General features: G+C 69.7%; 56 protein-coding genes (2 of these 56 cut by a window edge). 25 read left to right on the plus strand and 31 right to left on the minus strand.

What is annotated here, in order from left to right; all coding sequences use genetic code 11:
• Together IFU30_RS02935 and IFU30_RS02940 are read right to left on the minus strand one after the other, a co-directional pair.
• Positions 1-1,206: the 5' end (the start) of a hypothetical protein gene (locus IFU30_RS02935; RefSeq protein WP_192004249.1), read on the minus strand. It extends 1,647 nt beyond the left edge of the window; only the first 1,206 of its 2,853 coding nucleotides appear in the window; it begins with the start codon at positions 1,204-1,206; its stop codon lies beyond the left edge, outside the window.
• Between the two features lie 67 nt (positions 1,207-1,273).
• On the minus strand, positions 1,274-2,767 hold the full coding sequence (locus IFU30_RS02940) for a purine-cytosine permease family protein (RefSeq protein ID WP_192004250.1): 1,494 nt from the start codon (positions 2,765-2,767) through the stop codon (positions 1,274-1,276).
• 187 nt (positions 2,768-2,954) lie between these two features.
• On the opposite strand from IFU30_RS02940, the gene IFU30_RS02945 reads away from it, so the two are divergent.
• The 3 genes from IFU30_RS02945 to hisD all read left to right on the plus strand — a co-directional run bounded on the left by IFU30_RS02945 (position 2,955) and on the right by hisD (position 6,182).
• Positions 2,955-3,833 (plus strand): nitrilase-related carbon-nitrogen hydrolase, encoded by an 879-nt coding sequence (locus IFU30_RS02945; protein ID WP_192004251.1) that lies wholly within the window; start codon positions 2,955-2,957, stop codon positions 3,831-3,833.
• A gap of 4 nt (positions 3,834-3,837) precedes the next feature.
• Positions 3,838-4,770: a LysR family transcriptional regulator gene (locus IFU30_RS02950; protein WP_192004252.1), complete on the plus strand. Its 933-nt coding sequence runs from the start codon at positions 3,838-3,840 to the stop codon at positions 4,768-4,770.
• 95 nt (positions 4,771-4,865) lie between these two features.
• Positions 4,866-6,182: a histidinol dehydrogenase gene (hisD, locus tag IFU30_RS02955; RefSeq protein ID WP_192004253.1), complete on the plus strand. Its 1,317-nt coding sequence runs from the start codon at positions 4,866-4,868 to the stop codon at positions 6,180-6,182.
• A gap of 74 nt (positions 6,183-6,256) precedes the next feature.
• Here the strand turns inward: hisD and IFU30_RS02960 are convergent, their stop codons facing one another.
• Positions 6,257-6,916, minus strand: coding sequence for a HEAT repeat domain-containing protein (locus tag IFU30_RS02960; protein WP_192004254.1), 660 nt, complete (start codon positions 6,914-6,916; stop codon positions 6,257-6,259).
• A gap of 106 nt (positions 6,917-7,022) precedes the next feature.
• Between IFU30_RS02960 and IFU30_RS02965 the strand changes: the two genes are divergently transcribed.
• Positions 7,023-7,349, plus strand: a complete 327-nt coding sequence (locus IFU30_RS02965) for an NIPSNAP family protein (protein ID WP_192004255.1) — start codon at positions 7,023-7,025, stop codon at positions 7,347-7,349.
• Between the two features lie 29 nt (positions 7,350-7,378).
• Here the strand turns inward: IFU30_RS02965 and IFU30_RS20585 are convergent, their stop codons facing one another.
• Positions 7,379-8,461 carry a histidine kinase gene (locus IFU30_RS20585; protein WP_192004256.1) on the minus strand — a complete coding sequence of 361 codons (1,083 nt, stop codon included), beginning with the start codon at positions 8,459-8,461 and terminating at the stop codon, positions 7,379-7,381.
• Positions 8,458-9,114 (minus strand): response regulator, encoded by a 657-nt coding sequence (locus IFU30_RS02975; protein WP_192004257.1) that lies wholly within the window; start codon positions 9,112-9,114, stop codon positions 8,458-8,460. The genes IFU30_RS20585 and IFU30_RS02975 overlap by 4 nt, the downstream gene beginning before the upstream one ends.
• Positions 9,115-9,341: 227 nt before the next feature.
• Here IFU30_RS02975 and IFU30_RS02980 point away from each other — a divergent pair, with 227 nt between their 5' ends.
• From IFU30_RS02980 to IFU30_RS02990, 3 genes are read left to right on the plus strand one after another with little or no spacing between them, the layout of a single operon-like run.
• Positions 9,342-9,494 carry a hypothetical protein gene (locus IFU30_RS02980; RefSeq protein ID WP_192004258.1) on the plus strand — a complete coding sequence of 51 codons (153 nt, stop codon included), beginning with the start codon at positions 9,342-9,344 and terminating at the stop codon, positions 9,492-9,494.
• Positions 9,494-10,717: a dTDP-4-amino-4,6-dideoxygalactose transaminase gene (gene rffA, locus IFU30_RS02985; protein WP_192004259.1), complete on the plus strand. Its 1,224-nt coding sequence runs from the start codon at positions 9,494-9,496 to the stop codon at positions 10,715-10,717. Before IFU30_RS02980 ends, rffA begins: the two co-directional genes overlap by 1 nt.
• Positions 10,708-11,940: a rhamnosyltransferase WsaF family glycosyltransferase gene (locus IFU30_RS02990; RefSeq protein WP_192004260.1), complete on the plus strand. Its 1,233-nt coding sequence runs from the start codon at positions 10,708-10,710 to the stop codon at positions 11,938-11,940. Before rffA ends, IFU30_RS02990 begins: the two co-directional genes overlap by 10 nt.
• 33 nt (positions 11,941-11,973) lie before the next feature.
• Here the strand turns inward: IFU30_RS02990 and IFU30_RS02995 are convergent, their stop codons facing one another.
• The 4 genes from IFU30_RS02995 to IFU30_RS03010 all read right to left on the minus strand — a co-directional run bounded on the left by IFU30_RS02995 (position 11,974) and on the right by IFU30_RS03010 (position 15,995).
• On the minus strand, positions 11,974-12,480 hold the full coding sequence (locus IFU30_RS02995) for a hypothetical protein (RefSeq protein ID WP_192004261.1): 507 nt from the start codon (positions 12,478-12,480) through the stop codon (positions 11,974-11,976).
• Positions 12,481-12,607: 127 nt separating this feature from the next.
• Positions 12,608-13,936: an MFS transporter gene (locus IFU30_RS03000; RefSeq protein WP_192004262.1), complete on the minus strand. Its 1,329-nt coding sequence runs from the start codon at positions 13,934-13,936 to the stop codon at positions 12,608-12,610.
• A complete protein-coding gene (locus tag IFU30_RS03005; protein WP_192004263.1) occupies positions 13,936-14,952 on the minus strand; it encodes an alpha/beta hydrolase fold domain-containing protein in 1,017 nt (338 codons plus the stop codon). The genes IFU30_RS03000 and IFU30_RS03005 overlap by 1 nt, the downstream gene beginning before the upstream one ends.
• Positions 14,949-15,995 carry an alpha/beta hydrolase gene (locus tag IFU30_RS03010; protein ID WP_192004264.1) on the minus strand — a complete coding sequence of 349 codons (1,047 nt, stop codon included), beginning with the start codon at positions 15,993-15,995 and terminating at the stop codon, positions 14,949-14,951. The genes IFU30_RS03005 and IFU30_RS03010 overlap by 4 nt, the downstream gene beginning before the upstream one ends.
• A 110-nt stretch (positions 15,996-16,105) precedes the next feature.
• Here IFU30_RS03010 and IFU30_RS03015 point away from each other — a divergent pair, with 110 nt between their 5' ends.
• From IFU30_RS03015 to IFU30_RS03025, 3 genes are all read left to right on the plus strand, one after another.
• The gene (locus tag IFU30_RS03015) at positions 16,106-17,113 is read left to right on the plus strand and encodes a LacI family DNA-binding transcriptional regulator (RefSeq protein ID WP_192004265.1); all 1,008 of its coding nucleotides are present in this window, start codon (positions 16,106-16,108) and stop codon (positions 17,111-17,113) included.
• Between the two features lie 77 nt (positions 17,114-17,190).
• Positions 17,191-19,512: a carbon starvation CstA family protein gene (locus IFU30_RS03020; RefSeq protein WP_192004266.1), complete on the plus strand. Its 2,322-nt coding sequence runs from the start codon at positions 17,191-17,193 to the stop codon at positions 19,510-19,512.
• Positions 19,512-19,703 carry a YbdD/YjiX family protein gene (locus tag IFU30_RS03025; protein WP_192004267.1) on the plus strand — a complete coding sequence of 64 codons (192 nt, stop codon included), beginning with the start codon at positions 19,512-19,514 and terminating at the stop codon, positions 19,701-19,703. The genes IFU30_RS03020 and IFU30_RS03025 overlap by 1 nt, the downstream gene beginning before the upstream one ends.
• Positions 19,704-19,729: 26 nt before the next feature.
• Here the strand turns inward: IFU30_RS03025 and IFU30_RS03030 are convergent, their stop codons facing one another.
• Together IFU30_RS03030 and IFU30_RS03035 are read right to left on the minus strand one after the other, a co-directional pair.
• A complete protein-coding gene (locus IFU30_RS03030; protein ID WP_192004268.1) occupies positions 19,730-20,245 on the minus strand; it encodes a hypothetical protein in 516 nt (171 codons plus the stop codon).
• A 10-nt stretch (positions 20,246-20,255) separates the two neighbouring features.
• Entirely contained in the window at positions 20,256-20,552 is a 297-nt protein-coding gene (locus IFU30_RS03035; protein WP_079704698.1) for a hypothetical protein, read from the minus strand.
• A 178-nt stretch (positions 20,553-20,730) separates the two neighbouring features.
• Between IFU30_RS03035 and IFU30_RS03040 the strand changes: the two genes are divergently transcribed.
• On the plus strand, positions 20,731-21,999 hold the full coding sequence (locus IFU30_RS03040; RefSeq protein ID WP_192004269.1) for an HNH endonuclease signature motif containing protein: 1,269 nt from the start codon (positions 20,731-20,733) through the stop codon (positions 21,997-21,999).
• A gap of 292 nt (positions 22,000-22,291) precedes the next feature.
• Here the strand turns inward: IFU30_RS03040 and IFU30_RS03045 are convergent, their stop codons facing one another.
• Together IFU30_RS03045 and IFU30_RS03050 are read right to left on the minus strand one after the other, a co-directional pair.
• A complete protein-coding gene (locus tag IFU30_RS03045) occupies positions 22,292-23,605 on the minus strand; it encodes a tetratricopeptide repeat protein (protein ID WP_192004270.1) in 1,314 nt (437 codons plus the stop codon).
• The gene (locus IFU30_RS03050) at positions 23,602-24,789 is read right to left on the minus strand and encodes an ATP-binding protein (protein ID WP_192004271.1); all 1,188 of its coding nucleotides are present in this window, start codon (positions 24,787-24,789) and stop codon (positions 23,602-23,604) included. Before IFU30_RS03050 ends, IFU30_RS03045 begins: the two co-directional genes overlap by 4 nt.
• 194 nt (positions 24,790-24,983) lie before the next feature.
• On the opposite strand from IFU30_RS03050, the gene soxR reads away from it, so the two are divergent.
• The gene (gene soxR / locus IFU30_RS03055; protein ID WP_255377972.1) at positions 24,984-25,427 is read left to right on the plus strand and encodes a redox-sensitive transcriptional activator SoxR; all 444 of its coding nucleotides are present in this window, start codon (positions 24,984-24,986) and stop codon (positions 25,425-25,427) included.
• A gap of 20 nt (positions 25,428-25,447) precedes the next feature.
• On the opposite strand, the gene IFU30_RS03060 is transcribed toward soxR, so the two are convergent.
• From IFU30_RS03060 to IFU30_RS03075, 4 genes are all read right to left on the minus strand, one after another.
• On the minus strand, positions 25,448-25,837 hold the full coding sequence (locus IFU30_RS03060; protein WP_079704704.1) for an MmcQ/YjbR family DNA-binding protein: 390 nt from the start codon (positions 25,835-25,837) through the stop codon (positions 25,448-25,450).
• 23 nt (positions 25,838-25,860) lie between these two features.
• The gene (locus IFU30_RS03065; protein WP_197977367.1) at positions 25,861-26,397 is read right to left on the minus strand and encodes a hypothetical protein; all 537 of its coding nucleotides are present in this window, start codon (positions 26,395-26,397) and stop codon (positions 25,861-25,863) included.
• 80 nt (positions 26,398-26,477) lie between these two features.
• Positions 26,478-27,263 (minus strand): MBL fold metallo-hydrolase, encoded by a 786-nt coding sequence (locus IFU30_RS03070; RefSeq protein WP_192004272.1) that lies wholly within the window; start codon positions 27,261-27,263, stop codon positions 26,478-26,480.
• A gap of 59 nt (positions 27,264-27,322) precedes the next feature.
• Positions 27,323-27,973, minus strand: a complete 651-nt coding sequence (locus IFU30_RS03075; protein ID WP_064295974.1) for a TetR/AcrR family transcriptional regulator — start codon at positions 27,971-27,973, stop codon at positions 27,323-27,325.
• Between the two features lie 206 nt (positions 27,974-28,179).
• Here IFU30_RS03075 and IFU30_RS03080 point away from each other — a divergent pair, with 206 nt between their 5' ends.
• A complete protein-coding gene (locus IFU30_RS03080) occupies positions 28,180-28,959 on the plus strand; it encodes a CPBP family intramembrane glutamic endopeptidase (protein ID WP_197977368.1) in 780 nt (259 codons plus the stop codon).
• Positions 28,960-28,962: 3 nt separating this feature from the next.
• Here the strand turns inward: IFU30_RS03080 and IFU30_RS03085 are convergent, their stop codons facing one another.
• The 4 genes from IFU30_RS03085 to IFU30_RS03100 all read right to left on the minus strand — a co-directional run bounded on the left by IFU30_RS03085 (position 28,963) and on the right by IFU30_RS03100 (position 33,651).
• Positions 28,963-29,652 (minus strand): SOS response-associated peptidase, encoded by a 690-nt coding sequence (locus IFU30_RS03085; protein ID WP_192004273.1) that lies wholly within the window; start codon positions 29,650-29,652, stop codon positions 28,963-28,965.
• A 38-nt stretch (positions 29,653-29,690) separates the two neighbouring features.
• Positions 29,691-30,674 carry a TerC family protein gene (locus IFU30_RS03090; RefSeq protein WP_124768366.1) on the minus strand — a complete coding sequence of 328 codons (984 nt, stop codon included), beginning with the start codon at positions 30,672-30,674 and terminating at the stop codon, positions 29,691-29,693.
• A 363-nt stretch (positions 30,675-31,037) separates the two neighbouring features.
• Positions 31,038-32,075 carry a LacI family DNA-binding transcriptional regulator gene (locus tag IFU30_RS03095; protein ID WP_137242590.1) on the minus strand — a complete coding sequence of 346 codons (1,038 nt, stop codon included), beginning with the start codon at positions 32,073-32,075 and terminating at the stop codon, positions 31,038-31,040.
• A complete protein-coding gene (locus IFU30_RS03100) occupies positions 32,068-33,651 on the minus strand; it encodes a sugar ABC transporter ATP-binding protein (protein WP_192004274.1) in 1,584 nt (527 codons plus the stop codon). The genes IFU30_RS03095 and IFU30_RS03100 overlap by 8 nt, the downstream gene beginning before the upstream one ends.
• Positions 33,652-33,919: 268 nt before the next feature.
• On the opposite strand from IFU30_RS03100, the gene IFU30_RS03105 reads away from it, so the two are divergent.
• From IFU30_RS03105 to IFU30_RS03125, 5 genes are all read left to right on the plus strand, one after another.
• A complete protein-coding gene (locus IFU30_RS03105) occupies positions 33,920-34,918 on the plus strand; it encodes an ABC transporter substrate-binding protein (protein WP_079000993.1) in 999 nt (332 codons plus the stop codon).
• Between the two features lie 117 nt (positions 34,919-35,035).
• Positions 35,036-36,562, plus strand: coding sequence for a sugar ABC transporter ATP-binding protein (locus IFU30_RS03110; RefSeq protein ID WP_086472836.1), 1,527 nt, complete (start codon positions 35,036-35,038; stop codon positions 36,560-36,562).
• Positions 36,559-37,683 (plus strand): ABC transporter permease, encoded by a 1,125-nt coding sequence (locus tag IFU30_RS03115; protein WP_441005542.1) that lies wholly within the window; start codon positions 36,559-36,561, stop codon positions 37,681-37,683. Before IFU30_RS03110 ends, IFU30_RS03115 begins: the two co-directional genes overlap by 4 nt.
• On the plus strand, positions 37,680-38,723 hold the full coding sequence (locus IFU30_RS03120; protein WP_079704715.1) for an ABC transporter permease: 1,044 nt from the start codon (positions 37,680-37,682) through the stop codon (positions 38,721-38,723). The genes IFU30_RS03115 and IFU30_RS03120 overlap by 4 nt, the downstream gene beginning before the upstream one ends.
• Positions 38,724-38,796: 73 nt before the next feature.
• Complete coding sequence (locus IFU30_RS03125; protein ID WP_192004275.1) at positions 38,797-42,390, plus strand: family 43 glycosylhydrolase; 3,594 nt, start codon at positions 38,797-38,799, stop codon at positions 42,388-42,390.
• 90 nt (positions 42,391-42,480) lie between these two features.
• Here the strand turns inward: IFU30_RS03125 and IFU30_RS03130 are convergent, their stop codons facing one another.
• Positions 42,481-43,413: an NADP-dependent oxidoreductase gene (locus IFU30_RS03130; protein WP_192004276.1), complete on the minus strand. Its 933-nt coding sequence runs from the start codon at positions 43,411-43,413 to the stop codon at positions 42,481-42,483.
• Positions 43,414-43,504: 91 nt separating this feature from the next.
• Here IFU30_RS03130 and IFU30_RS03135 point away from each other — a divergent pair, with 91 nt between their 5' ends.
• Positions 43,505-43,999, plus strand: a complete 495-nt coding sequence (locus tag IFU30_RS03135; RefSeq protein ID WP_192004277.1) for a MarR family winged helix-turn-helix transcriptional regulator — start codon at positions 43,505-43,507, stop codon at positions 43,997-43,999.
• Positions 44,000-44,068: 69 nt separating this feature from the next.
• On the opposite strand, the gene IFU30_RS03140 is transcribed toward IFU30_RS03135, so the two are convergent.
• The 3 genes from IFU30_RS03140 to IFU30_RS20260 form a co-directional block, all read right to left on the minus strand.
• A complete protein-coding gene (locus IFU30_RS03140) occupies positions 44,069-44,647 on the minus strand; it encodes a TerD family protein (RefSeq protein ID WP_079704718.1) in 579 nt (192 codons plus the stop codon).
• A 121-nt stretch (positions 44,648-44,768) separates the two neighbouring features.
• On the minus strand, positions 44,769-45,152 hold the full coding sequence (locus tag IFU30_RS20255) for an ANTAR domain-containing protein (protein ID WP_249404625.1): 384 nt from the start codon (positions 45,150-45,152) through the stop codon (positions 44,769-44,771).
• The gene (locus IFU30_RS20260; protein ID WP_249404626.1) at positions 45,119-45,520 is read right to left on the minus strand and encodes a GAF domain-containing protein; all 402 of its coding nucleotides are present in this window, start codon (positions 45,518-45,520) and stop codon (positions 45,119-45,121) included. Before IFU30_RS20260 ends, IFU30_RS20255 begins: the two co-directional genes overlap by 34 nt.
• A gap of 85 nt (positions 45,521-45,605) precedes the next feature.
• Here IFU30_RS20260 and IFU30_RS03150 point away from each other — a divergent pair, with 85 nt between their 5' ends.
• A complete protein-coding gene (locus IFU30_RS03150; RefSeq protein ID WP_124768373.1) occupies positions 45,606-46,325 on the plus strand; it encodes a tyrosine-protein phosphatase in 720 nt (239 codons plus the stop codon).
• A 97-nt stretch (positions 46,326-46,422) separates the two neighbouring features.
• Positions 46,423-46,593 carry a hypothetical protein gene (locus IFU30_RS03155; protein WP_192004800.1) on the plus strand — a complete coding sequence of 57 codons (171 nt, stop codon included), beginning with the start codon at positions 46,423-46,425 and terminating at the stop codon, positions 46,591-46,593.
• Between the two features lie 43 nt (positions 46,594-46,636).
• Here IFU30_RS03155 and IFU30_RS03160 read toward each other — a convergent pair whose 3' ends face one another.
• The 4 genes from IFU30_RS03160 to IFU30_RS03175 form a co-directional block, all read right to left on the minus strand.
• A complete protein-coding gene (locus IFU30_RS03160; RefSeq protein WP_249404627.1) occupies positions 46,637-47,323 on the minus strand; it encodes a potassium channel family protein in 687 nt (228 codons plus the stop codon).
• On the minus strand, positions 47,316-48,695 hold the full coding sequence (locus IFU30_RS03165) for a TrkH family potassium uptake protein (protein ID WP_137242580.1): 1,380 nt from the start codon (positions 48,693-48,695) through the stop codon (positions 47,316-47,318). Before IFU30_RS03165 ends, IFU30_RS03160 begins: the two co-directional genes overlap by 8 nt.
• Before the next feature lie 251 nt (positions 48,696-48,946).
• A complete protein-coding gene (locus IFU30_RS20595; RefSeq protein ID WP_192004279.1) occupies positions 48,947-51,922 on the minus strand; it encodes an AAA family ATPase in 2,976 nt (991 codons plus the stop codon).
• Positions 51,919-52,101, minus strand: a complete 183-nt coding sequence (locus tag IFU30_RS03175) for a hypothetical protein (protein WP_192004280.1) — start codon at positions 52,099-52,101, stop codon at positions 51,919-51,921. The genes IFU30_RS20595 and IFU30_RS03175 overlap by 4 nt, the downstream gene beginning before the upstream one ends.
• Before the next feature lie 193 nt (positions 52,102-52,294).
• On the opposite strand from IFU30_RS03175, the gene IFU30_RS03180 reads away from it, so the two are divergent.
• Positions 52,295-52,483 (plus strand): hypothetical protein, encoded by a 189-nt coding sequence (locus IFU30_RS03180; protein ID WP_192004281.1) that lies wholly within the window; start codon positions 52,295-52,297, stop codon positions 52,481-52,483.
• A 50-nt stretch (positions 52,484-52,533) separates the two neighbouring features.
• Here the strand turns inward: IFU30_RS03180 and IFU30_RS03185 are convergent, their stop codons facing one another.
• Both IFU30_RS03185 and IFU30_RS03190 read right to left on the minus strand, forming a co-directional pair.
• Positions 52,534-53,391: an NmrA family NAD(P)-binding protein gene (locus IFU30_RS03185; protein ID WP_192004282.1), complete on the minus strand. Its 858-nt coding sequence runs from the start codon at positions 53,389-53,391 to the stop codon at positions 52,534-52,536.
• An 11-nt stretch (positions 53,392-53,402) separates the two neighbouring features.
• Positions 53,403-53,630, minus strand: a complete 228-nt coding sequence (locus tag IFU30_RS03190; protein ID WP_124768382.1) for an RNA-binding S4 domain-containing protein — start codon at positions 53,628-53,630, stop codon at positions 53,403-53,405.
• Positions 53,631-53,730: 100 nt separating this feature from the next.
• On the opposite strand from IFU30_RS03190, the gene IFU30_RS03195 reads away from it, so the two are divergent.
• The 3 genes from IFU30_RS03195 to IFU30_RS03205 all read left to right on the plus strand — a co-directional run.
• Entirely contained in the window at positions 53,731-53,877 is a 147-nt protein-coding gene (locus tag IFU30_RS03195) for a hypothetical protein (protein ID WP_157579891.1), read from the plus strand.
• A gap of 120 nt (positions 53,878-53,997) precedes the next feature.
• Positions 53,998-55,194, plus strand: coding sequence for a M20/M25/M40 family metallo-hydrolase (locus IFU30_RS03200; protein WP_192004283.1), 1,197 nt, complete (start codon positions 53,998-54,000; stop codon positions 55,192-55,194).
• Positions 55,191-55,529: the 5' end (the start) of an oxidoreductase gene (locus IFU30_RS03205; protein ID WP_192004284.1), read on the plus strand. 558 nt of this gene lie beyond the right edge of the window; only the first 339 of its 897 coding nucleotides appear in the window; its start codon is at positions 55,191-55,193; the stop codon falls past the right edge of the window. The genes IFU30_RS03200 and IFU30_RS03205 overlap by 4 nt, the downstream gene beginning before the upstream one ends.

A 55,529-nucleotide genomic window follows, 5' to 3' on the forward strand; every position in this document is an offset into this window, starting at 1 on the left:
CCGCTTGGCGGCACCGGCCGCCGCGATGAGGCGCGCCTGTCGTTTGGCCTGCTGCTTCGTGCCGCTCACCGCGGCGTCCTTGAGTTTTTCGGCGAGCTCCATCGTCGCGGGCGACCGGAGGAGGTGCGCGGCGATGCGCGGCGAGATGCCCTCCGGCGGTTCCGACTGGGCGAGGTACCACGGACGTCCACGCGCGTCACCCCACGCGACCGCACGGGCCGCGAACGACAGCAGGAGCGTCGCAGCGAGGACGAGCATCGGCAGGACGGGTCCGAAGGTCTGCACCCAGAAGATCCAGGACTGCGGCGGCATCGTGATCGAGCCGGCCTCGAACGGCATGGTGAACCGCACTTGAGCGTGCGGCGGGAGGGCCTGGTCGATGACAAACGCGTAGGTTACCTCGCCGGGTGGCGCGTCAGCCTCGGGAGTGAGCCAGACCCCGCCGTTCACGAGCGTCCAGGCCATCGTGCCGCGCGGTTGCCGGACGAGACGGTCGTCGAGCTCCTGTGGGATGGTCACCCGCACATCGAGTTTCGCCACGGCCTGCTGCAGGTCGGGGCCGAACACGTCCCATCGGAGGAGGTCGACGGGCTGCCCGGTAGCTGGGTCGGTGTCGACGTAGGCGAGATCGGAGAGCTGGTAGCGGATGACGAGTTCGTGGTCGCCCGTGAGCTGCTCGCCGGGGTCGACGACGAGCCGGAGGAAGACCGCTGCCCGCTCCCGGGTCACGTCCTGTTTCACGCCGTCCAACGTCACCGTGATCGCTGACGGGTCGAGAGCGTGCCCCTGATACTCGGTCGCGAGCACCCGCTCGATGGTGCGGTCGTCGAGGTCCTTCGGGAAGAACGCGTCGATGCGCTCCTCGACGTCGGTGACGAGGCGACCGTCGTCATCCGTCGTCACGCGGTAATCGGCGGCGAAGGAGCGAACGATCCAGGTGTCGGTGACGTCGGATGCCTCGTCGGTGAGGTCATCGAGTGTGAGGGGCGGATTGATGACCGGGCCGACGAGGAGGAGGATCCCGCCGATGGCGACGAGCCCCCAGAGCTGCCACAGCCCGCCGCGGAGGCGGGAGCCGCCACGCGACTGCAACCATCGCTCGACCCGCAGGAGCCAGGCGGAGAGGACGGTCCACAGTGGCGTGTGCCGTGGCGCGGGATCCGGGATGCGGGTGTCGGGTTCGCCCACGCCGTCCGGTTCCGTCACGTCGTCGAGTGTAATCCCGTGGCGCCGCGTGCCCGGACGCCAGCCGTCGCTCGGCGACGCCGGGAGCTCAGCGACGCCGGGTCGTGAAGGCGACCGCCTGGTGACCCGTCTCGGTGACGTCGCGCTCGGCCGCCGCACGCTCGCGCCCGAGGTCGAGCGACCGGGAGAGAAGCACATAGGCGATCGCGGAGGCGGCGAGACCGATGAACAGGGCCAGGTCCGCCCCGCCGAGCAGCTGCGCGATCGGACCGGTGAACCACACCGTCACGACGAACGGGATCATCGCGACGATGCCGATCGCGTAGGCGAGGAGGCCACGCCAGCCCCAGGCGCCGTAGACGCCGTTCGGGGTGAAGATGTCTCGGACCACGTAGTGGCCCTTCCGGACGAGGTAGTAGTCGACGAGGTTGATCGAGGTCCACGGCACGAGGACGTAGAGCAGGACGACGAGGAAGCTGCTGAAGTTCGCGAGGAACTCGCCGGTGCTGAGCAACGAGCCGATGACGGCGGCCGTGGCGATCGCGAGACAGGTGACGACCCGCAGGGTGCGCGTCGGCCGGACCGGTCGGATGGAGTCGATGATCGTGATCGTCTCGATCGACGCCGCGTAGATGTTGACGGTGATGACGCTGATCAGCCCGGGCAGCGCGGCCACGAGCAGCCAGGTGCCGGAGCCCGGCAGGATGGCGTCGGCGGCGTCTCGGACGCCTTCGAGCGGATCGGCGCCCTGGAACGCGCTGGCGACGAACGCACCGAGCCCCATCAGCCAGACCGCGCCGACGAACACTCCGCCGTAGGTGTAGAAGAGCGCCCGCCCGGGGTTCGTCTGCGGCGGGAGGTAGCGCGAGTAGTCGGAGACGTAGGGTGCCCAACCGAGCGCGTACGCTGCGGCACCACCGAACTGAACGAGGAACGCGACCCAGCTGAAGTTCGCGAGCGACAGCGCGTCGGCCGGCAGCGGCACGACAAAGGGGACGACGACCGTGAACAGCCCGAAGGTGATGAGGAACAGCGCGGTGAGCCACGACTGCGTCCGGTGGATCCAGGAGTACCCGAAGATCGCGAGGAGGACGGCGACGCCGCTGATGAGCACATACCAGCCCGCACCGGCGTCGACTCCGGTCGTCATGGTGAGGACGTCCGCGCCGAGCATCTGGTTGAACATGTTGAAGCCGACGAGGCTGAAGACGACGATCGCGCAGATGAGGACGACGCCGCGGTAGCCGAACTGCGCACGCGACTGGATCATCTGCGGGAGTCCCAGCTGCGGCCCCTGTGCGGAGTGGAAGGCCGTGAACACGGTGCCGACGGCGACGCCGAGGACGATCGCGAGGAGGGACGTCGCGAGGTTCGCGCCGAGCGCCGCACCGAGCATGCCGGTCGCCAGGGTCGTGACCTGCGCGTTCGACATGAACCAGAGCGAGAACAGCGAGCGCGGGCGACCGTGACGCTCATTGAGCGGGACCCAGTCGATGGAGCGGGATTCGACGAGGGACGGCTGGGCGTCACCCGCTCCGGCGGCGGAACCGGACGGGGGAGTGGGGGCGGCGGGTGTCGCCATGGCTGGCCTCCAGGGCTCGGGCGGTCGAGGAGTGCGACGGGCAGCCGGGGGTCTGCCTCGGGTCGGGGACTCGCTCGTGCCGACGACGGTATCCGCAGCCCACGGACCGGCACAATCGGCCATGCCCCGATCCCTGCCATCGGGGAACACGATGGTCCCGTCCGCGAGGGCTTCGTATGATCGCTGGATGACCAGCACCGACCCCTCGGGGTTCACCGACCACGCCGACCACGACGCGCACAGCATCCGGGTCCGCGCCCAGGAACTCGCCCCCGTCTTGGGCGATCTCGACGGTAACCTGCGCACGATCGAGGCGGCCGTCCGGGACGCTGTCAGAGACGGGGTGCAGCTCCTCGTGCTGCCCGAACTCGCGACGAGCGGCTACTACCTGGGCAGCCCGGAGGCGGCTCGCGCCGTCGCGCTCCCGAGCGACGCGTCGGTGTTCACCGAGTGGGCGTTGCTGCTCCCCGAGGACGCCGTGGTGGTCGTCGGGTTCTGCGAGCTCGACGGCGAGGAGATCCGCAACAGCGCCCTGGTGCTCGGCGCCTCGGGTGTGCTCGGGGTCTACCGGAAGGTGCACCTGTGGGACGAGGAGCAGTCCGTCTTCGTGGCGGGTCGCGAGACCCAGCCGGTGGTCGAGACGCCGCTCGGCCGGCTCGGCGTCCTCGTCTGCTACGACCTCGAGTTCCCCGAGGTGCCGCGGGGCCTGGCGCTCAGGGGCGCGGACCTCCTCGTCGTCCCGACGAACTGGCCCCTGGTCGAGCGCCCGGAGGGCGAGCGGGCACCCGAGGTCGTCCAGGCGATGGCGGCGGCACGAGCGTCCGCGATCCCGATCGTGTGCTGCGACCGCTCCGGCACCGAGGCCGGCAACCCCTGGACCGAGGGCACCACGATCATCCCGGCCGACGGGTGGCCCGTCGGTGGGAAGGACGCGCAGGGACGGGTGGACGCGACCGTCCGGATCGACCGGGGCGCGACCAGAATCGGACCACGCAACGACGTGCTCGCCGACCGGCGGCCTGAGCTGTACGGCGCCGTGACGGGAGAGCGCTCCTCGCTAGGCTGACCGCATGACCCTCGCGCAACTCCGCGCTTTCCTCGCCGCCTACGAGAGCGGTTCCTTCACCGCCGCGGCCGCCGAGCTCGACAGCAGCCAGGCGTCCGTGTCCGAGCTCGTCAGTCGCCTCGAGCGCGAGATCGGCCTGCAGCTGTTCGCGCGCGGTGCGCGTCGGCTCGTCCCGACGGCGGCCGCCGAGGAGCTGCGCGAGCACGCCAGACGCGCGGTCGCCGCGATCGACGGCGGACTCGACGCGCTCTCGGCGATCACCTCCCTCGACGGCGGCGTGTGCACCTTCGGCGTCCTGCGCAACGCCGCCTACTACGAGCTGTCCGACCTCGTGCAGCGCTTCGACCAGCGGTACCCCAACGTGCGCGTGCGACTCGTGGGGTTGAACTCGGCCCTCGTCGCGGACTCCGTGGCGAGCGGCGAGATCGAGGCTGGGCTCGTCGTCCTCCCGGTACCCGTGGCCGGCCTCGCCATCCGGCACCTCTTCCGCGACGAGGTCTTCTACGCCTCCACCACCAGGGATCCGGCCGCGGGCCCGGTCGGGATCGACGAGTTCGCCGACGCGAAGCTCGTGCTCTACGACGCCTACGCCGGATGGCGGGACCCCACGCGGCTCCAACTGCTGGAGCGCGCTCGCCTGCAGGGACGGTCGATCGAACCGGCCGTCGAGGTCGAGCACGTGGAGACCGCCCTGAGCCTCGCGGCGACCGGGGCCGCGGACACGATCGTCTCCGGCACGGTCGCCCGCACCGGCGGGTTCCCGGAGCAGCTCACGCTCACCCCCTTCGCCGAGCCGCTCTACGACACGATCGCGCTCGTCCAGCGCGAGGGCGCTTACCTGTCGCCGGCCACCGCGCGGATCGCCGAACTCGCCGAGCACACGCTGCTCGCGGCGGCGGAGCCCGACCAGGTGATCGCGACCACCCCGAGGCGCTGAGCGTCGCCCCGTGAACCGGCGTATCGGATGACCCGATGGCTCGCGCCGGTACGTCCCCCGTTGTCGCCCCCGCGCCGCGTTCGTACGCTCGCACCATGCGTTTCAGTCCTCCTGTGCTCCAGTCCCTCGACGGCTCCTTCCGTCACCTCAAGACCCCGCTCGTCGACGCCCCACCGGCCCAGCGCGACCCGGCCGTCATCGAGACCGTCTCCGCGATGCTCCTCGACATCGAGCGGCGCGGCATGGACGCCGTGCTCGACGCCGCGCGATGGCTCGACCGGTACGAAGGCGGCGACGTCGAGCTGACGCCCGAGCAGATCGCGACCAGCGGTGACCGCCTCCCCGCGGACCTCCGCGCCGCCATCGACCTCGGTGGCGAGCGCACCCGGGCCTTCGCCAAGGAACAGCGCTCCCACCTGCAGGACTTCGAGACCGAGCTCGTCCCCGGACTCGTCACCGGCGTGAAGTACGTCCCCGTCTCCCGCGTGGGCGCCTACCTCCCGGCCGGCCGGTTCCCGCTCACTGCGAGCGCGTTCATGACGGTCGGCGTCGCCAAGCAGGCTGGCGTGCCGACGGTCATCGCCTGCACCCCGCCGCAGCCCGACGGCGGCGCGAACGACGCCGTCGTCTACGCCGCGCACGTGTCCGGCGTCGACCGCGTCTTCGTCCTCGGCGGTGTGCAGGCGCTCGCCGCGATGGCCTACGGTCTGCTCGGCGAGCTGCCGATCGACATGCTCGTCGGTGCGGGCAACGCCTTCGTCGCCGAGGCCAAGCGGCAGCTGTTCGGCACGGTCGCGATCGACCTCCTCGCCGGTCCGTCCGAGGTGGCCGTCCTCGCGGATGAGACCGCGGACCCGATCCTGGTGGCCGCCGACCTGCTCGGGCAGGCCGAGCACGGTCCGAACTCGCCGGCCGCCCTCGTGACGACGTCGGAGGAGCTCGGCCGCGCGGTCATCGCCGAGGTCGAACGCCAGCTCCCGACGCTCTCGACCGAGTCGATCTGCGGGCCCGCCTGGCGCGACTACGGCTCGGTGACCGTGGCCGACGACCGCGAGACCGCCGCGGCGCTCATGGACGACCTCGCCCCGGAGCACCTCGAGGTCATCACGGCGGACGACGCCTGGTACCACGAGCGGTTGCTCAACTACGGGTCGATCTTCCTCGGTGCGTGGAGCACCGTGGCGTACTCGGACAAAGGCATGGCCGGCACGAACCACGTGCTCCCGACAGCCGGCGGCGCCAAGCACAGTGCCGGGCTCTCGGTGTCGCGGTTCCTGAAGCCGCTCACCTACCAGCGGATCGCCGAGGCGGCGACACCCGAGCTCGCCGACGCGGTGCAGGTCATCTCCGATTCGGAGGGGATGGCGGCGCACAGCGCGACCGCGACGCTCCGCACGGCCCGGCTCAGCTGAGGCGGGCCCGGCCCCTCTCCGGTCCCTGAGCTTGTCGAAGGGCATTTCGACAGGCTCAATGACCGGGTGATGGCTCAGTCAGTCGAGCGGAGCGAGTGCTGGGCCTCCTGCATCGCCTCGTCGAAGTCCAGTTCGGGGTCGTGGAGGATCCGGGCGGTCGCGCGAGCGTGCGCGCGGGCCTCGCGCTCGACCGCCTCGGATGCGGCCGTCTGCTCGACGGGTTCGATCGAGGGCTCACCGATCGTGGCGAACGCACGCGTGAGGCTGAGCTGCACCTCGCGGTCGCCCCGGCCGAACTGCCTCGCCAGCAGCTCGGCGAGTGCCGACGCCTCCCGCTCCGGGACGACCCCTGCGGCGGTGCGCCAGGCGGCTCGGGCGACCTGATCCTCCTCGTCCTCCAGCAGTGCGAGGGTGATGGCCGACCAGGTGCGGGGGTCTCCGGTCTTCGAGAGGGTGTGGAGCGCCTGACTGCGTGCCTGTGGGAAGACCGACCCGAGTTCCTCCATCAGCCGAGGAACGGTCACCTCGGGGTCGTGCCGCACGAGTGCCCAGGTGAGCATGTCGCGCACGAAGAAGTCGGGCTCCACGGCGCAGCGGTCGACGAGGACCTCGATATAGGCGGTCCTCGGGGTGGTGCCCGCAGCGAGTGCAGCCTGGAGCCGGTCTGAAGAGGCCGGCACGCGGAGGGCGCGGGCGAGCCCGTTCGCGGCGGCGTCGTCGTATTCCGAGGACATCTCGACCACCTTCCGGGGTGTGGGGACGGGTTTCCAGCGTAGGTGTCCGGTGACGCCGACGGCCCCCTATGACGGCGCTCGTCGCGCGGACGGCCAGACTGGACCCATGATCACCATCCACCTCCGCTACCAGATCGACCCCGAGCAGCTCGACACCTTCACCGAGTACGGGCGGCGCTGGATCCGCCTCGTGAACCGGCTCGGTGGCGACCACCACGGCTACTTCCTCCCCGCGGAGGGCGACAACGACGAGGCGTTCGCGCTGTTCAGCTTCCCCTCGCTCGCCGCGTACGAGCAGTACCGCATCGCCGCGGCGACGGACCCGGAGTGCATCGAGGCCTACGAGCTCGTGCGGGGCACCGGCTGCATCGTGCGCTTCGAGCGTCGCTTCCAGACGCCGCTCTTCGGCGACGAGGCGGACCGCCGACCCTGAGCCTCAGTGACCCTGAGCCACGGTGAGCGTCAGTAGGGCGCGCGGAACGTCAGGGTGAACCGGGTCGGCGCGTCCTCGGTGAGGAGGGACCCGTTCAGGAGTTCGGCGCGTTCGCTCAAGCCGACGAGTCCGTGGCCCGCAGACGACCACGAGCTGTCCGACGTGCGCGCGGGGCGGTCGTTCCGGATGGTCACGGTGACCTCGTCTGCGGAGGCTTCGGCGCGTACGTCGACCGCGGCGCCCGGCGCATGCTTCCGCGCGTTCGTCAGTCCCTCCTGCACGGTCCGGTAGATCGCCCGCTGCACGGGTGCGGGGAGGCCGTCCGGCAACTCGATGGCGGAGGTGACGGCGATGCCGCTGTCCGCGATCAACCGGTCGAGGTCGTCGACCGTCGGTTGCGGGGCCAGCGGCGCATGACCGGTCTCCGCGCGCAGCAGCGTCACCATGTCCCGCAGCTCGTCGAGCGTGCGCGACGCGAGCGAACGGATCGTCACCGCCATCCGCTTCGTCCCGGGTTCCTCGGTCTGCACCTGGATCGCGCCGGCCTGGACAGCGATCAGACTGACCTGGTGGGAGACGACGTCGTGCATCTCCCGGGCGATGCGCGTGCGCTCCTCGACGAGGACGTCGGAGGCGATGCGCGCCCGCTCGCTGCGTCGGATCTGTTCGAGGTCGTGTATGCGCTCGAACAGTTCGCGGCGGGTGCGGACGAGCAGACCGAAGGCGATCGGTGCCGCGGCGTAGAGTGCGGCGTACACGATGGACAGGATCGTGTAGTTGGGCGACGTCCACCCCCACCACGGCACCGCGGCGAGGACGAAGACCACCGCGCCGGTCGTGACGAGCCGCCAGCGTCGACGTTCCCGCACCGCGACGGAGAAGAGCGACGCCAACCCGGCCAGGGTGGCGAGGTTGAGGGTGAAGGCCGGCACGGCGAGGAGGAGCGACAGCCACGGCCAGCGCCGCCGGAAGACGAGGCCGACGGCGGCGGCGATCGCCAGGCCGGACTCCCACGGCGCCGCCCACTCGAGCGTCGCCAGGCTCTCGACGGCCGCCGCCGCGATGAGGGCGAGTTCGAGGAGGACCGACCAGAGCCGGGAGCGCGGCTTCACCGGGGCTCCGCCTCGTCGCCACGAACGCCGGCACGCTCAGCGATGATGGCGGCTTCGAGTCGGGTCGTCACCTCGAGTTTGCCGAGGATGGCACTCACGTGGTCCTTCACGGTCGCGCGGCTGAGGTGCAGTGCCTCGCCGATCTCGGTGTTGGACGCGCCGGTCCTGAGCGCGGCGAGCACATCCTGTTCGCGGCCCGTCAGCCCGGACAGACGCCGTGCCGCCTCGCGGTCGGCGGTGCGGGCGAACCCGCCGACGAGGGTCCGGGACACCTGCGGGGAGAGCACGATGCCGCCCGCGGAGAGGGATCGGAGCAGCATGGGGAGCTGCTCCGGGTCCGTGTCCTTCACGAGGAACCCCGCGGCGCCGCTGCGGAGGGCGCGGGCGATGTAGTCGTCGGAGTCGAAGGTGGTGAGGATCGCGACGACGGGCGGGTCGTCCCAGGTTTGCAGTTCGTCGAGGATGTCGAGCCCGTTGCGCCCGGGCATGCGGACGTCGAGGAGGACGACGTCGGGACGGCTCGAGCGGATCGCCTCCACGGCGCCGATCCCGTCGACCGAGGCGACGACCTCGATGTCCTCGACGGCACCCAGGATGAGTTCGAATCCGGACCGTACCAACGCCTCGTCGTCGACGATGGCCACTCCGATCACGGTGTCCTCCTCAGCTCGACTCTCACCCTACGAGTCCCGGGAACCGGGCGGCGACGGCCGGGAGGCTGAACCCGCCAGGTGGCGGGGGTGGAATAGCCCGCAGCAGGATGCGGGTCGTGCCCGCCGAGGCGGAGACTGAATCGCTTGGTCCCGTGGAGCGGAACCTGGCGCGTCCGGGATCGACGATCTCGGACGGACGATGGGGGAGCACGCATGGGGGACATCACGTGAGGTCACGACAGGGGAGTGGCGCGCGCCGCCGGACCGGCGTCGACGACGCGCCGACGGTCGGTATCGGGATCCTCGCGACCGTCGGCGTCATCCTGTTGCTGGTCCTGGCCGGCGCGTTCGTCACGACCCTGGCCCTCGGTGGTCGTTGATGGTCGAGGTCTCCCTCGCGCAGCGGATCCCGCTGTCGAAGCCCTTCCACGCCGCCGGTGAACTCGAACAGCTCGAACGCGTCCTCGCCGGAGACCACGTCCACGGCGACGGTGCCTTCACCGCGTCGGCATCCGAGCGCCTCAGGGACCTCACGGGCGCGCAGCACGTGCTCCTGACCACCTCGGGGACCCACGCGCTCGAGATGATGACCCGCCTGATCGGCGTCGGTCCCGGCGACGAGGTCATCCTGCCGACCTTCACCTTCCCGTCGGCGGCGAACGCGGTGGTCCTCACCGGCGCGACGCCGGTCTTCGTCGACAGCGACCCGGTGACGGGCAACCTGGATCCCCAGCACGTCGCGGACGCCATCGGACCACGCACGCGGGCGATCTCGATCATGCACTACGGCGGTGTCCCGGTGGACGTGCCGGCGTTCCAGCAGCTCACGGACGAGCACGGGTTGCACCTGCTCGAGGACAACGCGCACGGCCTCGGGGTCGCCGGTGACGGTGTCCGCCTCGGCACGGTCGGAGCGATGGCGGCCCAGAGCTTCCACGACACGAAGAACGTGCACTGCGGCGAGGGCGGCGCCCTGCTCATCTCCGATGAGACCGTCCTGCTCCGCGCCGAGATCATGCGCGAGAAGGGGACCGATCGGGCCCAGTTCCTCCGCGGGCAGGTCGACAAGTACAGCTGGGCGGACCTCGGGTCGAGCTACCTGCCGAGCGAGCTCAACGCCGCCGTCCTCGACGCCCAGCTCCGCGACTTCGACGTCATCCAGAGGCATCGGCATCGCATCTGGGACCGCTATGCGGCCGAACTCGCCGAGTGGGCTCACGATCGCGGCGCGACGCTCATGGACCCGCCCGGTGGCGTGCATGCCGCGCACCTGTTCTTCCTCCTGCTGCCGGATGCGCAGGTGCAGCAGGAGTTCCTGCGTCACCTCCAGGCGCACGGTGTCGGAGCGGCCTTCCACTACGTGCCGCTGCACTCGAGCGCGGCGGGCCGGCGCTACGGCAGAGTGGTCACCGAGCCGCAGCACGCGGTCCGGTTCGCCGAGCGTCTCGTCCGGCTCCCGTTGTGGCCCGCCATGACGGACGACGAGGTGGACCGGGTCATCACGGCGGTCCGCGCGTTCGGACCCGCGACACCAGCGGCACCAGCAGCACCTGCCGCACCTGCGGCGACGGCATCGACGGGACGGGACTCCAGATGGGCGTGATCGAGCAGGGGCTCCGAGCCATCCGCGGCGAGGGCGTCCGGTCGACGCTCTGGCGCGCCGCGCACTTCGCCGACGGACGGTTCAACCCGATGCGGCGCAAGCCGACGGACCTGTACCCGAGCGACGCCATCGCCGCGGACTGGACGGTGCCGCGGAACTTCAACGCCGCCGAGTTCCCGGAGGGCCCCTACGACGTGGCGTGGTTGATCTCGCCGCCGAGCCGGACCTCGGGCGGGCACCAGAACGCCTTCCGGTTCATGGAGTTCCTCGAGCGCGCCGGGCACCGGCTCACGATCTACCTGTACCAGGCGTCGGCCCAGCCCGCGGTCGACATCCCCGGGATCCGGGCGATGATGGCCGCGAGCAGCGCGTACCCGGAGCTGCAGGCCGACCTCGTCCGGTACGACCCGACGACCGGCATCGCGCCGGGCGCGGACGTCGTCGTGTCCTCCGACTGGCAGACGGCCTACCCCGCGTTCCGCTACGAGGGGCCGGCCAAACGGTTCTCCTTCGTGCAGGACTTCGAACCGTGGTTCTACCCGGCCAGCAGTGAGTACGTGCTCGCGGAGAACACCTACCGGTTCGGGTTCCACGGCTTCTCCGCTGGGCCGTGGCTCGCGCAGAAGGTCGCGGACGAGTACGGGATGAGCTGCGACCACTTCGACTACTCGGTCGACAAGCAGCACTACTCGCACGTGAACGACGCGCCTCGCACCGAGATCCTGTTCTACGCCCGCCCGCCGACTCCTCGACGCGGTTGGGAGATCGGCGAGCTCGCCCTGACCGAGTTCCACCGGCTGCGCCCCGACATCACGATCAACCTCGTCGGCTGGGACATGTCGGGATACGAGACCGGATTCCCGTTCGTCAACCGGTCGGCGATGGACATCTCGGAGCTCAACGCGGTCTACAACCGCTGTGCCGCGGGTCTCGTCCTCTCGCTGACCGACATGTCGTTGCTGCCGCTCGAGATCATGTCCTCCGGCGTCGTGCCCGTCGTCAACGACAGCCCGAACACGACCGGGGTACTCGACAGCGAGCACATCGAGTACGTCCCGTTGTCGCCCGCGGCCATCGCGCGTCGCCTCGTCGACATCGTCGAACGGCCCGACGCGGTCGAGCACGCGAAGCGGATCTCGGCGTCCATCACCGCCGCGGACTGGTCCGACCCGGGCACGCAGTTCGTGGCGCAGTTCGAGCGCGCGATGCGCACGTCGATCTGACGCGCCTCCGCCGCGTCAGCTCGCCTGCACCGGTCAGCCCGCCCGCACCTGTCGGCCACGCGAGTCGATGTCGGGCACCGTGGCGGTGGTGGCCGCTTCGCGCGAGCCGAGGGCGGTGAGCGCGAGCTCGACCACCTCCCGCACGCTCAAGCCGGTCGCCGTGAGGACGTTCAGCTGCGCGAGGGCCTCGGGATCCACGATGACGACCGAGACGGGTGACTCGGGCCCCGCCTCGCCCACGGCGGACCCGGCGCGAGCCCGACGGGTGGCGAGCCCGCGAGCGATCCACGCCCGGTTCCGCTCGACATCGATCTTCAACAACCGTTTGTTGTTCCGGACCCGTTCGGCGACGAGTCTGCCCTCGTGGATGTCGGAGTACACCTGCCAGCGCGGGTAGAGGAGCCGGGTCGCGAGGTCGGTCGGTCGCAGGGGGACCGGGAGGTCGTCGATGAAGTCCTGCAGCACGGCGTCGGCGAGCGCCTCGCGGAGCGGTCGCCGCTGCAGGGTGTCGTCGGGCGAAGCTGGGAACGGCAGGGTCATGGGGATCCGGTGGTCAGAGGTCGGGTATGGTCCAGTGTCACTCCGGGTCCTGCGCCCCGGGTGGACTTCACCTGGAAACCACCCCGGAACCAACCCCTGCAATCCGTTGACCGTGCAAGTGCCGGTCTCATCGCACGGACCTGATCGGCAGCACGGCGAGTCCGCCCAGGACGGCGAACACGATCGCCGCGACATACAGCGCGTGATAGTTCTCCCCGCCACCGAGCGCGAGTAGGGGGACGGCGACGATCGGTACGAGCAGCTGTGGGAGCTGGTACGACAGTGAGACGATGCCGAGGTCCTTGCCGGCCTCGTCGAACGACGGCAAGACCTCCGTCATGAGGGCGATGTCGACGGACACGTAGGCCCCCTGCGCCGCTCCGACGATGAAGATGCCGACGAGGAACACGGTGACGTCGGGGGAGATGATCGCGACCCCGAGTCCGACCGCGCTCAGGAGGCTGGAGACGAGCACGATCGGCTTCCGTCGCCCGGTCCGGTCGGAGATCCAGCCGAACAGGACCGTCATGACGATGTTCCCGACCGTGAAGATGATGAGCGCGTTCGCCTGGACCCCCGATGCCTGCTCCTTCGGGATGCCCAACTGGTCGATGATGAAGAACAACAGGTAGATCGACACCGAGACGATCGACATCGTCACGAGCAGCCGGCAGGCCCACGCCCAGAAGAAGTCGCGGTAGCGCACGGGGTTCAGCCAGTACGTGGACAGGACATCGGCGAGGCGCAGCGGCGGAGCGGGTACCGTCCGCACGATGTCCCGGAGCCCGAACACGAGCGCGGTGCTCAGGACGCCGCCGATCAGGCCCGGCACGACGAACCAGGTCCACCGAGCATCATTGGGGAGGGCGGCGACGATCTGCGCGCCGACGATCAGGGCGAGCCCGCCCGAGACGCTGGCGGCGGCCGCGACACGCGCCCGGATCCGCGCCGGGATCTGATCGGCGAGTAGCGCGTGCACCGCCATGTTCGTCGCACCGAAGCCGAGCTGCACGATGCTCCACCCCAGGATCGTCACCGCGAGGCTGTCACCCGTCGCCAGGATCGCGACCCCGCCGAGCGCCACGACCGCTCCGCCGAGCATCCACGGCCGCCGCATCCCGAAGCGCGAACGCGAACGGTCGGACAGCCGGCCGAACAGCGGCGTGATGATCATGATGACGACGCCGCCGACCGCCGCGACGATCGAGAGGTTCGTCCCCTTCGTCGCGTCGTCGAGGAACGCGAGGGCCTTGGGGATCGACGCCCCGCTGATGGTGCCGAGCGCCAGCGTGACCCCGAACCAGGCCAGGACGAACAGCGGCAGGAAGCCGCGCGCCTGCGGTGACCCGGGGACGGCGTCCGGATCGACCGCCGCGACGGGGACGGCGTCACCGATGCGCGGCTCCGGCTCGGCGGGCCCTGTGGACGGACCGGTGGGTGGGGTGTGAGCTGACATCATCGTCTCCTCGGCTGGGTCGGTTCGGGCGGGAGCAGGTTCGTCCCGTAGGCCTCACGGAGCGCGGTGGCCTGGACCGCCTGCCACTCCCTCGCGCCCGCCATGACGGCCGTGAGACCACCCGACGCATGGACGTGGCCGCGCCCGATCCACGTCATCGTCGGAACCCCCGCCTCCATGAGTCGGCGTCCGTACGCCAGACCCGCGTCGCGGAGCGGGTCGTGCTCGGCGACCTGGATCAGCGTGGGCGGCAGGTCCGAGAGGTCGCCTGCCTCGAGCGGGGAGGCATAGGCGTCCGCCGCACGCGCACCGCCGAGGTAGAGCGGCACGAGTGCCTCCGCGTCGTCCAGCCCGAACCCGCGCGCATACCGGGTGGCGGAGACGCCCGACGGGGTCAGCGACACCGCGGGGACCTCGAGCGCCTGATGGACGAGGGGGAGGTCACCCGAGTCACGCAGGCGGAGGACGGCGCTCGCCGCGATCCCGCCGCCCGCCGAGTTGCCCGCGATGCCCAGGCGGCCTGGGTCGAGGTCGAAACGGCTCGGGCCCGCTTCGGTGGTCAGGACCCGCAGGGCGTGGACGGTGTCGTCGACGGCGGCCGGATAGGGGTGCTCGGGCGCGAGTCGGTACCCGAGCGCGACGACCTGGATCCCGGCGGCGAGGGCCCGGGCGGCGAGGAGTCGGTCGTTCAGGAGCTCGTGGACGGTGCCGGACGTGAAGCCGCCGCCGTGCAGCGCGAGTTGGGTCGGCGCCGGAGACGGGAGTCCTTCCGGGCGGTATCGGCGGAGCTCGAGCGGCCCGGCCGGTCCGTCGATCCAGCTCGTGGTGATCTCGACCGACGACGGCGCGGGTTCGGTGAACTCCTCCGCCAGGAGGTCGGAGAGCCGCCGCGCCGCCTGCCGACGGAGGGCCAGGTCCGTGGAGCGGAGTGCCGGCAGCTGCTCCGCGTGCTGCTCGATCCGCGCAGCCCAGGCGAGGATGCCCGGATCCAGCCGCAGCTCCTCCACGGACGTCACCGCGAGGCCTCCGCCGGCTCGCGGAGCGGCGCACCGTAGCTCGCCGGCTCCTCGTGGAGCGTCCGCAGGGTCGTGATGACGTCGCGATGCAGGTGGTCTGCGGCAGGGACGTGACCGGTCAGCCCGCCGGAGGTGTGCGTCTGCCCGATGTACCGGATGCAGCTCACCGGCACGCCGGCCTCGCTCAGCACGCGGGCGTAGGCCTCGCCGTCTCCGCGGAGCGGGTCCATCTCCGCCGTGTAGATGACGGCCGGCGGCAGACCCCGGTGGTCGGTGGCGAGGAGTGGCGACGCATACGGTTCGCGCTGCGTCGCCCGGTCCGGCCCCAGGTACTGGAGCACGAGCTGGCGCGCGAGGCGACGCAGGATTGCACCCGGCACCTGCGTGATCCCGCGGGCGTCGAGGTGTCCGCGCGTCAGGTCGAGCGCCGGAGCCTCGAGCAGCTGCAGCCGGATCGGCCGCTTGGTGCGGTCCAGGTTCATGAGGGTCACGGCGGCGGCGAGGTTCCCGCCCGATGATGCACCGCCGATCGCGAGTCGGTCGGGGTCACCGCCGAGTGAACGCGCGTGCTCGGCCGCCCACTCGAACACGGACCAGCACTGCTCCGGCTGTGCGGGGTACCGGACCTCCGGGGCCAAGGAGTACTCGCCGGCGACGATGATGACGCCGGCCTCCCTGGCGCGGCGACGGAACCCGGCGTCCCAACCGATCCAGTCGATCCCGGCGATCGTGAAGCCACCGCCGAAGAAGTACACGAGGACGGGCCGACCACCGGACGCACCGTCGGCCAGGGCGGGGAGTCGCTGCTGGTCGGGCCAGTAGACGCGGAGCCGTGCGTCCGGGTGGCCGGGCACTCGGACGGCGTGGTCCTCGGTCGCTGCCACGAGGGTCTCGGTGCCGAGCGCCTCGGAGGACACCCGGTCGAAGGCGGCCGCGTGTGCACGCCGCCCGGCGGGATCCTTCGGCTCGGGCGTCTGCAGCGCTGCCAGACGCTTCGTGATCGCCGTGACGAACGCGTCGACGGTGGGCTTGCTCCGAGCCATGGTGTTCCTCCGATCCCGGCATCGATGCCGTGTCCGGTTCGAGTATCCGCTATCGAAGAACTTCGATCAAAGAACTTTTTACGAGCTAGGATCGTCGGAGGAGGTGCGCCATGGACGAGCGACCGCAGAAGGCGACGATCTACGCGGTGGCCAAGCGTGCCGGCGTGAGCATCTCGACCGTCTCCCTGGCCATCAACCACCCGCAGCGGGTGAACGAGGCGACGCGACGATCGGTCATCGCCGCAGCGACGGAGCTCGGTTACCGAGGTGGTGCCGCCGCGAGCGGTGCTCAGCGGATCGCCGTCGCTGCGCCGTTCTCGAGTTACGCCTCCTACTACCGCCGACTGTCGGGGATCATGGAGCGCGCCGCGATGGACTCGGTCGAGATCGTCGTGCACGACCTCCCGTCGGCGGCGGGGAGCGACAGTCCCGTCCTCGACGCGCTGCCCATGCGAGCGGGGATCGACGGCATCGTGGTGATGGGCGTGCCGCTGTCACCGGCCGCGTTGGAGTCGAAGGCGCTCCCCGGCCCGCCCGTCGTCCTCGTCGACGTCCCGGACGGCGCGCAGCGGCGGCTCGGGCTGCCCTCCGTCCTCATCGACGACGAACGGGGTGGTGAACTCATCGCGCGACATCTCGCGGAGCTCGGTCACGAACGGGTGGTGTTCCTCCACGAACCGCAACGCTCCGAGGAGTACGTGTCGGCCGGCATGCTGCGGGCGCGCGGCCTCGGTCACCTGCTCTCCGTCTCCGAGGCCGTGGCCGACGTCGCCGCGACAGACCTCGTCGAAGCCGTCGGTGCCGCGCTCGAGCGGGCGTTCCGGGTCGATCCGGAAGCGACCGCCGTGGTCGCCAACCACGACGAGCTGGCCGCCGCCGCGCACCGGGCGTTCCGCGTCACCGGCGCGCACCTGCCCGTGGGACGCTCGCTCGTCGGCTACGACGACGGACCGCTGGCTTCCGCGCTCGACCTCACGACGGTCCGCCAGCCGTTCGAGGAGTCCGGGTACGCGGCGCTCGATCTCCTGCTCGGTCGGCTCTCGGGTGAGCACGCCCGCGTCTCATCGGTCCAGCTCGCACCCGACCTGGTCGTCCGAGGCACCACCTTCCGCGTCTGACCCGACCTCGCGAGCGCCCGCCGCCGCGACGCTGTTAGCCTCGACGCACGAACACCACCGTTGAGGGAGGAATCGTCATGGGCAACGACGCCGGACGACAGGACCGAGCACGCGCAGGATCGAAGCGGGACGGAGCGCTGCAGCCCGCGGGTGGCGGGGAGGCGGAACCCGTCCTGGTCCAGGATCCGGAGCTGCCGCCCACGGCGGTCGACGAGGCCGACCTCGCCCCGAGATGGACCCCGGCGAAGGTGATCCTGTGGGTCGCCATCGCCTTGCTCGGCGGTCTCGCCTGGACGATGCTCGCCCTCGTCCGCGGTGAGACGGTCAACGCGATCTGGTTCGTCTTCGCGGCGGTCTGCACCTACCTCATCGCCTACCGCTTCTACTCGAAGATCATCGAACGCAAGCTGCTGCGCCCCGACGACCGGCGGGCCACCCCGGCCGAGTACCTCGCCAACGGCAAGGACTTCGTCCCCACCGACCGCCGGGTGCTGTACGGCCACCACTTCGCGGCGATCGCCGGAGCCGGTCCACTCGTCGGCCCGGTGCTCGCGGCCCAGATGGGCTACCTGCCGGGCACCATCTGGATCATCATCGGCGTGATCCTGGCGGGTGCCGTGCAGGACTACCTCGTCCTCTTCTTCTCGATGCGCCGTGGCGGACGTTCCCTCGGCCAGATGGCGCGCGACGAACTCGGCGTGATCGGCGGCACTGCGGCGATCATCGCGACGCTCGCGATCATGGTCATCATCGTCGCGATCCTCGCCCTCGTGGTCGTCAACGCGCTCGGCGAGAGCCCGTGGGGTGTCTTCAGGGTCTCCATGACGATCCCGATCGCACTCTTCATGGGCGTGTACCTGCGCTTCATCCGGCCGGGCAAGATCACCGAGATCTCGATCATCGGTTTCGTCCTGCTCATGTTCGCGATCGTCGCCGGCGGCTGGGTCGCCGAGACCGAGTGGGGCGCCGCGGCGTTCACCCTCGACCGCACGGTCATCGCCGTCGGGATCATCGTCTACGGCTTCGTCGCCGCGATCCTGCCGGTGTGGCTGCTCCTCGCACCACGCGACTACCTCTCCACGTTCATGAAGATCGGCACGATCGTCATGCTCGCGGGAGCGATCGTCCTCGTCCGCCCGGAGATCACGGTGCCGGCGTTCAGCGAGTTCGCCGGTGGCGACGCCGGCCCGGTCGTGAGCGGCTCGCTCTTCCCGTTCCTCTTCGTCACGATCGCGTGCGGCGCCCTCTCCGGCTTCCACGCGCTCATCGCGTCCGGCACCACGCCCAAGCTGATCGAGAAGGAGCGCCAGACCCGTTTCATCGGGTACGGCGGCATGCTCATGGAGTCGTTCGTCGCGATCATGGCCCTCGTCGCGGCACTGTCGATCGACCGCGGCATCTACTTCGCGATGAACTCCTCCGCAGCGGCCACGGGCGGCACCGTCGAGGGCGCGGTCGCCTTCGTGAACTCGCTCGGCCTCGCCGGAGTGAACCTCACGCCCGACGTGCTCACGCAGACGGCGGCGAACGTGGGGGAGGAGTCGATCGTCTCCCGCACCGGCGGTGCACCGACGCTCGCCCTCGGCCTCGCGCACATCATGCAGCAACTCATCGGCGGCACGTCGCTCATGTCGTTCTGGTACCACTTCGCGATCATGTTCGAGGCGCTGTTCATCCTCACCGCGGTCGACGCCGGGACGCGCGTGGCGCGCTTCATGCTGCAGGACACCTTCGGCAACATCATCCCGAAGTTCCGCGACCCGGACTGGCGGGTCGGAGCATGGATCTGCACCGCGGTCATGGTGGCGGCGTGGGGAGCGATCCTCATCATGGGCGTCACCGATCCGCTCGGCGGCATCAACACCCTCTTCCCGCTGTTCGGCATCGCGAACCAGCTGCTCGCCGCCATCGCGCTCGCCGTCTGCATGGCGATCGTGGCGAAACGCGGGAACTTCCGCTGGCTGTGGATCGTCGCCGTCCCGCTGGCCTTCACCGCCGTGGTGACGATCACCGCGTCGATGTTCAAGATCTTCTCGCCGGTTCCGGCCGTCGGCTACTGGGCGCAGAACGCGGCGTTCCGTGAGGCGCTCGCGGCGGGCGAGGACAGCTTCGGCAATGCACCGACGCGGGCGGCGATGGAGGCGGTCGTGCGGAACACCACGGTTCAGGGGGTGCTCTCGATCCTGTTCGTGACCCTCGCGATCATCGTCATCTTCTTCGCGATCCTCCACACCGTGCGGTCGTTCCGCTCGGGCGGTGGGCCGAGCTCGGAGGATCCGGCGCTGCCGTCGCGACGGTACGCGCCGTCGGGGCTCATCGCCACGAAGGCGGAGAAGGTGCTCGAGCGCGAGTGGTCGACCGTGGACGCCGACAAGCGACCCGCGCGGTCGGGGCACTGATGGCCGGCTTGCGGCGGGGTTGGGCGTCGGTGCGGTGGTTCGTCACCTCGCTGATGGGTGACACCGCCTACGCCACCTATGTGGATCACCAGCGTCGCGTCCATCCCGACGCACCGGTCCCCGATGAGCGCACGTTCTGGCGGGAGCGCTTCGCGGAGCAGGACCGGACGCCCGGCTCGCGCTGCTGCTGAACTGCGGCTGCTGCTGCTCCAGCGGTTCAGGCCCGCGAGCGCCGCTTCCAGCCGGTGAGCCGTTCAAAGCGTCTGCCGTCGATCGGGACCGTGCGGTCGGGCAACGACAGTGAGGCCTGGTGGGTCCCGCCGACGGCCCTGGTGGCCTGTTCGGTGGCGGCAGCGACGCGTTTGGCGACCATGCCGACCGTCCCGGCTTCGCCCCGGAAGCCCCACACCGTCGTCGTGTGGAGGACGGAGCCGTGTTCGGTCGGCCGGACGGCGACCGGCACCGCGCATCGCGCGAACGGCCGACGCACGCCGAGCAACGAGAGGAGCGGCACGATCTCCAGGGCGAACCCGCTCCAGTTCGAGGCCGCGTCATTCCCGATAACGGCGTAACGGATAGTCCAGGGACCGGCGGCGTACTCCCCGGGAACCACGGTGAAGCCGTCCGTCTGCAACGCCGACAGCAGTGCCGTCATGGTGTCGGTCGGCGGGAGCGGGGAAACGACCTCATGGACGCGCACCATCGATCCGATGGCGAACGCGTGGCCACTCATGCCGGTGTCCCTACTGGTCCACGGCGTGGACGGAGAGGACGACCTGCTCCTCCGGCACGAGCGCCTCGAGGGCCTTGCGAGCGCTCGGGTAGTCGCGGCCCTCGGCCTCGATGGTGCGGGTTGCCGTCGGTCGGAAGACCGCGGTGCCGACGAGGTCGCCGTTCACCCGGCCACCGCCGTGCAGCCCGGCGAGGGCGTGCCCGGGCGGGGTGGAGGCGAGGACGGCGGCCCGCAGGGCTGCGACGTCGGGTGCGGAGGCTTCGGTGGTGATGGTCGCGCGGTCGCGGACGGTGGCGATGAGCTTCACCCCTCCAGCCTACGGAACGTCGTGTTCTGGGACGAACCCCTTCCGGTCCCTGCCGAGGGACCTCCCGAATCCGGTGATCTTCTCCCGGTCCCTGAGCCTGTCGAGGGGCACACGAGCAACGTCCCGACCGGCACAACTCAGCATCTGGAATGTCAGTGGTCCATGGTGGACTGGTTCTATGACCGAGACCACCACCGCGATCCGCGTCGGCGACGAATACGCCGCGCAGTTGGCGGAGTTTTCGGACGAGTGGGCGGAGATCCACCGGCAGCAGGCCGTACTCGACGCACGGAAAGCGCGCCTCCTCGCCCGCTCCGCCGCCTACGCCGATGCCTTCGCGGACGCCACGGTCCCCGTGATCTTCCCGCCGGCCGAGCGACGGGCGCTCTCCCGCCGGTCCACCTGTGCAGCCCTCGCCATGGCGACCCGGACACCGGAACGGACGATCCAGCGTGCGACCAACGACGCTGAGCGTCTCGTCAACGACGCACCAGCCGTGCTCGAGTCGCTGGAGGCGGGCCGTATCTCGGCGCGGCATGCGCAGGTGATCACCGACCAGCTGTGCGACGTCCCGGCCGCAGGTCGGGTAGCGTTCCTCGAACAGGTACTGCCGGTAGCCGAGAGCGCGACCGCCTCGTACCTCCGGCAACGCGCCCGCGTCCTGCGCGAACGGCTCCACCCGGAATCGATCACCGCACGCGCCAAGCGTTCCGAGGCCGACCGCCGGGTCGAGTTCGAGCCCGCAGCCGACGGCATGGCCTGGGTGCACCTCTTCGCCACAGCGCCGATCGCGCAGGGCATCATCGAGCGGGTCGAAGCAGCGGCAGCGGAATCACGCCAGGCAGGCGACACCCGCACCTGCGCCCAGCTGCAGGCAGACGCCCTCGCGGCGCTCGCGCTCACCGGCGTCACGCCCGAGGACGTGATGTCGAGCCCGGTGCTTCCGCACCCGATCGAGGTCCAGGAGCACATCAAGCCCACGGTGCAGATCACCGTCCCGGCGTTGAGCATGGCCGGCGTCAGCGACGCCCCGGCCACCCTCGACGGGTACGGCCCGATCGACCCCGAGACCGCGGCCCGTATCGCGGTGAACGCACCCGGCTTCACCCGCATCCTCGTCCAACCCGAGACCGGTGCGGTCCTCTCCGTCGGCCGCAACCAGTACCGTGTCCCGGCCGACCTGCAGCGCGCGGTGCGTCTCCGAGACGGCACCTGTCGCGCACCAGGCTGCGGCAGGCGCGCCCGAGCCTGCGACCTCGACCATTCGGTCGCCTGGCAGGACGGCGGCACAACAGATGTCGGCAATCTCGCCTGTCTCTGCCGACATCACCACCGGATGAAGCACCTCCCCGGGTGGAACCTCGACCACAAACCGGGCGGCGTGCTCGACTGGACGACACCCGACGGGAAGCACCACCGGACCGAGCCTGATCCCGCACCGTTCTGACTTGCCTCGACGTACTCGGATCGAAGGGTTCCTCGTGGGCACTTCGACAAGCTCAGTGAGCGGGATGGGTGTGCGCGCGTAGCTTCGGCCGTGAGCCTGTCGAAGGGTTCCTCGTGGGCACTTCGACAAGCTCAGTGACCGGGATGGGTGTGCCCGGAACGATGAGGAGTCCTCGTGGGCAGTTCGACGAGCTCAGCGAGCGGGATGGGTGTGCCCGCGTAGCTCCGGTCCCTGAGCCTGTCGAAGGTCTTTCGTGCGACGTCGTCTGTTCCTGGCCGCCGGCCGACCTGACTCAGGGCCGCTGAACGGAGGGCCCGCCAGGCGATTCCGGCGGTGTCGATCCACTCGCTGATCGTCCCGGGCGCGGGTCGCCGCCGAAGGCGACGACCCGGTCCCACAACCAGTCGGTGAGGCTCGCGGCCACCTCTTCGTCGTCACGTCCGGCGGCACGACGGATGAGCCGTCCGCCTGAACCCTCGATGAGGTAGGCGCCCGCATCGTCGGTGAACAGCTGCGTGTAGTAGTCGCGCTCGGCATCCCACTTCGGCCACGCTTCCGGGTCCCGTTCGATCGCCTCGTCCATCTCGCCGATCTCGGCGCCGCTCATGAGACGGAACGGGCTACCGTCGCCCCAGCGCCCGCCGGTGCCGGGAAGTTGCCCGTCGTGCCAGGCGAGCACCTTGTCGTCACCGCCGCTCGCGCCCGCGGCGTCGAGGTCGAGCGACGGGCGCAGCGAGGCTGCCAGCTCCTCCGGCAGCAGCGTGTCCAGAGCGGCCAACGCCTCGCGGAGCCCGGCTTCGAACACCTTGTCGCGGAGGATCCGCCAGGCGATCTCGCCCATGCCGGCCCGGCGCAGGTCGTCCATCGTCCCGACACCACGCTCGATGGGATCGAGGAACGCTCGCGCGACGATCATCCCGCCCTGGGCGACCTCGTCCGTCGGATCCTCACGCAGGACCCGGGCCAGGAGTTCCAGTGCATCCTGCGGACGGTAGTCGTAGAGATAGGCGAAGGCCAGTGCCGTCGAGAGCGTCGTCTCGCTCGGATCCGCCTCGATCGCCTGCTGCGCGGCGACGAGGAACCGGCCAGGTGGAGTGCCCGTCGACAGGAAGTGCAGGGCTCGGAGTCCGAGCGCGCCGGCGTACGCCTCCGGGGCGGTCCGTCCGGCCAGCTCGACCGCGTCGTCGATCAGCGCCCACCCGCGCTGGGGATCGGCGGCCATCGCGACGGCGGCCGCGTGGTCCATATGGTCGAACCAGTCCGCCTCCGGGTCCTCGCGGAGGACGAGTTCGCCGAGCCGCATCGCCTCCGCGAAGTCGCCCTCGGACCCTTCGAGATCGCGCAGGCGACGCAGCGCACCGAGGAACTGTCGGTCGCGTCGGCCGAGCAACTCCCGGAGGAGGCGTCTGGCCTCATCGACGTCGCCGCAGGCCTGCCGGTGCATGGAGAGCAGGATGATCATCCCGGTGAACTGCGGCGCGCGGGCGAGGACGCTCATCGCCAACTCGGGGATGCGTGGGTGTTCGGGCTGGAAGTCGTAGAGCTCCCAGGCGAGGTCGCGGTCGTGTTCGATGGCCTCGCGTTCGACGCCGACGGGGTCGCTCATCGGAGCCCGTGCTGCACGCGGTACGCCCGGAGCTGGGCGAAGGTGCCGTCGTCGACGCCGTATTCGAGCACCGGTGCGACCTGGTCGAACCACGAGGCCGTCGAGGGGATGAGCCCGGCGGCGGCGTCGAGCAAGGCCTGCGTCGTGACCGGCACGATCGCCCCCGCCTGCATCGACGCCGTGAGCGACTGCTGCAGTGCGACCCGCGACACCTGTGCGATGTCGGCCCCGGAGAAGCCCTCGGTCGCTGCGGCCACGGCGATGACGTCGACACCGTCGGCCGGCTTGCCTTCGAGGTCGCCCTGCAGGATCGCAGCGCGCGCGACTGCGTCCGGCGGCAGGACGAGGACCGTCTTGTCGATGCGGCCGGGGCGCCGCAGTGCCGGATCGATGTCCCATGGGCGGTTGGTCGCGGCGAGGAAGTAGACGCCGTCGTTCTCGTCCGCCACCCCGTCGAGCTCCTCGAGGAGCTGCGTCACGATCGTGCGCATCGACTGCGATCCGCCCCCGGACGTGCGGCGGCCACCGAGTGCGTCGAACTCGTCGAAGAAGATGACGCACGGAGCGGCGGCGCGAGCATCGTGGAAGACACTCTGGATCGCCTTCTCGCTGTCGCCCAGCCACTTGCTCAGCAGGTCGGCGAGGGTGACGTGGATGAAGGACGCCCCGAGGTCACCGGCGATCGCCTTGGCGATGAACGTCTTGCCGCAGCCGGGAGGGCCGTACATGAGCAGTGAACCGCCGGGCTTCTGCCCGAACGCTGCGGCGAGCTCCGGGTTCCGGAGTGGCGCGAGGAACGTCGAGTCGAGGTGTTGCTTCACATCGGCGAGTCCCGCCACGTCCGCGAGCGTGACGGCCGGTCGTTCCGCGTCCCAAAGGCTGGGCTGGCCGATCGGCATGGTGGCGGTTTCGGCTGCCGACGGGGCGGGGACCGCCGAGCGGTCGGGCTCGGTCGTGGTGTCGGCCGCCGACCCCCGGAGTCGCGCCGCCATCACGCGGGCGCGCAACAGCCGGACCCGCGCCGGGTCGCCCCCGAGTCGCTCGAAGGTCGTCACCTCCTGCGCCGCGCGGTCGACGTCGTGCTGCAACAGCAGGGTCACGAAGTCCTCGCGGAGCTCGGCGTTCTGCGGATCCTGCGCGACCTCCGCCGCGATCACCTCGAGGAAGTCCTCGTCCTGCGTCATGTCGTCCCCCCCGGTCGATGTGCGATTCCGACCATCCTGCCAGCGGCACACTGATCGGCGACAGGTGTCCGCCGGCATTGAGCGTGCGGATGGGGAGCGCTCCCCATCCGCCCCGACCCGCTCGTGTACCGTCGAGACGAGCGTCGGACCTGAAGGCGGCTTGAGGTCGATGCGATGAACGAGGGTGGGACACCGTGCACAGTCCGGACGAGTTGCTTAGTGTCGGCGAGATGAGTCGTCGCACCGGCGTCGCGGTGTCGGCGCTGCACTACTACGAGCGGCTCGGCCTCATCGGGTCCGAGCGGACCGCCGGCAACCAGCGGCGATACCCCCGGCACATGCTGCGCCGCGTCGCGCTCATCTCGGTCGCGAAGCGCCTCGGTATCCCGCTCGAGGACGTGGCGGAGGCGTTCGCCGACGTGCCGCTCTCCAGCACCCCGAGTCACGAGGACTGGCAGCGTGCCTCCCGCCGCTGGCAGAAGGTCCTCGAACAGCGTCGGCGCGGGATCGAGCAACTCGAACGCGAGCTCACCGGCTGCATCGGCTGCGGCTGCCTCTCGATGAAGGCGTGCACACTCCTCAACCCCGACGACGAGCTCGGCGACACCGGCACCGGCGCCAGGCGCATCCCGGTCTGAGTGCACTGCCTGCCCGGTGTTCAGCCGTCGCGGCGTTGTCCGAACGTCGCTGGATCGACCGGCCGCAGCCGTTTCGGCAGTCCCTCGACGACGAGCAGGTACGACTCCGTGACGAGGTCGTCGACGAACGCCGGTTCGAGCTCGCCATCCGGCTTGAGCGAGATCCAGTGCCGCTTGTTCATGTGATAGCCGGGGATGATGTCGGGGAAGGCCTCGCGCAGACTGTGACTGTCCTCGGGTCGCGCCTTCAGGGTGACGATGGGTTCGCCCGTCGCCCCCGTCTGCAGCATGAAGACCTTGCCGCGGACCTTGTAGACGTCCCACTCCTCGCCGAACGGGTGCGTCAGCTCCGCACCGGGGAGTTCGTCGGCGCGGCGTGCCGCCCGGTCCTGCAGCTCCGAGCCGTGCATCGTGGTCCTCCTCGGAGTCGGCGTCAGCCCTGGCTGTCCGTGGGTTTGAGCCCCGCCAGGTTCTGCAGCGGGCACCAGGCGCCGAGGCGCGGGTAGTCGATGGTCACGCCGACGACCCCGTGCTCGCCGAAGGACCGGACCCAGTCGATCGCCGCAGGCATCGGGACCGCGAGCAGCGACACCGTGGCGTCCGGCGGGACCAGCCCGTTCGCGTACGCGGCCTCCTGCGCTCGCGTCCCGCTGCTGTAGATGCCGATCAGGTTCCCGGGTTGCGCTGCGAGCGCGTACGGCCGCGGGTTGTCCTCCGGACCACGGTTGATGAAGACCCACCGGTCGAGTGCGGCGACCGCCCGCCAGAGCCGGATCTGAGCGTCGATGTCGTCCGGCGCCGCCCGGCAGGCCTCGTTCAGTGCGTCGAGCTCGGTCAGCACCTCGGGAGCGGGTTCGAGGGTGCGGCCCTGGTTCGGCTGCTCCGGGGCGTCGATCTGCTCATCGACCGGGCTGTCGTCGTTCGGGCTGTCGTCGTTCGGGCTGCCGTCGCGGCGGAACGGGTTCTTCATGGTCACTTCCTCGTGGCTCGGGATCCGGGTTCGGGGACGTGGCCAACGCTATCGCAGGGGTCCGACGGGGAGCCGGAGGTTCAGAACGCACTCCCGAAGGCGAGGGCTTCGGCCGCTGCCTGCGCCGGCGAGCCGAAGAACGCCGGGCCGTGTCCCGGCAGCACGACGGAGGCCGGGAGTCCGGCCAGCGTGGTCAACGACTGGCGGGCGCGCTGGAGATCGCCGTGGAACATCTCGGGGAGCAACTGCGGGCCGCCGTGCGGGCTGGCGGGGTGGGCGGTGACGAGTGCGTCGCCCGCGACGAGGACGCCGTGCTCGACGAGGAGGAATCCGAGGTGCCCCCGCGTGTGGCCGGGGAGGGGGAGCGGGCGGACCGCGACACCGAGGGTCGCGCGGAGCTCGGGCACGTCCTCGATCGCGGTGACCGACGTCGGCGGCACGACCTCGAGTCCGCCGGCCTCGACGGCATGGCTGACCCAGGCGGCGACCCCGGGACGTTCCAGATGCGGCTGGACGTCGGCGAGTCCGACCTGCTCGAGCACCTCCCGGCGGACGTTGGGGATCTCGTCGCGGGATGCGAGGATGTCGCACTCCGCCAACCCGGCGATGAACGTCGCGTTGCCGATGTGGTCGCTGTGTCCGTGAGTGAGGAGGATCGCCTGCACGTCCTCGACCGCGTAGCCGAGCGCGCCGAGGGTCGCGGTGACGGCCGCGCCGTCGCCGGGGTAGCCGGTGTCGATGAGGACCGGCCCGAGGTCGCCCTCGACGATGATCCAGTTGACGGACGGACCCTGCACGAGGTGTACCCGATCCGTGACCGTGGTGCTGCGGGTGGTGCCGTTCGGCACGGCGTCGATCTGGGACATGGGCGTCCTTCCGATTGCGGAGACGGGGTTCGGGGGAGGGGTCGGTGCTCGGGAGAGGGTCAGTGTTCGGCCGGTCCGGCGACGAGCTCATGAGCGGCCGCTGCGGCGGTCGTCGTGGCTGCAGCGCCGGCGGGATCGACGGTCGCGAGGATCGGCCGGATCAGGGTGATCAGTCGCTCGCTGAGCTCAGCCGCATCGTCGTCGCCGACCGTCGTGGTGACGAGTCCGAAGCAGGCGTCGAGCAGGACGTCTGCGACGCCGTCGAGGTCCGGGAGGTCTAGATCGTGCGCTGCGGCCTCCATGCGGAGGTTCGTGCGGGTGTACGCCCGCCAGTCGAACACCGTGTAGACCGGGTCGTCCATCCGTGGCAGTTCGTGCAGGAGCCGGATGGCGCCCATCGCGATGGGGGATCGCTGCGCTTCCTGCGCGGAGGCGAGGATCATCGTCACCCACCGGAGCGCGCCGTAAGGCACGCCGATCCGTGCGTCCGCCGCCTGCCATCGTTCGTCCTGCTCCGCGATCACCGCGTGCGCGAGGCTCCGCTTCGAGGGGAACAGGTGGTACCCGATGACCGATTTCGGCTTGCCCATGACGGACGCGATGCCGGAGAACGACGTCCCGGCGTACCCGTTCCGGCCGAACTCGAGCCCGGCGGCGTCGATGATCTCGTCGCGGACCTGGTTCATCGCGTACTGGCGCAGACCGCTCACGAGCGCTCCTTCGAGGTGGAGGGCCCGGGGCTCGGGCCGTTAGACGATCGTCTGAGTCAGACGTTCGTCTAGCTTAGACGAGCGTCTGTGAAGGAGCTGAGGGTGCAGCGGATGACCGGCGGTCAGCCGGGGAGCTCTTCGCCGGTTCCGCAGGCGCCCGATACATTGGAGCGTCGACTCCCCCGCCGATTGGAAGGCAACAGCCTATGCGCGTCACCCCTCGTGTCTGGATCGGCCTGGCGATCTACGTCGGTTACGTCGCCGTCATCTTCGTCGTATCGAAGCTCAGTGGGGTGGCGTACACCGAGATCGGGACGTCCGCAGAGTTCACGTGGCGAGGGGCGGTGCTCGACCTGGCGGTCGGTGCGGTGCTACTGGCCATCACCACCTGGCTGTTGGGGTGGTGGAGGCCCGCCCTGTTCGAGCGGAGACGCTCCCACCACAAGTGGCCGATCTTCGTTCCCGCGCTCATGCTGGTCGTCGCCGTCGCGAACCTGGTCAACACCGACTGGTCGAAGTTCGACCCGTCGTTCCTCCTCTCTCTGCTCGCGCTGGGCCTGGCGGTCGGGTTCTGTGAGGAGCTGATGTCGCGCGGTCTGCTGCTGACGGCGTTCCGCTCACGTCTTTCCGAAGTGTGGGTGTGGCTGCTGACCTCCCTGCTCTTCGGAGCCATGCATCTGGTCAATGCAGCACTCGGCGCTCCATTCCTCAACACGCTCGGACAAGTGGTCCTCGCCGCGATGTCAGGCACCTGCTTCTACATCGTGCGGCGGGTGACCGGCTCCCTCATCTGGGCGATGGCGTTGCACGGCATCTGGGACGTCGCCGCGTTCTCGGTGGGCTTCGCCCCGCTCGGCACGCCCTGGGCGGCCTATCTGACGCCGGTCATCGGTATCCTCGCCGTCGCGGTCGTGTACTGGGTGATCACGGGGACAGACGAGCGGCAGGCCGGATCCCGAACGGACGCGACACCCGCCCTGAGCTGACACTCAGGCCGGGAGCGGTTCGATGAGGCGCGGGCCCATGTTGCGGACGTTGTTCACGTCGCGCGTGACCTCGTAGTGGGTCAGGTCGTGGGCGACCGCGAAGGACTCCCGGTCGAGCAGCTGCAACAGCTGGTCGGTGTCGAGGTGGTCTCCGAGCCAGTCGTCGTAGCCGTCGGGGGTGAGGCAGGCCGGCATGCGGTCGTGGACCTCGCCCGGTGAGACGTGCGCGTCCCGCGTGATGATCGCCATCGACAGACGCCACTTGTCCGGGTCGCCCTCAGGTTTGCTGGGGTCGGGCCAGGCACTGATGATGCCCGCCATCGCGAGCTCGGCCTCGGGGTCGTGGATGAAAAGCGGCTGCTTCCCGGTCTCGGTCACCACCCACTCGTAGTACCCGGTCGCCGGGACGATGCACCGTGCTGACGCGAAGGCCTTGCGGAACATGGAGCCGGTTGCGACCGTCTCCATACGCGCGTTGATGGGTTGTGGCCGTTGCTTGGCGAAGTCCTTGGCCCAGCCGGGGACGAAGCCCCACCGGGCGCTGGTCGCGGTCCGTTCCTCGTGCCGGGTGCGGACCACCGTCACCTCGGTGGTGGGCGCGACGTTGTAGTCGGGCGCAGGCGCTTCGAACTCGGCCACGAGGTCCGCGAGGAGGGTGGACGTGGAATCGGTGACGACGAAGCGACCGCACATGCGCTCAGCATAGGAGCGCATCTGCGGTCGGTCGACCCCTACCGCTCGAGGCCCGCTCGTGCGTCGCGGCGGGTCTTTGCGAGCGAGGCCACCGTCGCCACGGTGATGGTCGCGGCGATGAAGAGCAGCGAGAACCAGATCGGGATGTCGGGGATCCAGTCGATGTGCTGACCGCCGTTGATGAACGGCAGCTCGTTCACGTGGAGGGCGTGGAACACGAGCTTCACGCCGATGAAGGCGAGGATGACGGCGAGGCCCTGCGCCAGGTAGACGAGACGTTCCAGCAGGCCACCGATGAGGAAGAACAGCTGGCGCAGGCCCATGAGGGCGAAGGCGTTCGCGGTGAACACGATGTACGCCTGCTCGGTGAGGCCGTAGATCGCGGGGATCGAGTCGACCGCGAACACGAGGTCGACGAACCCGATCGCGACGATCGTCAGCAGCATCGGCGTGAAGAAGCGCTTGCCGTCGATCCTCACCGAGAGTCGGTCACCGTGATAGGTGTCGGTGATCGGGAGGATGCGGCGGGCGAATCCCACGACCTTGCCGTTGGCCGGGTCGCTCTCGTGGCTGCCGAACGCCTGGCGGTACGCGAGGAACAGCAGCAGCGCGCCCATCAGGTAGAAGATCCAGGAGTAGTTCTCGATGAGTGCGGCGCCGACGGCGATGAACGCACCGCGCATGATGAGCGCGATGATGATGCCGATCATCAGCACCTTCTGCTGGTACGCCTTCGGGACGGCGAACCCGGCCATGACGATGAGGAAGACGAACAGGTTGTCGATCGACAGCGCCTTCTCGGTCAGGTACCCGGCGAAGTACTCGCCGCCGTACGTCCAGCCGGAGACGAGGCCGATGCCGACGCCGAACAGCAGGGCGAGGCTGACGTAGAAGATCGACCAGCGTGCCGACTCGGCGATCGTCGGTTCGTGGGGCTTCCGCACGTGCGCGAAGAACTCGTAGACGAAGAAGAGGATCGTGACACCGATGGTGATGATCCAGATCAGCGGGGTGACGGCCATGGTGGCTCCAGGGGCTCGAGGACGGGACTCCGACGCGATGGTCGGAACACGGTCTTCTCCACTCTCGATGAGAGCCGACACCCCGGGACCCGATGGCGGATCCGTACTGACGAGCATGTCGCGAAGGAGTACTCCCCCTGCTCCGACAAGTGTAGGTCAGGGGGTGGATGGGGCACCTGGGAATTCGCCCTTCGACAGGCTCAGGGACCGGGTGAGGGGCGGCTCAGGGACCGGGTGAGGGGCGGCTCAGGGACCGGGTGAGGGGCGGCTCAGGGACCGGAGGAGGGGCGGCTCAGGGACCGGGATGGGGCTGAGCGACCGGTGTGGGGCAGGGACCGGGTAAGGCTCCGGCGCGGGAGATGCTCAGGGGGCGTCGACCCGGCGCCTCGCCAAGCGCTCGGCGTTCGCCGTCGCCGTGGAGTCGCGCAGGATCAGCTCCGGTACCGAGGGTGGCACCGCTCCCGGGGGTTCTCCGTTGACGTGGTCGAGCAGGGTCGCGAGCAGCGTCCGGCCGACCTGTTCGAAGTCCTGCCGCACGGTGGTGAGCGGCGGCGAGAGGTGCTCCGCCTCGGGGATGTCGTCGAACCCCACGACGCTGAAGTCGAGCGGGACCCGGAGTCCGCGCTCGGTGAGCGAGTGCATGAGCCCCAGGGCCATCTGGTCGTTGGCGGCGAACACCGCGGTGACCTCGTCGTCCAGCTGACGGCCGAGAGCGTATCCGGAGGTCGGCGTCCAGTCGCCGGTCCCGACGACCTGTGCGACGAGACCCGCGGTGGCGAGTTCGTCTCGCCAGCCGCGCTCGCGCTCGCGGGCGTCGATCGCGTCCGGTGGTCCGGCGAGGTGCCCGATGCGCCGGTGGCCGAGCCCGATGAGATGGGCGGTCGCGGCACGCGCGCCGGCATACTGGTCGACGCCGACGGTGACCATACCTGCACGTGGCGTGGCGTGCAGGGCCACGAGCGGCACGCTGAGTTCCATCCCCGCCACGATGTCGGTGACCCCCTCGCGCGCGCTGATGACGGCGATCCCCTCGACGTTCTGGCGCAGGAACCCCTCGACCGCTGCACGCGCGGAACCCGGGTCGCTGTCCACCATGTTCGCGGTGAAGACCGACCAGCGGGCGTCGCGGGCCGCCGCGTTGAAGTGCAGGACCGAGGACGACGGCCCGAACTCGGTACCGCCGGTGGCGATGAGGCCGATGGTCCGGGATCGCTTCGTGACGAGCGTCCGGGCGGCGGGGGAGGGGACGTAGCGCAGCTGCTTGATCGCTTCGTCGACCCGCGCCTTCGTCGCCGGGCGCACGTTCGGGAGGTCGTTGAGTACTCGTGACACGGTCTGGTGCGAGACCCCCGCGAGCCGCGCGACGTCGAAGATCGTCGCATGACGGGACGGCTCAGCCACGCGGTCCCCTCTCGTCGTCGGCGGTCGTGATCGGTTCCGGCGGGGCCTCGTCCGGCCCCTCCGAGATCGCGGCCAGCAGCTTCGAGACGGTGAGGTCGTAGTTCGGGAGGTCGGCGACCTTCCGTCGGTCGCGCAGCACGGCGATCCGGTGGCTGATGCGCAGGACCTCCTCGAGTTCGGCTGAGATGAACACGACCGACAGACCGTTCTCGGCGAGCCGGGTCACGAGCTTCTGGATCTCGGCCTTGGCACCGATGTCGATGCCTCGGGTCGGTTCATCGAGCACGAGCAGCCGAGGAGCGAGCGCGAGCCACCTCGCCAAGAGTACCTTCTGCTGGTTCCCGCCTGAGAGCTCCTTCATGAGCGCATCGGGATTCGCCGGTTTGATGCCCATCGCCTGGATGTAGCTCTCGGCCAGTTCGTTCTGCCGACGCAGCGGGATCCGTCTGAACCACCCGAGGTCCGCCTGGAGGGCCAGCGCGATGTTGTCGCGGAGGCTGAGGTCGCCGATGATCCCCTCGGTGCGACGGTTCTCCGACGCGTAGACGATCCGTTGTTTGAGGGCGCGACGCGGGGATCCGAGGCGGGTGGCCCTCCCGGCCACCTCCACTGAGCCGGTGTCGGCCCGGTCGACGCCGGTCAGGAGTCTGGCGAGCTCCGTCCGTCCCGAGCCGAGCAGGCCGGCGATGCCGACGATCTCGCCCTCGTAGACCTTCAGGTCGATCGGTTCGATCGCACCCTGGCGCCCGAGCCCGATCGCCGCGACGAACGGGTCCTCACCGTCCAGGGCGTCGCCCTCGTCGGAGGTGTCGAGCCCGCGTCGGATCTCGTCGAAGGTCGCGAGCTCCTTGCCGATCATCTTGTGGACGAGGTCGATCCGGAGCAGTTCGTGCGGGAGGTATTCGCCGACGAGTCGGCCTTCGCGCAGCACCGTGAGTCGGTCGGAGATCTCGTAGACCTGGTCGAGGAAGTGCGAAATGAAGAGGATCGCGACGCCCTCGGCCTTGAGGATCGAGATGACCCGGAAGAGTTCGGTGACCTCGTCGTTGTCGAGGCTCGAAGTCGGTTCGTCGAGGACGAGCACCTTGGTGCGCACGGCGATCGCCCGGACGATCGCGACGAGCTGCTGGATCGCCGGCGGGTGGGCTGAGAGCTGCGAGGCCGGGTCGATGTCGAGTCCGACGACGGCGAGCAGTTCGCGGGCGCGCTCGCGCATGCGCCTCCCCGAGATCCCTCCCCAGGCATGGCGTGGTTCGCGGCCGAGGAGGATGTTCTCGGCGACGGTCAGGTTGGGGAGGAGGTTGACCTCCTGGTAGACGGTGCTGATCCCGTGCGTTTGGGCGTCGGCGACGCTCGAGAACGACACCTCTCGTCCCTCGAGGAGGATGCTTCCGCTGTCGATCCGATGGACCCCGGTGAGCGACTTGATCAGGGTCGACTTCCCCGCTCCGTTCTCGCCCATGAGGGAGTGGACCTCACCGGGGAACAACCGGAGGTCGACGTCGTCGAGCGCTTTGACGCCGGGGAAGCTCACGGAGACACCGCGCAACTGCACGAGTGGCGTGGGCGAGGTCATCTGCAACTCTCCATCGAGGTGGTCGCGGCCGGGGTGTCCGCTGATCACCTGACTCTAGCGCGCGCGACGGCGCCGCCGGGAGGCCGCTCCGGAAGAATTGTGAGGGCTAACATTGCCTGTTGACAACCGGTTCGAGCCGTGGCTAATGTTCAGCACAACGCAGATGTGATCGCTAACAATCACCGACCACCTGCGTCACCGCAGCACCACGCACGTCACATTCACGCCGCACCCATCGTCGGGACCGCGGGTCTCAAAGAGGAGAACAATGTTCAAGACAACACGTGTCCGCGCACTCGCGGGCCTCGCCCTGGTCGGCGCTCTCGCGTTCAGCGCGACCGCCTGCTCGAGCGGTTCCGGAAGCTCCGACGGCGACGCCGGTTCCGACGGCGAACTCACCACCATCGGCTTCGTGGCCGTCGGTCCCGAAGGCGGATGGCGCACCGCGAACGAGAAGAACATCCAGGACTCGTTCTCGAAGGAGAACGGCTTCGACCTCAAGTACGCACCGGCGACGAACGGCGACCAGAACTCGCAGATCACCGCCTTCACCTCGTTCATCGACGAGGGCGTCGACGCCATCCTGCTGTCCGCCACCGAGGCGACCGGCTGGGAGAGCGTCCTGGAGCGCGCGAAGGAGGCCGAGATCCCCGTGGTCCTGCTGGACCGCGGCATCGAGCCGAACGACACCGAGCTCTACACGAGCCGCATCGCCCCCGACAACGTCGGCATCAGCGCCTCGGCCGCCGAGTGGGCGAACGGTCAGTTCCCCGACGGCGCCAAGTACGTCGTCCTCGAGGGCCCTCCCGGCCTCTCCGTCGTCAACGACCGCAACAAGGGCTGGGACGACACCATCGACCCGAACTTCACCAAGCTCGAGTCGCAGTCGGCCAACTGGTCCACCGAAGAGGCGAAGAGCGTCTTCGAGACCATCCTCAAGGCGAACAACAACGACGTCCAGCTCGTCTTCGCACAGAACGACGAGATGGGCCTCGGCGCTGCACTCGCCGTCGAGGAGGCCGGCCTGAAGCCCGGAACCGACGTCAAGATCATCACGATCGACGGCACCAAGGCGGCGCTCGAAGCACTCGCCGCCGGACGCCTGAGCTTCGTCGCCGAGTACAACCCGCTGTTCGGTGAGACCGCGATCGACATCGTCAAGAAGGCACTCGCCGGCGACACGGTCGAATCGGACATCGTGGTGCCGAGCGTCACGTTCGACTCCCCGGACGCCGCGACGGCAGCACTGCCCGAACGCGCCTACTGATCCGACCCGGTCGCCCGGCAGCCACTCCCTCGCTGCCGGGCGACCGCCCACCCGCTTCCCGGGGACCAGACTCCCCGGCGACGACGCCGGATCGACCGGCAGAACGACCAGGCAGACATGGCAATCACCGAGCCGATCGTCGAGATGCAGCACATCTCCATCGAGTTCCCGGGCGTCAAAGCCCTGCAAGACGTGGACTTCCGTCTCTTCCCCGGCGAGGTCCACACGCTCATGGGCGAGAACGGCGCCGGCAAGTCGACGCTCATCAAGGCGCTCACCGGTGTGTACAAGATCGACTCCGGTACGATCCTGGTCGCCGGAGGCCCCCGTTCCTTCTCCGGAACGGCGGACGCGCAGAGCGCCGGCATCTCGACCGTCTATCAAGAAGTGAACCTCTGCGACAACCTCACCGTCGGCGAGAACGTGATGCTCGGCCACGAGGTCCGCGGTCCCTTCGGCATCAACTGGCGCCGCACCCACGAAGCCGCACACGAAGCGCTCGTCGGGCTCGGCCTCGGGCACATCGACCCCAAGCAGCCGCTCTCGAGCATCTCGCTCGCGCTGCAACAGCTCGTCGCGATCAGCCGAGCCATGGTCACCAAGTCGAAGGTGCTCATCCTCGACGAGCCGACCTCCAGCCTCGACGCCAACGAGGTGGAGGGCCTCTTCCAGGTCATGCGCCGACTGCGCGACCAGGGCGTCGCGATCCTCTTCGTCTCCCACTTCCTCGACCAGGTCTACGCGATCAGCGACCGACTCACGGTGCTCCGCAACGGTGAGTTCGTCGGGGAGTACCGCACCGCCGACCTCAACCGCACCGAGCTCATCTCCAAGATGATCGGCAAGGACTACGGCGCGCTCGCCGCCCTGGGTTCCAACCGCGGCCGGACCGCCACAGCCGACACCCCGGCGTTCTACCGCGCCAAGGACCTCGGGCGGAAGGGCTCGATCGACCCCGTCGACATCGAGGTCCACGCCGGCGAGGTCGTCGGTCTCGCGGGGCTCCTCGGGTCGGGCCGCACCGAGCTGGGTCGGCTCATCTACGGTGCCGACCGTCCCGACTCCGGCACGGTCACGATCGACGGCACGACCGCCGAGGTCCACACGCCCATGGCCGGCCTGTCGAAGCAGATCGCCTTCTCCACGGAGAACCGACGCGACGAAGGCATCATCGGCGACCTGACCGTGCGGGAGAACCTCATCCTCGCCGTCCAGGCCCGCAGGGGCTGGGCGCGCCCGCTCTCCCGCCGCGAGCAGAACGAGCTCTGCGACAAGTACCTGCTCGAACTCAACGTCCGCCCCTCCGACCCGGAACGACCCATCAAGAACCTCTCCGGTGGTAACCAGCAGAAGGTGCTCCTCGGCCGATGGTTGGCGACGAAGCCGCAGCTCATCGTGCTCGACGAGCCGACCCGCGGCATCGACGTCGGCGCCAAGGCCGAGATCCAGGAGGCGATCGCCGCGCTCGCCGAGGACGGGATGTCCGTCGTGTTCATCTCCTCCGAGCTCGAGGAGGTCGTGCGTTTGAGCGAGCGGATCGTCGTGCTGAAGGACCACCGTAAGATCGGCGAGATCGTCAACGGACCCGAAGTCACCGCAGACACCATCGTCGACCTGATCGCCACCGAAGGGAGCGCCACGTGAGCGCCACCAGTCAGGGGCCGGCCCGTTCCGGTTCCTCCGCACGCGGCGGCCAGGGCTCAGCCCGCGGCATCGTCAGCACCATCGTCCACCAGCCCTACATCTGGGCGATCGTGACGTTGCTGCTCCTCCTCATCATCAACCTCGTCAAGGACCCCGGCTACCTCGGCGTCTCCGTCAACGGCACGACCGGCAACCTGTCGGGCAACCCCATCGACATCCTGCGTGCGAGCGCCCCGATCATGATGATCGCGGTCGGGATGACGCTCGTGATCGCCACCCGCGGCATCGACCTCTCGGTCGGTTCCGTCATGGCCGTCTCCGGCGCCGTGTCGATGGAGTTCATGAGCAACCAGAGCGGTGGCGACGCGGGTTCGGCCATCGTCGCAGCGCTGCTGGCGCTCGCCGTGAGCGCCTTCCTCGGCACCGTCAACGGAGTCCTCGTCTCGATCGTCGGCCTACAGCCGTTCATCACCACGCTGATCACGATGCTCGCCGGTCGCGGCCTCGCGAAGGTCATCACCTCAGGGCAGAACACCTCGGCCACGAACGAGCCCTTCCGTTGGCTCGCCAACGGCACCGTGTTCGGATTCCCCGTCGTCTTCATCATCGCCGGTGTCATCGTCGCGATCGTCGCCTTCCTCGTCCGGCGCACCGCGCTCGGCCTGATGATCGAGTCCATCGGCATCAACCCGCGCGCCGCACGGATGGCGGGTATCCGCCCCATCGGCATCCTCATCGCCGTCTACATCGTGAGCGCCGTCCTCGCGGGCGTCGCCGGGATCTTCAGCACCGCCAGCGTCATGACGGTCGAGGTGGCGAAGACCGGGTTGAACGCGGAGATGGACGCCATCCTCGCGGTCGTCATCGGCGGCACCTCGCTCGCCGGTGGCAAGTTCTCCCTCACCGGCAGCGTGATCGGCGCGCTCCTCATCGCGACCCTCGACAAGACGATCGTGTTCCTCTCCATCCCCTCCTCGGCGACGCCGGCGTTCAAGGCCGTCGTGATCGTGATCATCTGCCTCCTCCAGTCACAGCGCGTGAGAGCCCTGTTCGCCCGGCGGAAGTCCCGGACGACGCCCACGGCGTCGGTCCCCACGCGAAAGGAAACGGTGTCAGCATGAGCACCCTCACCGACCGACCGGCACCCGACGCTCCGGTGCTCCCGCGGCGCTCGCTGCTGTCCCGGCTGACGCCCAACCTCGAGACCCTGCCCACCCTGGCGGCCGTCGTCATCTTCATCGGCATGGTCGTCTACGGCGAGATCGCCTACGGACGGATCGTCCAGGCCAGCACGATCTCGAACCTGCTCATCAACAACGCCTACCTGATCATCCTCGCCGTCGGGCTCACCTTCGTGATCCTCACGGGCGGCGTGGACCTCTCCGTCGGTGCGATCATCGCCATCAGCAGTCTGATCGGGGTGATGCTCGCGAACTCGGGCTGGAACCCGATCGCGGTCATGGTGATCATGATCCTGATCGGCTCCGCGTTCGGCGTGTTCTCGGGCGTGCTCGTGCAGTACTTCAACGTGCAACCGTTCATCGCCACCCTCGCGATGATGTTCCTCGGGCGCGGTCTCGCCTCGATGCTCAGCACCACCCCGGAGCGTCTCGCCGACGACTCGCCGATCCGTTCGCTCTCCACCGAGTGGAAGGTGATCGACGGCCCGAAGATCAACGACCTCATCACCACCCCGAACGTCCTGATCGCCCTGCTCGTCGTCGCCGCGGCGTTCGTGGTGCTCCACAAGACCCGCCTCGGCCGGACCGTCTACGCGATCGGCGGCTCGGAGCAGTCGGCGCTGCTCATGGGGCTGCCGGTCGTCCGCACGAAGCTCATGGTCTACGTGATCAGCGGCACGCTGGCCGGTCTCGCGGCCGTCGTCTACACCTCGAAGCTCGGCATCGCCCAGAACATCACGGGCGTCGGCTGGGAGCTCGACGCCATCGCCGCGGTCATCATCGGCGGCACGCTGCTGACCGGAGGCGCCGGCTTCGTCCTCGGCTCCGTCGTCGGTGCGCTCGTCCTCGGCCTCATGAACGTGCTCATCACCCGCGACGGCAGCATCCCGCCGGAGGCGACGACCATCATCACCGGTGGCATCCTGCTCGTCTTCGTCCTCCTCCAGCGACTCGTGGTCTCGCGCAAACGCAAGACCTGACGCCCGCCCCCCCCGCAGCACCACCCGTTCCATCCCGCTCGACAACGACGCCGAACCAGGAGAACCAACCCCCATGAGACAACTGCGCCTGAAAACTGTCGTGGCGGCGTCCGTCGCCGCCCTGATCGTCCCGCTGATCGGCGTCACCGGAGCGGCCGCCGCGACGGGTGGGCCGTACGCCACGACGCTCGCCGCCGCACCGACCGCGCAGGACGACCTCGGCGCCGCCGCGGCGGCGCTCTCGATCGCGAACGTCGACGACGTGCGCGGCAATCTGACCCTGCCGGGAGCCCCCGAGGGGATCGACATCGCCTGGGCGTCGTCGGACACCACCGTGATCACCACCGACGGTGTCGTGACGCGGCCCACCACGGACACCACCGTCACCCTGACCGCCACGCTGAGCCAGGGCGAGGCGACCGCGACGCGCGAGTTCACGGCGACCGTCCGCGCCGCCATCGCGACCCCCGACTACGAGGGCTACGCGTTCGCCTACTTCACCGGTAACTCGCTCGCTGGCGAGAACATCTACTTCGCCGCCAGTGAGGGCAACAACGCGCTCGACTGGAACGAGCTCAACGCCGGACGCCCGGTCCTCACCTCGGACGAGGGCACGAAGGGGCTGCGCGACCCGTTCCTCATCCGCTCTCCCGAGGGCGACACCTTCTACCTCATCGCCACCGACCTCTCGATCGGCAGCGGCACGTCCTGGGGTGACTCGGTCCGGAAGGGCAGCCACTACCTCGAGGTGTGGGAGTCCCACGACCTCGTGACCTGGTCCGACCAGCGGCACATCGAGGTCGCACCGGAGAACGCCGGCAACACCTGGGCACCCGAGGCGTACTACGACGACACCATCGGCGCGTACGTGGTCTTCTGGGCTTCGTCGCTCTACGGCGCCGACGACCCGGACCACACCGGGAACAGCTATCACCGCATGATGTACGCGACCACCCGCGACTTCACGACGTTCAGCGAGCCGCAGGTCTGGCAGGACCAGGGTGTCTCGCGGATCGACTCGACGGTGATCAAGTCGAGCGACACCTACTACCGCTTCACCAAGGACGAGGGCGCCGGTGGCACCGGGTGCGCCGACATCATCCAGGAGTCCTCGACGGACCTGCGGGCCACGCTCGAGTCCTGGACGGTGCTCGACACCTGCATCGGTCGCGATGCCGGCACCAGTGCGGTCGAGGGTCCGACGGCGTTCGCCGCCAACCCGGGCGACGTCAACGGTGACAAGTTCTACCTCTTCGTCGACGAGTACGGCGGACGCGGCTACATCCCGCTCGAGACCGAGGACATCGCGAACCCGGACTGGCAGGTCGCGAAGGACTACGACCTGCCCGCGAGCCCGCGCCACGGTACGGTGCTCCCGGTCACGGCCGCAGAGCTGCAGCTGCTCGAGGACAGCCTCGGCGGAGCACCCGAGCCGGTGCCCGCGAACGAGGACGGCGAGATCGTCCGGTACGACTTCACCGGCTCCGAAGGATCGACGCTCAGCGACGTGTCCGGGAACGGCCTCGACGCAGCGGTCGAGGGCGGTGCGTCCTTCTCCGACGGCGCGCTGCAGCTGGACGGCGGCGACGACTACGTCAAGCTGCCCGACAACCTGCTCGCCGGCGTGCAGGACGTCACGGTGGAGGCGGAGGTCTGGATCGACCCGACGCAGGCCAACCCGTACTTCATCTACGGGCTCGGCAACACCACCGGTGGCGCCGGTGACGGCTACCTGTTCAGCACCGGCAACGCGTATCGGACGAGCCTCGCGACCGGCAACTGGAGCACGGAGCAGACGGTGTCGCAGGGCAAGGACCTGACGCGCGGTCGCTGGGCGAAGCTGACGTACACGTTGCAGGGCACCACGGCCACGATCTACCTCGACGGCATCGCCGTCGGCACCGGGACCGTGACGTCCGATCCGGGCGACATCGGCGGCGGGTGGACGAGCGCCAACTACCTGGGCCGTTCGAACTACGATGCCGACAACCGCCTGAAGGGCGCGTTCCGTGAGTTCGCGATCTACAACCGCGCGCTCTCGGCGGACGAGGTGCTCGCCGGCTCCGGGAACACCGCGGCGCTGACCGACATCGGCCTCGAGGAGGACGTGCTCAAGACCGCCCCGATCGTGGACAACGACCGCCACGAGGTCGTCTTCCCGGTACAGCCCGGGACGGACCGCACCGCCTTGAGCCCGACCTTCACGACCGCGGCCGGTGTCACGGCGAGCCCCGCCTCGGGGACCGCCGTCGACCTCAGCAGCCCGGTGACCGTGACGTTGACGCCGACCTCGGGTGAGGCCGTGACGTGGACGATGCGGGCCGTCGAGATGAAGAGCCCGGTCATCCCCGGTCTCTACGCCGACCCGAACGTCTTCGTCTGGGGCGACACCTACTACATCTATGCGACCACCGACGGCTTCGCCGGCTGGGGTGGCAAGGAGTTCTTCGTCTGGTCGTCGAAGGACCTCGTCGACTGGGAGCGTTCGGCGGAGCCGATCCTCACGCTCGACGGCGCGAACGGGAACGTGCCGTGGGCGACCGGCAACGCCTGGGCGCCGACGATCGGGGAGAAGGACGGGAAGTTCTTCTTCTACTTCAGTGGACACAACCCCTCGGTCGACCGGAAGACCATCGGTGTCGCCGTCGCGGACAGCCCGGCCGGTCCGTTCACGGCTCAGCCGAACGCGATGATCCTCAACAACGAAGCGGTGACCTCGGGACAGGCGATCGACCCGGCCACGTTCACCGACCCGGTGACGGGGAAGAGCTACCTGTTCTGGGGCAACGGCTCGCCGGTGTACGCCGAGCTGTCGGACGACATGCTGTCGATCAAGGCCGACACGCTCAAGCGCATCGACGGCCTGACCGACTTCCGCGAGGGTGCCTTCATCAACTACCGGGACGGGATCTACCACCTGACGTACTCGATCGACGACACCGGTTCGGAGAACTACCGGGTCGGGTACGCGACGGCGACGAGTGTGGACGGCCCGTGGACGTACCGCGGTGTGATCCTGCAGAAGCAGCCCGAACTCGGCATCCTCGCCACCGGTCACAGCTCGATCCTCAACGTGCCGGGCACCGACGACTGGTACATCGTCTACCACCGGTTCGCCATCCCGGGTGGTGACGGCCAGCACCGCGAGACGACGATCGACCGGCTGACGTTCGACCCGGAGACGGGCCTCATGAACCCGGTCGTCCCGACCCTCGAGAGCGTCGGTCCGCAGCGGATCGCGGTACCCGGTGCCGAGCGCACGCTGACGATCGACCAGCCGTCGGTGCGGGTGGGTGAGTCGATCTCGGTGTCCGGGTCCGGCTTCGCCGCGGGGGAGCAGGTGCGGTTCACGCTGTTCTCCACCCCGACCGACCTCGGGACCGTCGTCGCGGACGCTTCGGGTGCGTTCGTGGCGACGCTACGGGTGCCCGCTACGGTGGTGCCGGGTGCACACACCTTGCAGGCGTTGGGCGCAGACTCGGGCATCACGGCCGAGGCCGCGCTGACCGTCCTGGCCGCGGATGCCGCGACTCCCGGCGCTGCTGCCTCCGGCCCAGGGGTGCTGTCGACCACCGGCGTCTCGGTCGTCGGGTTCCTCGGCCTGGCCGGGCTGCTCCTCGCAGCCGGCGCGTGGCTGGTCGTCCGTCGCCGACGCGTCGCCGCCTAGCCCGCGCCGACACAGCATCGATCCCGTCCGAGGTGACCATCGTCACCTCGGGCGGGATCGTTGCTGTTCCGTCGCAACGACCCGGGCTGATCATGCCGGCAGGACGATCACCTTGCCGGCGATCCTGCCTGCAGCGGCTTCGGCGTGGAGCGCGGGCAGTTCGGCGAGCGGGATCCGGCGCGTCACCTCGACCGTCAGCGACCCGTCGTCGACGAGGGACACGAGGGTGTACAGGCGGTCGCGGTTCCGCAGGACGAAGACGGTCGCCGAGCGGACGCCTCGTGACTCGTCCCCGGGTGTCGGCATCCACGCCGTGGTGCTGACGACCACGCCGCCGTCGCGCACGAGTCCGACGAGCGCCTCGAACTGCTCCGGATCGATCGGAGCGAGGTTGAGGAGGACGTCGACCGGCTCGGAGACCTCGTCGAGCAGGTCGGCGGCCGTGTGGTCCACCACCTCGTCCGCTCCGGCGGCCCGCACGGCCGTCTCACTCCGCGGGCTGGCCGTCGCGATGACGTGCACCCCGGCGCGCTTGGCGAGCTGGATCGCGTACTTGCCGACGACCCCGCCGGCGCCGACGATCAGGACGCGCTGACCCGACTCGAGACCGCCGTCGTCGAACAGCGCCTGCCAGGCGGTCAGGGCGACCGAGGGGAGGGCGGCGGCGTCCGCGAGCGGGATGGTCGTCGGTGCTGCGACGACGGCCTCCGCCGGTGCGACGACGTACTCCGCCGCGCCACCGTCGAGCTCCATCGGGAGGAAGCCGATGACCGCGTCGCCGACCGTGAGCCCCTCGACGCCCTCACCGAGCGCGTCGACCGTGCCCGACACGTCGTAGCCGGGGACGTGGGGGAGTTGGACCGGGATCGGCAGGAAGCCGGCCCGCATGCCGTTGTCGGCCGCGTTGAACGCCGACGCGGCGACGCGAAGGCGCACCTGCCCCGCGGCTGGAATCGGCTGCTCGATGTCGCCGTAGTGGAGGACCTCGGGTCCGCCGACCTCGTGGAACTGGACTGCCTGCATGATGCTCTCCTTCGTCGAGTGCTTCGAATTTGAAGCAACTGGCATGACGATAACACTGCTTCGAACTCGAAGCAACACCTAGAATGGATTCATGGCCGACACTCCTGCATCCCTCACCCCGACCGAGCTCGGCGCGTACTTCGCGTTCACCGAGGTGAGCAGCCTCCTGCGTCCGGCGGTCGAGCAGCAGCTTCGCGAAGCGGGGGAGTTGAGCTACGTCCAGTTCCAGTTGTTGGCGCGCCTCGGTGATGCGCCGGAGGGTCTCCAGCGCATGACGGATCTCGCCGACGGCGTGGTCTACAGCCGCAGTGGCCTCACCTATCAGGCGCAGTTGCTCGAGCAGCGGGGGCTCATCACCCGCTCGCCGTCACCGGACGACGAGCGCAGCACGGTCGTGGCGATCACGACGGCCGGCCGGGACGTGCTCGCCGCAGTGTTCCCCGGCCATATCCAGGCTGTCAGGGATCTGCTCTTCGCGCCGCTCGACGGCGACGACGTCAGCGAGCTCGCCCGCATCCTCGGTCGGGTCAGCGAGCACCTCCGGGCAGCTCCGCCGCGCTCGGCAGGACGTCGCCGGAAGGCGTGAGCGGGATGTTGTAAACCACGCAGCCCTCGGCCGAATCCGACCGAGGGCTGCGTGGGTGATCGTGCCGACTCAGTCGAGCGGGACGCCGAAGTCGCCCGCGATGCCGGCGAGACCGGTGGTGTACCCCTGGCCGACGGCGCGGAACTTCCACTCGCCGTTGTGGCGGTAGATCTCCGCGAAGAGCATCGCCGTCTCCTGCGACGCGTCCTCGGTGAGGTCGTAGCGGACGATCTCCTGCTGGTCCTGGTCGAGGACCCGGCAGAAGGCGTCGCGGACCTGGCCGAAGTTCTGGCGGCGGTTGTCGGCGTCGTGGATGGAGACCGCGATGACGATGCGGGCGACGTCGGGCTCCACCGTGCGGAGGTCAATCGTGATCTGTTCGTCGTCGCCGTCACCCTCGCCGGTGCGGTTGTCGCCCAGGTGGACGACGGAGCCGTCCGGGGTCGACATCTGGTTGTAGAAGATGAAGTCGGCTGAGGAGCGGATCTTGCCGTTCTCGGCGACGAGGATCGCGGAGGCGTCGAGGTCGAACGCGACGCCGACGGTGGTCCGCGGGTCCCACCCGAGACCGACCGTGGCGATGGTCAGCCCTGGGCTGGTCTTCGTGAGCGAGAGGTTGCTGCCTTTGGAGAGGCTGAGGCCTGCCATGGGTGTGTTCCTTCGAGAGTGCTCGGTGATGTTCGAACCTCCATCCTGCCTTGTTCCGGCTGAGTTTGGAGTGGGTTGCGGTGCATCGACCCGGAATCCCTCGGTGGGTGGGCAGCAGCGATCAGGCGTCGTCGGTGTCGGGGGAGCCCGTCGCCACGACCTCGTCGAGCGGGACCTCCTCGCGTGCGACCGCGGCCGCGACATCGCCGAGTCGTCGCTGCCGGGACCGGGCGTACTGCCGGATCATGCCGAACGCCGTGTCCATGTCGACGCCCGCCGCCCGAGCCAGGTACCCCTTCGCCTGTTCGATGGCGACCCGGCCGTCGAGCGCGCGCTGGAGCTGCGCGGTGGCGAGCGTGGCGTTCTCGATCGTCCGCTGCTGGAGGAGGCTGATCGTCGCGACATCGGCCAAGGCCTGGGCGGCGCGGGCGTCGGCGCCGTTGAGGGACCCCTCGGTCTCGCGGAACAGGTTCAGCGACCCGACGATGGTGTCGCGGAGGCGCAACGGGATCGCATGAACGCCGATGTACCCGCTCTCGTGCGCGGCCTCCGCGAACCTCGGCCAGTAGGGTGGAGCTCGTCAGCCGTCTCCACCGTCACCAGGTGGCCCGAGGTGACTGCGGCGATGCACGGGCCCTCACCCGCGTTCAACTGGAGGAGCCCGAAGAAGCTGCTGCGCTCGCTCGTCGAGGCGACGACCCGGAGGTCGCCGTCGCGGTCGGCGAGGTGGATGGCCCCGGCCGCGGCGTCGAACAGCTCCACCGCGCGATCGACGAGGATCTGCAGGAGCTCGACGACGTCGTAGTTGTCCACGAGGCTGTCCGTGAGCGTCACGAACGTCTCGATGAGTCGTGCTTCGCGTGCGTCGTCCATACCGGCGTCAGTCCTCATCTGTTGATCAGCGGATCCACGGTAACCGAGCGGACGGCCATCCGCATGGTCCGGTACGCTCTGGCGGATGCGGAATCTGGACTGGGACGGCCTGCGGAACGTCAGGGACCTCGGCGGCTTGCCGACACCCTGGTCGTCCACCGGCGCCACACGCCACGGGATGGTGGCGCGGGGTCCCCGACGCGAGCTGCTCACCGCGGAGGGATGGGACGCGGCGATGGCGTGGGGCCTGCGGTCCGTCGTCGACCTCCGCAGCGCCGATGAGACGGGTGCACGCGCGGCGGACCCGGACGTCCGTCCTCCGGTGGACCTCACGATCACCCTGGCGCCGACCGAGGATCAGACCCGTGCGGAGTTCCGCGAGGTGTGCCTCCCGATCCTCGACTCACCGGAGTACTGGCAACACAACGTGCGTATCCTGCCGGAGCTGGTCCGCGGCGCTCTCGAGGCGATCGCCTCATCCCAACCCGGCGTCCTGGTCCACTGCGCCGCAGGCCGTGACCGCACCGGCCTCGTCAGCGCGCTGCTCCTCGCCAATGCCGGCGTCACCGAGGACGCGATCGTCGACGATTACGCCGACTCGGTGCGCGCGATGGCGGGGACGGCGCCTCACGGCGGCCCGACCCACGATCGCCAGGCATCGTGGACGCCGGAACAGGTCGACGCCTTCCTCGCGGAGGTGACGCCGCACGTCCACGCTTTCGTCGCCGACGCGGACGGCGTCTTCGACACCCTGTGGGTCGACGCCGAGACTCGCACCGGCTTGCGTCGTCTGCTCCTGCCGTGACGGCACCAGGCCGGCTCGGATGCCGTCCTGCTACGGTCCTAGCGGATCGTCATCCGCTCCCGTCAGTCACCTCACCATCGGAACAGGAACTTCACCCGTGCAGAAGATCGCCGTCGTCATCGTCGTCCTCCTCGTCCTCTGGGCGGCCCTCTCCATCGCCGGATTCGTGCTGAAGGGCCTGTTCTGGCTCGGGATCGTCGGCCTCGTCCTCATCGTCGGCACCATCGCGGTCGGCGCGGTGCAGCGCTCGCTGAACAACCGCCGCTAGGCCCGGCACACCGGATCGGTCTCCGGCCCAGCCGCCACGACCACTACCGCGGCAGCGCTGCGAACCGCTCCGTCTTGTCCGTCGGGCCGAGGACGAGGAGCCGCTGGCCGGCGGTGAGGACCGTGTCGCCGGTCGCGTAGGTCCACCGGTCGTCCTGGCGGACGGCGACGACGGTCACGCTGAACCGGTCGCGGATGCGCGCGGCGGTCAGCGTCTGCCCGACGACCTCTGCCGGAGTGGTCGTCTTGGCCATGACGAAGTCCTTCTCCACCGCGAGGAAGTCGAGCATCCCGCCGCCGCGCACGAGATGCGCCACGCGACGCCCCATGTCGGACTCCGGGTAGACGACGTGCTCGACCCCGATCTGCTCGAGGATCAGGCCGTGCTGCTCGCTGACGGCCTTCGCCCAGATGTTCGTGGTGCCGCGGCGCTTGAGGAGCGACGCGGTCAGGATGCTCGCCTGCAGGTCGGTGCCGATGGCGATCACGACGCGGTCGAACTCGTCGATGCCGAGCTGGTCGAACACGCCGTCACGGGTGGTGTCGGCACGCACCACGTGGGTGAGGACGCCGTTGAGCGACTGGACGATGTCCTCGTCCGTGTCGATCCCGAGGACCTCGGTGCCCGAGTCGACGAGCTCGACGGCGAGGGCACGCCCGAACCGGCCGAGGCCGATGACGACGACGGACTCGACGCCACGCTGACGCTTGTTGCTGAACGGTCTAGCCAATGATCGGACGCTCCTTCGGGAGTTCATACAGACGGTTCTCGGTCCGGAGCGCGAGCGCGGAACCGAGGGCGATGGGGCCGATGCGGCCGACGAACATGAGGACCACCAGGATCAGCTGCGCGGCGACAGGTAGGGAGGCGGTGATGCCGGTGGAGAGCCCGACCGTCGCGTACGCGGAGATGACCTCGAACAGGACGCGGTCGAGGCTGTAGTCGGTCATCAGCATGATCGCGGCCGTGGCGCCGACGACGAGGCCGACGGACAGGAGCGCGACGGTGATGGCCTCCCGGTGCGTCGACCGTGGGAGACGCTTGCCGAACATGTTCACCGCCGCACCGCCGCGCAGCTCGGTCACGATGATGAAGAACAGCACCGCGAAGGTGGTGATCTTGAGTCCCCCGGCGGTGCTCGCCGGGCCACCGCCGATGAACATGAGGATGTCGGTGACGAGCCACGTCACCGGGTGCATCTGGCTCACGTCGAGGTTGTTGAACCCGGCGGTGCGGGGGAGGACGCCGGCGGTGAACCCCGCGAGCAGTCGGTCGGCCGGGGCGAGGGTGCCGAGCGTCGCCGGGTTCGACCACTCCAGTGCGGTGATGAAGCCGCAGCCGACGACGAGGAGGATCAGGGTGCCGACGACGACGGTCATGGTGTTGAGCGTCCACCGTGATGGCGTCCTGAACCGGCGGCGCAGCTCCAGGATCACGCCGAAGCCGAGCCCGCCGAGGATGACCGCCGCGCAGATCGTCAGGGAGATCCACGGGTCGGTCGCGTACCCCATGATGCTGTCGCTGAACAGGGCGAAGCCGGCGTTGTTGAATGCCGACACCGCGTGGAACACGCCGAACCAGATCGCGTCGCCTGGTGCCCAGCCGTAACCGATCATCCATCGCAGGGCGAGGATGGTGGCGCAGAGGACCTCGACCCCGAGTGCGATGAGGATGACCCCGCGCAGGACCCGGCGGACGTCGCCGATCGCGAGCGTGTGGGTCTCGCTGACCGCGGTGAGTCGCGTCCGCAGGCCCAGCCGCCGGGCTACGAGCAGGCCGAGGAGCGTCGCGAACGACATCACCCCGATGCCGCCGATCTGGACGAGTGTGAGGATGACGGCGTGCCCGAACGGCGTCCAGAACACCGGGGTGTCGACGATGATGTGTCCGGTGACGCAGATGGCGCTCGTCGCGGTGAACAGCGCCTCGATGAGGTTCGCGCCGCCCGGGCCGGTCTTCGAGATGGGAAGCATCAGGAGCAGGGTGCCGACGAGGGTCGCAGCCCCGAACGCGATCGAGATGACCTGGACGGGACGCGCGGCGGCGAGTTGCCCACGGCGGCGGGCTCTGCCGCCGGCCGACCTCGATCCGTCTCTCGCCACCCGAGAACCATAGCGGCCAGTGCGGCTCGTCGGTGATGCGGACCGATGTCGCGCGTGCTCCGGATGACGATGCGGTCATCAGTACAGATGTTTGGAGCGCTCGGCTATCCACAGAGCGCAACGGGCCACGCGACACCCGGCTCCGTGATTACGCTGATGCCCGACAGGACCCTTTCGCCCTGTCGGGGTCCCCGGCCGGCTTCCCCTCGATTCCGGCCGGGACCCACTTCACCGCCAGGCGGACGTCAGGCTCAGTCGGCGTGATCGGCGCTCGCCGCGAGCAATCCGCTCGCTCCGGCGACAATCGCGGCCTCGGTCCGGGTCGCCGCTCCGAGCTTCCGCAGGATGGCCGAGACGTGGACGCTCGCGGTCTTCGCGCTGATGAACAGGCGCTCGCCGATCTGTCGATTGCTGAGCCCCTCCGCGATGAGCTGCAGCACCTGGCGCTCCCGGGCGGTCAACTCGATGGAGCCGCTCGTGCCACGCGCTCGGGGGCGGCCGTCGAGGTTCAGCGACGCTCGCTCCGCCAACGCCCGCGCACCGTCGAGCACGAGGCCGGCACCGAGCGTCGTCGCCTCGGCGACCGCGACGACGAGCGTGTCCTGTGCGCCGGCACGATCGCCGGCGGCCACCCGCGCCTCCGCGAGCCGGAGTGCGGCGTAGGGCGCGAGCACGGCCGGTGCGAACGGTCGCTCGGCCATCGCACGAGCCGTCTCCCACGCGCCGACGTCGTCACCGGTGCCGTCCGGTCCGCCGAGTTCGGCGTCGACCAGCGCGCTCCACAGCGGTGCGGTCGGCCAGAACCCCTCCTCGGCGAGCAGCGCCCGCCAGCGTTCCTCCAGCTGCCGGAGCTGATCGTCGTCGACGCCCGCGAACGGGCCGGACTCCACGTCGAGCGTGCCGGTGGCCAGCGCGACACGGACCCGGGCCAGCACCCGCGCCGCATCCGCGAGCGCCGGGAGGTCGTACGCCGGCATCGGGCGGTGGTCCGGTGCTTCGAACACGCCGACCCCCGCCGGCGACCAGGCCCCGGCGAGGTCGCCGGCGGCCAAACCGACCTGCATCACGACGCGGGCGACACCGAACCTCGTCTGCACCTCCAGGCCGGACAGGGAGAGCATCCCTTTCCGCCACCGGCGGTACATGGTCGCCGCACTCTCGGTGTCACCCCGCCAGAGCGTGAGCAGGATCAGCGACTGGCGGAGGTACACCGAGAACGCGAGGGGCGGCTGCAGTGCCAGGGCCCGATGCACACGCTCCTCCGCTTCGTCCCAGCGTCCGAGCGCCACCAGCGGGTCGACCGCGTTCGACGACAGGATGAGGCCCGAGCTGCGCTCGACACCCAGCTCCTTCGCCCGCTCGACGCCTTCCAATGCCGACGTGAGCGCGTCCTCGTACGAGCCGAGCAGGTTCGCCATGTCGGACGCGTTCACCCGGTAGCGGAGCAACGCACTGCCGTCGCCGTCGGCCAGTGGCTCCGCCGTCGCGAGGAGCGCCCGCCCGGCTTCCAGCTCGCCGTGGTGGATCCGCGCGATGCCGCCGATGTTCGCGGCGACCGAGGCGTTCCGTGCCGAACCGGTGCGGACGGCCTCCCGAGCGGCCTCGTCCGCGTACTCGATCGCCCGCTCCAGCCGCCCGACGATCATGTGCCGGGCACCGAGACTCGTCAGCAGGACACCACGCAGATCGCCAGGGGTGCCCGGAGGGACCCGGTCGAGCGCCTGCTCCAGGAGATCGACCGAGCCCGGCCGACCGAGGTTGGCGAGGTAGAAGGCCTTGTCTCGAAGGAGCTTGGCCTGGTCGAGGTCGTCGCGGTCCTCGGGCGTCGCGAGCACCTCGTCGACCATGGCGATCGCCCGGTCCGTCCAGCCGGCGTTCCGCAACGCGCTCGCCGTCCGTCGCATGAGCTCCGAACGCGAGCGGCCGACGAGTGCCGCGGCATCGGGGACCTGGTCCCAGATCTCCAGGAGACGCTCGCCGAGCTGCGACTCCGTGCTGTACGCGTATGCCGCGTGCGCCTGCTCCATGGCGCGGACGGTCGCGGGGAAGGCCCGTCCGAAGTCGCGAGCGAGCATCCAGTGGTGCGACACCGCGGCAGCGACCGGCTCACCACCGACGCCTGCCTCCAGTGCCTCGGCGAACCCCGCATGGAACCGGCTCCGTTCGCCGGGCAGCAGATCGTCGTGGATCGCCTCCCGGACCAGTGCGTGCCGGAACTCGTACGTGGTCGCATCAGCGACGAGGACGTTCGACCCGATCGCCTCCCGCACACCGGTGTCGAGAGCGTCGGGGCCGCCCGTGAACACCCGCTCCAGGAGGGCGTGCTCGACGCAGACGCCACCGGCCGAGATCACGCGCAGCAGCTGTTGGGTCGCGGGCGCGAGGCGCTCGTAGCGTGCGAGCAGGAGTTCGCGGAGCGTGTCCGGGAGCTCGTCGCCGTCGCCGTCGCGGTCCTGGTCGAGACCGAGCAGCTCCTCGACGAAGAACGGGACGCCCTCGCTCCGCGCGTACACGCTGTCGATCGAGACCGTGTCGAGCGACGTGCCACGGATGGCGATCGCCTGACGGAGCACGTCGCTGCGGCTCAACCGCTCGAGACTGTGCCGCTCGACGCGCCTCGTGCGGTCGAGCTCGGCGAGGAACCCGCGCAACGGGTGTCCGCGGGGGACGTCCTCGCTCCGGAAGGTGAGCACGATCATCACGCGATCGCAGGTGAGCGCGCGGACGAGGAACGCGAGCAGACTGAGCGTCGCGCCGTCTGCCCAGTGGACGTCCTCGACGACGACCACGACCGGCCGGTCGCGGGAGAGCGCTTCGAACAGCACGGCGACGGTCTCGTGGAGCCGCCCGACGCCGCCCTCCCGCTGATCCTCCGCATCGGGACCGAGTGTCGGCAGCAGCGTCGCGAGGGAGGCCTTGCCCGGGCCCGCAGCCTCCAGCACCGCGTCGCGCCCGCGCTGCGCCACGAGGTCCTTCATGAGGCCGAGGACCGGTGCGTAGGGCGCGGCGACGTCACCGAGGTCCACGCACTGGCCCCTGATGACGAGCGCCGACGACCGGACCGACCGCGCGAACTCGGTGAGCAGGCGCGTCTTGCCGATACCGGCCTCGCCGCTCAGGACCACACTGCGTGACTCGCCGGCGGCGACGGCGTCGAACACGGCCTGCAGCGCTCTGAGGTCGGAGGCGCGCCCGATCATCGTCGGGCTGGTGGGGGGCAGGCTCACCACTCCATGGTCCCACCCTCGTCGGAGTCGGCCGCGGCCTCCGCGAGTCGCCCCTGCTCCTCGAGTCGTCGTTCCCGGCGGCGACGCTCCCGCTCGAGATCCCGTTGAAGTTCCTGCTCGATGAACCGTCTCGTCTCGACGGATGTGAACGGGCTGTGACTGGCGCTCGTGATCAACATGGTTCCTCCGCTGCGCACGGTGCTGGTGTCCGTGCTCGACGACTCACGTTCCTCGCTGAGGCCCGATGCCTACCTCGGGCATCTGCCCTAGTTCCGTCGGAAGCGCGTCGCTGTGGAGCCGTAAGACGGGTTCGCACCGCTCGATGGCGTGCGGTTGCCGTTCGCGCACCATGACCTCATTGAGGACATCACGATGGAGCGCACCGCGCTGTCCGGGGGCGGTTTCGTCGACTTGGACGTTGTCGGCGAGTACTTCGCGAGCGTCTTCGTGAGCCCTGGGACGTCGATCTACTTCGCGACCAACGACGTGTCCGAGTCGACGCACGTCGACCTCACCCCCACGGAAGCGGTCGACTGGGAGCTGGGGTTCTACGGCGTGTGATCCAGCGGGGTGGTCGTGCCCGGTCGATCGATCGTCGGACGGGGGAGTCCTCAGTTCGCGTTCGCCCGCAGGTAGGTCTCCAGGTCCATCGGTGGGACACCGGTGACGTCCTCGATCGACGAGCTCACCTCGGCCATCACACCACTGGCTATGGCTGTATAGGTGCTCACCCAAGCGTCGACCTCCCAGTCGGGTGCGCCATAGGAGGCTCGCGACGCGTAGGCCTCCTCGATCGTCTCGTCGTGGAAGGTGACCTCGCGGTCGCGCACCCGGCTGATCGTCGCGGCGACCTCGGCCATCGAGAGCGCATCTGGGCCGGTGAGGTCGTAGGTGCGACCGGCGTGGGACGCCGGGTCGACGAGAATCGCCGCGGCGGTCCGCGCGATGTCGGCGCGTGCCACGAAGGAGGCGCGACCGTCCCCGGCCGGCCCGCGGATGACGCCGTCCTCACCCACGAGGGCCTCCATGAAGTCCAGGTAGAAGCCGTCGCGCAGGAACGTCCACCGCATGCCCGACGCTCGGATGTGCTCCTCGGTGGCGTGGTGGTCGCGCGCCAGCGTGAACACGGCATCCGGTGCCGCCGCAGCGAACGAGGTGTACACGAGGTGCTGCACGCCGGCGGCGGAGGCCGCATCGATGAACGACCGGTGCTGGTCGACCCGGTCGGCGCTCTCGGAGCCCGACACCATGAACAGGGTGTCGACGCCCTCGAGCGCCGCGCTGGCAGCGTCCTGGTCCGTGTAGCTGAACGGGTGCACGGTGCTCTGCGGGTGCTGCGGCGCCTTCGCCGGGGTGCGCACCAGCAGACGCTGCGGGATCCCGCGAGCGGCGAGATCGTGCGCCACCAGGCCGCCGAGCACACCGGTCGATCCGGTGACGGCGATGGGTCGGGGTGTGCTCGGGTTCACGGGGGTTCCTCTCAGGGGCGGACGCGGACGGCGCGTCCCTCGATCGAGACGACGTCGTCGATCTGGAGCTGGCGACCACGTCGGAGGTCGACTTCGCCGTTGACGCTCACCACGCCGTCCGCGATGGCCGCTTTCACGTCGCCGCCGGAGTCGAGCAGACCGGCGAACTTCAGGAACTGCCCGAGTCGGATCGAGTCGCCGCCGATCGGGACGTCGGTGATGTGTGCCGGGTTCGTCATCCCCGAATGCTAACAAGGATGGGTTCGCTGGACTCGGGGACAGCATGTGGTTGTACTCTCAGCGGTACCGGGCCATCGTGGCTCGCAAAGGAGCAACACCATGGGCGAGAAGTCCGCACGGAAAGAAGGCGGCAAGACCGCACCCGCGAAGACGCTGAAGGAGAAGCGCACCGCGAAGGCCGACAAGAAGGCCGGCAATGCGCGTTCGGAGAACACCGACGCGGTCACGCGGGTCAAGAACCGCTAGTCCTGATCAGCGGCCCATCGTGGTCGGTGATGCGCTCAGGCGTCTGTCCCCTCACGGAGACGGGCGCCTGTTCTGGTCTTCAGGCGTCTCCGTGACGAGCCGTCCCGCTATCGTCGTGGCATGTCCGACCTCAGCCCCGGCGACGACGCGCTCGAGCTCGCCCGCCTGCTCATCTCGATCGACTCCGTCAGTCCGAGCCTCGTCACAGGGGCTCCTGGGGAGGGCCGCATCGCGGCGGTGATCGCGCAGCGACTCGAGGGCGCCGGCTTCGTGATCGACCTCGTGCCCGCGCCGGAGGACGCTCGCCGCGTCAGCGTCGTGGCCGTGCACGCGGGATCGCAGCCTGGTCGGACGGTCGTGTTCAACGGCCATCTCGACACCGTGGGCGTCGAGGGCATGGTCGACCCCTTCAACCCGCGGATCGCGGACGGCAAGCTCTTCGGGCGCGGCGCCAGCGACATGAAGTCCGGCCTCGCAGGACTGATCGTGGCCGCGGAGCGACTCGCCGCGGCGGACCACCCCGGCACGGTCGTCTTCACGGGCGCCGCCGACGAGGAGGACGCGAGCGTGGGGGCCGCTGCCGTTCTCCGACACCTCGCCGATCGTGGTGTGACGGCGGACGTGTGCCTCATCGCCGAGCCCACCTGGTTGGATCGGGTGTCGGCGCACCGGGGGTACGCGGTCGTCGAGGTCACGCTGCAAGGGACGGCCGCGCACTCCTCTCAGCCCGGCCTGGCCGTCGATGCGATCCGCGCCCTGGGCGCCCTGCTGCAGGAGGTGGAGCGGGCTGACGACGAGCTCCATCGGCGACCGGCGCACCCGTTGCTCGACCACGGTTCGTTCACCACGACGGTGGTCCGGGCGGGGAGTGCCCCCTTCACGATCGCCGCCGACGCGACCCTCGCCATCGAGCGACGCACCCTGCCGGGTGAACGCGCTGAGGACGCCCTCGTCGAGGTCCAGGCGATGCTCGATGCGGTCGCCGCCCGGATGCCTGGTCTCCGCACGGGCGCGCGGCTGACCCATCAGCGCGAGGCCTGGGAGGCGGACGAGCATGGGCCGGCTGCGCGGTTCGCCGACATCCTCGCCGCCGAACTCTCCCGGGACGCCGAGGCCGTGCCGGCGGCGGTCGGAGCGCCGTACTGGATGGAGTCGGCGCTCTGGCAGGCGGTGGGGATCCCGACCGTCGTCTGCGGCCCAGCGGGTGGCGGACTGCACGCCGCCGAGGAATGGGTCGACCTCGACCAGCTCCGCCGGTTCCCGGAGGCGGTCATCGCCGCGACGATCGACTCGCTGTCCGAATCGAGCGAGGCATGACGCCCGGTGGGCCCGACCGCATCGCGGTGATCGGGCCGGGCGCGATCGGAACCGTGGTCGCCGCAGCGCTCCATGAACAGGGACGGACGCCGTTCATCGCTGGGCGGTCGAAGCGGCCGGAACTCCAGCTCCAGGTCGACGACGAGACGGTGACGGTCCCCGGGCCGGTCCACACCGATCCGGCGGAGTCTCCGGGCACCGCGGACCTCGTCTTCCTGGCGGTCAAGGCGACCCAGACGGCTGCCGCTGCGGACTGGCTCGCCGCGCTGTGCGGCCCGGAGACGGTCGTGTGCGTCCTGCAGAACGGCGTCGAGCAACGCGAGATGGTGGAGCCA

This window comes from Plantibacter sp. CFBP 8798, assembly GCF_014841195.1.
Lineage (GTDB): Bacteria > Actinomycetota > Actinomycetes > Actinomycetales > Microbacteriaceae > Plantibacter > Plantibacter auratus.

Excerpts from the sequence above, each read along its gene's own strand:
- rffA (WP_192004259.1), top strand. The coding sequence starts at position 9,494 with ATGGTCGAGGTCTCCCTCGCGCAGCGGATCCCGCTGTCGAAGCCCTTC.
- IFU30_RS03130 (WP_192004276.1), bottom strand. The coding sequence starts at position 43,413 with ATGCAGGCAGTCCAGTTCCACGAGGTCGGCGGACCCGAGGTCCTCCAC.
- IFU30_RS03150 (WP_124768373.1), top strand. The coding sequence starts at position 45,606 with ATGCGGAATCTGGACTGGGACGGCCTGCGGAACGTCAGGGACCTCGGC.
- IFU30_RS03120 (WP_079704715.1), top strand. The coding sequence starts at position 37,680 with ATGAGCACCCTCACCGACCGACCGGCACCCGACGCTCCGGTGCTCCCG.
- IFU30_RS03175 (WP_192004280.1), bottom strand. The coding sequence starts at position 52,101 with ATGTTGATCACGAGCGCCAGTCACAGCCCGTTCACATCCGTCGAGACG.
- IFU30_RS03125 (WP_192004275.1), top strand. The coding sequence starts at position 38,797 with ATGAGACAACTGCGCCTGAAAACTGTCGTGGCGGCGTCCGTCGCCGCC.
- IFU30_RS03050 (WP_192004271.1), bottom strand. The coding sequence starts at position 24,789 with ATGACGCAGGACGAGGACTTCCTCGAGGTGATCGCGGCGGAGGTCGCG.
- IFU30_RS03190 (WP_124768382.1), bottom strand. The coding sequence starts at position 53,630 with ATGACGAACCCGGCACACATCACCGACGTCCCGATCGGCGGCGACTCG.
- IFU30_RS03140 (WP_079704718.1), bottom strand. The coding sequence starts at position 44,647 with ATGGCAGGCCTCAGCCTCTCCAAAGGCAGCAACCTCTCGCTCACGAAG.
- IFU30_RS03135 (WP_192004277.1), top strand. The coding sequence starts at position 43,505 with ATGGCCGACACTCCTGCATCCCTCACCCCGACCGAGCTCGGCGCGTAC.
- IFU30_RS03080 (WP_197977368.1), top strand. The coding sequence starts at position 28,180 with ATGCGCGTCACCCCTCGTGTCTGGATCGGCCTGGCGATCTACGTCGGT.
- IFU30_RS03025 (WP_192004267.1), top strand. The coding sequence starts at position 19,512 with ATGGCCGGCTTGCGGCGGGGTTGGGCGTCGGTGCGGTGGTTCGTCACC.
- IFU30_RS03010 (WP_192004264.1), bottom strand. The coding sequence starts at position 15,995 with ATGGCTCGGAGCAAGCCCACCGTCGACGCGTTCGTCACGGCGATCACG.
- IFU30_RS03045 (WP_192004270.1), bottom strand. The coding sequence starts at position 23,605 with ATGAGCGACCCCGTCGGCGTCGAACGCGAGGCCATCGAACACGACCGC.
- IFU30_RS03180 (WP_192004281.1), top strand. The coding sequence starts at position 52,295 with ATGGAGCGCACCGCGCTGTCCGGGGGCGGTTTCGTCGACTTGGACGTT.
- hisD (WP_192004253.1), top strand. The coding sequence starts at position 4,866 with ATGCGTTTCAGTCCTCCTGTGCTCCAGTCCCTCGACGGCTCCTTCCGT.
- IFU30_RS20260 (WP_249404626.1), bottom strand. The coding sequence starts at position 45,520 with ATGGACGACGCACGCGAAGCACGACTCATCGAGACGTTCGTGACGCTC.
- IFU30_RS02995 (WP_192004261.1), bottom strand. The coding sequence starts at position 12,480 with ATGACCCTGCCGTTCCCAGCTTCGCCCGACGACACCCTGCAGCGGCGA.
- IFU30_RS03105 (WP_079000993.1), top strand. The coding sequence starts at position 33,920 with ATGTTCAAGACAACACGTGTCCGCGCACTCGCGGGCCTCGCCCTGGTC.
- IFU30_RS03030 (WP_192004268.1), bottom strand. The coding sequence starts at position 20,245 with ATGAGTGGCCACGCGTTCGCCATCGGATCGATGGTGCGCGTCCATGAG.
- IFU30_RS02945 (WP_192004251.1), top strand. The coding sequence starts at position 2,955 with ATGACCAGCACCGACCCCTCGGGGTTCACCGACCACGCCGACCACGAC.
- IFU30_RS03100 (WP_192004274.1), bottom strand. The coding sequence starts at position 33,651 with ATGACCTCGCCCACGCCACTCGTGCAGTTGCGCGGTGTCTCCGTGAGC.
- IFU30_RS03020 (WP_192004266.1), top strand. The coding sequence starts at position 17,191 with ATGGGCAACGACGCCGGACGACAGGACCGAGCACGCGCAGGATCGAAG.
- IFU30_RS03015 (WP_192004265.1), top strand. The coding sequence starts at position 16,106 with ATGGACGAGCGACCGCAGAAGGCGACGATCTACGCGGTGGCCAAGCGT.
- IFU30_RS03110 (WP_086472836.1), top strand. The coding sequence starts at position 35,036 with ATGGCAATCACCGAGCCGATCGTCGAGATGCAGCACATCTCCATCGAG.
- IFU30_RS03200 (WP_192004283.1), top strand. The coding sequence starts at position 53,998 with ATGTCCGACCTCAGCCCCGGCGACGACGCGCTCGAGCTCGCCCGCCTG.
- IFU30_RS02960 (WP_192004254.1), bottom strand. The coding sequence starts at position 6,916 with ATGTCCTCGGAATACGACGACGCCGCCGCGAACGGGCTCGCCCGCGCC.
- IFU30_RS03065 (WP_197977367.1), bottom strand. The coding sequence starts at position 26,397 with ATGAAGAACCCGTTCCGCCGCGACGGCAGCCCGAACGACGACAGCCCG.
- IFU30_RS03040 (WP_192004269.1), top strand. The coding sequence starts at position 20,731 with ATGACCGAGACCACCACCGCGATCCGCGTCGGCGACGAATACGCCGCG.
- IFU30_RS03070 (WP_192004272.1), bottom strand. The coding sequence starts at position 27,263 with ATGTCCCAGATCGACGCCGTGCCGAACGGCACCACCCGCAGCACCACG.
- IFU30_RS03000 (WP_192004262.1), bottom strand. The coding sequence starts at position 13,936 with ATGTCAGCTCACACCCCACCCACCGGTCCGTCCACAGGGCCCGCCGAG.
- IFU30_RS03085 (WP_192004273.1), bottom strand. The coding sequence starts at position 29,652 with ATGTGCGGTCGCTTCGTCGTCACCGATTCCACGTCCACCCTCCTCGCG.
- IFU30_RS03195 (WP_157579891.1), top strand. The coding sequence starts at position 53,731 with ATGGGCGAGAAGTCCGCACGGAAAGAAGGCGGCAAGACCGCACCCGCG.
- IFU30_RS02965 (WP_192004255.1), top strand. The coding sequence starts at position 7,023 with ATGATCACCATCCACCTCCGCTACCAGATCGACCCCGAGCAGCTCGAC.
- IFU30_RS03060 (WP_079704704.1), bottom strand. The coding sequence starts at position 25,837 with ATGCACGGCTCGGAGCTGCAGGACCGGGCGGCACGCCGCGCCGACGAA.
- IFU30_RS03090 (WP_124768366.1), bottom strand. The coding sequence starts at position 30,674 with ATGGCCGTCACCCCGCTGATCTGGATCATCACCATCGGTGTCACGATC.
- IFU30_RS02940 (WP_192004250.1), bottom strand. The coding sequence starts at position 2,767 with ATGGCGACACCCGCCGCCCCCACTCCCCCGTCCGGTTCCGCCGCCGGA.
- IFU30_RS02950 (WP_192004252.1), top strand. The coding sequence starts at position 3,838 with ATGACCCTCGCGCAACTCCGCGCTTTCCTCGCCGCCTACGAGAGCGGT.
- IFU30_RS02990 (WP_192004260.1), top strand. The coding sequence starts at position 10,708 with ATGGGCGTGATCGAGCAGGGGCTCCGAGCCATCCGCGGCGAGGGCGTC.